The following is a 57,671-nucleotide window of genomic DNA, read 5'->3' as shown; positions in this document are numbered from 1 at the left end:
CGTTTGCGCAAGAAGGAACGGCATGACCCCCCAGGTGATCTTGTCCAGTCCAACCTTGCCGACGCCCGCAACCACATTCAGCACGTTGCCAACAGGCGGGGTCAGCATTCCCAGCGCGCCAGAAATGGTAAAAACGACGCCGAAATAGGTCAGGTCGATGCCGGCCTTCTTGCAGATGGGAATCATGATCGGCATCAGGATCAGCATGAGGGGTGTGAAATCGAGTGCCGTACCCAGAAGCAGCGACAGCATGATGATCATGAACACCAGCATGCGCGGACTATCCATGAAGGGCGACAGAAAGGAAACGATCTGGGTGGGAAGATTGGCGACGGTGATCAGCCAGGCAGACACCATCGATGTTCCCACGAGGAACATGACCACGGCCGAGGTTTTGCCGGACGCGACAAGCGCCTCGTAAAAGCCTTTCATATCCAGTTCACGATAGACGAACGCGCCGACTGCGGCTGCATAAACCGCCGCGATGACAGCCGCTTCCGTCGGCGTGAAAATGCCGACCTTCAGACCGCCAATCACCACGAAAGGCAGAAAAAGCGCCGGGATTGCCCGCCACAGCGACGCCATGGTTTCGGCACGCGGCTTTTTTTCAAGACGCTTGTAGTCGCCGCCCCGGGAAACGAAATACCAGGTCACCACAAGGGAAAGCCCCATCAGCAGGCCGGGAACGATCGAAGCGATGAACAGGCCGCTGATCGATATGTTTGCGACCGCGCCGAACACCACAAGCGCAATCGATGGCGGCACGATAGGCGCGATGATGCCACCTGCGGCGAGGAGACCACCGGAAGAACCGGCCGGATAACCACTTTGCTTCATCATCGGCAGCAGGATTGCAGCGAGCGCCGCACTGTCGGCGATAGCGGAACCGGAAAGGGAAGCCATCAGCAGCGACGCACAGATGCCGACATAGCCGAGACCGCCGCGGATGTGCCCGAAACCCGATATGGCAACATCGATAATCCGGCGGGACAGGCCGCCTCTGTTCATCAGTTCACCGGCAAGGATGAAGAAAGGGATGGCAAGCAGGATGAAGCTGTCGGTGCCAAGGATGAGGTTCTGGGCGACGATCTGGGAGTTGAAGAAATCCAGATAGAACATCAGTGCGACGCCGCACGCCGTCAATGCCCAGGCAATGGGAACGCCGAGCGCAATACAGCCCATGAGCGAGCCGAGAAAGACGATAAGGGTCAAGGCTTCACTCCCCGAGATTGGCCGAAGCGGACTGGAAGAACTGCTCCGGAGGCATCCGCCCCACGAGAATGAGCAGCATTCTTGCGAGAATAATGATAGTCATGAGCAGGCCACAAATGGCCGCGACGACATAAATCGTCTCTGACGGCAAACCGGAGAGGGGATAATTGGAACTGAAGTTCAGCTTTGCCTGCACCCAGGACCCATCTGCCAGAAGCCAGTTGCAATAGACCATGATCGCGCCCGTAGCGAGTACCGCGACCTTCTTCAATCCGGGTGAAAAGCGGTCGATCATCATTGTCATGGCGATGTGTCCATGCTGTATAAGCGCAAGGACAGAACCGATAAAGACAAGCAGACTCAAGGTGATGCGGGACAGTTCTTCTGTCACCACAATCCCCGAACTGAACGCAAAGCGCAGGACGACATTGGTGAAAACCATGACGACCAGAGCCAGCATCAGCGCGGCAACGATCACTTCCAGCAATATTTCGCAAAGGCGCAAGGCGCGCATCTGATGACTCCCGTGTCGAATGAAACGGGGACGCCGGATCCGGACGCCCCCAGAAGCCGGCCTTAGTTGGCCTTGGCCGCAGCCTGCATTTCTTCGTAGAGCGGACGAAGAGCGTCGGTGACCATACCCTTCACAACCGGCTCGACGGCAGCGTGAATATCAACAAGCGCTTCCGGCGCGAATTCCACGACGTCCATCTTTCCTTCCGTAGCGAGGAACGTGCGCGCCTGCTCGACGGCCGCACGCATGAACTTGCGGTTTTCGAGAGCGGCGGCGTCCGCGGCTTCCTTGATCTGCTGACGCTCCTTGTCGTTCAGGCTCTTCCAGAATGGCTCGCTGATCAGGAACACAAGCGCCGAGTAAGCGTGCTTGGAATGGGTCAGGTATTTCTGAACCTCATAGAAGTTCTGGTCGCGTGCCGTCAGGAGCGGATTGTCCTGACCATCGACAGTGTGCGTCTCGAGGGCGGTGTACACTTCCGGAAACGGCATCGGCACCGGGTTGGCGCCAAGCGCCTTGAAGGTATCGATGAACACTGGCGCACCGATAACGCGGAAGCTCAACCCCTTGAAATCCCCAAGCTTCGTGATCGGATGCTTGGAATTCGTCAGGTCGCGGAAGCCGTTGTCGATAAAGGTCAGGCCAACCATGTTGGAGCCTGCCAGGCCATCGAGCATGGTCTGGCCGACCGATCCGAGGAGAACCCTGTCCGTCGCCGCATCGTCCGCGAAGGCGAAAGGTATATCGATAAGCTGGAAACGGGGATTGTACTTGATCAGGTTGGTGGAGGACGTAATCAGGATTTCCTGAAGCCCGCCCTGAAGAGCGCCGATCTGCTGCGCTTCGTTGCCGAGCTGGCCCGAGGGGAAGTTTGTTGCGGTGATTTCACCACCGGAAACGTCCTCGATCTTCTTCACAAAAAACTCGATGCCATCGTTAAACGGGGTCGACGGAGAACCGAAATGCCCGACCTTGAGGTTGCGCGCTTCCGCCTGCGATGCCCAAAGCATTGCCACACCGGCAACCGTCAAGATGGCTCGAAATAGGGGTCTGGTCATGTATTGCTCCATTCATGGTCACGGCGATGGTGGCAGCGATCGTCCACAGCGCGGCCCCGCGGTTCAGAAAATCCTGAAATGCTTCCCCTCATTGCCGATTTGACTATTCGGTCAATTATTGTTCACCCAACACCAGAGAGTTCTTCCGCAATGCTCGGTCTGATGCTCGTATGGCCATTATTCAGTAACACAGCGCTTTTGAATGGCAATCATAATATGCGAAAATATTCGCCTTTCGGTCACTCAGGGCAAAAAATACGCAGAAAGCACACAATTTGACCAAATATAACAATTAAAAAATGCAAATCACCAACATTAAATGACTGAATGTGGTTTTCGGTTTATAATTTCCCTTGTATCAGTCATATTTGTTGCCTTTCCGCCATGCGTGCGTCATTCTAGACTCGCACATTCAACGGCCGAGCCTCTTGCCCCCATGCAAGGCGACCGCTTCCGGGCAATGTGTTCAAATGGAGAAGCCTTCAATGAGTTCGCGCGGAATGCCTTTACCCTTCACATGCAGGAAGCGACCAGCAAGCGGTACGGGCGGCGTCGTGGTGACGAACCATCCGCTGGGTTCGGCTGCCGGTCATGAAATGCTGGCGGCCGGGGGCAATGCGATCGATGCAGCAGTTGCGTCCCTGTTCGCGCTGACCGTGGTGGAGCCGATGATGGTCGGCATCGCCGGTGGCGGACTTTCCCACGTGAGGCTCGGCAGCGGCGAACACTTCGTTATAGACATGCTGTCGTCGGCCCCGGCTGCTGCGACGCCGGAAATGTTCACGCCCGTGGCAGACAGCGGCCCGGATTATATCGAGGCAGCCGGGCGGCGAAACCAGTTCGGCGCAGCATCCGTTGCGGTGCCCGGCAACCTCGCTGGCTGGTGCATGTTGCATGAGCGCCACGGACGGCTCCCTTTCGCCGACCTCCTCATGCCCGCAATCCGCTATGCCGAGAACGGCTTTGCCGTGTCATCCTATCTCGTCGGCACAATTGGCCAGCATGCGGCCGATATGTTGCAGGATACCGTCCTTTCGAAGCTGTACCTACCGAGTGGCTCTCCGCTTTCCGCAGGCAGCAGGCTGGTTCAGGGCGATTATGCCGAAAGCCTGCGATTGATCGCAAAACAGGGAGCCTCCGCATTGCATGGAGGCGCACTTGGCGCTGCGCTTGTCGCGAGGCTGGCTCTCGATCAAGGTCCGGAAGGCAAGGTTTCCATGGATGATCTGCGGGCCTATCGCCCTGTCAGACGCACACCGATAACAGGTAGCTACAGGGGCCACGAAATTGTCGGCCCGCCGCCGCCTGCCTCTTCGGGCGTCCATGTCACGGAAATGCTCAACATGCTTGAAGCCTACGATCTGGCGGGCATGGGGTTCGACAATGCCGAGCGTATCCATCTTCTTCTCGAGGTCATCAGGATTGCCTTCGAGGATCGTCGGGCCGCTTCCGGCGATCCCGATTTCGTCGACATTCCGGTGGACCGGTTCACATCCAAAGCCTATGCGGCGCAAGCCCGTGCGCGGTTGAGGCAGGTTGGCGGCGCCATCAGTGCTCTACCGGCTTACGAAAGCCACAACACCACGCATGTGACCGTTTCCGACCGTGACGGCAATATCGTTTCGGCAACGCATACGATCAATGGTCTGTTCGGCGCGCGCTTCATGGTGCCCGATACGGGGATTATTCCCAACAATTACATGCACAATTTCGACCCGCATCCGGGCAAGGCGCTTTCCATCGCGCCGGGCAAGCGCGTGCCGACAAGCATGGCGCCGATGATCGTGCTGAAAGGGGGCCGGCCTGCCTTCGCACTCGGTCTGCCGGGTGCCGTGCGCATCTTTCCCTCCGCCATGCAGGCAATCGTCAACCTCATTGATCACGGCATGTCCCTGCAGGAAGCGGTCGAAGCGCCGCGCGTGTGGACGGATGGCGGCCATATCGAACTGGAGCCTGCATTCGCCCATCATGTCGAAGCGATGCGTTTACGAGGGCACGATGCCAGAGCCGTCGCGCATATCGGAGGTGGCATGAACGCCATCGCCTTTGGCGACGATGGCGAGATGACCGGCGCCGCCTGCTGGCGCGCCGACGGCACAGTGTCCGCACTCGGCGGCGGGCTGGCGGATGAAGGCGTGACATTTCTCATATGACCGCCATCTGGCGGAACAAGGAAAATCAGATGTGTAAAATTGCCCCGCCCGGCGGAGCGGAGTTCCATGATGTCGCGATCATCGGCGGCGGCGTGGTCGGATGCGCGACCGCCCGCAGGTTTGCGCTCGCCGGAGCGAAAGTCGTGCTTCTGGAAAAGGGCAGCGATATCCTGTCCGGCGCATCCAAGGCAAACAGTGCCATTCTGCATACGGGTTTCGACGCACCCGCCGGCAGTCTGGAACTGGAGCTTGTCCGTGCCGGTCGCGAGGAATATCTTTCCATTTGCGGTGATCTCGGCCTGTCCATCGTGGAGACCGGCGCCCTTGTCTGCGCATGGACACCGGAGCAGGCTGGAATGCTGGAGGCGATCGCCGCGCAGGGCGTTGAAAACGGCATTGCGGCGCTGCGCGTCATTTCAGCCGCCACGGCGCGAGGTCTGGCCCCTGCCCTCTCACAAACGCTTCAGGCTGCCGTCGAGGTGATGGGAGAGCATGTCATCGACCCATGGTCGGCGCCCCTTGCCTACATTACCCAGGCCATGGCGCTCGGCGCCACGGTTCTGCGCAATTGCGAGGTGCTTTCAGGCCGGTTCGAAGGCGAGTGGCATCTGGAAACGACACAGGGAATCATCAAGGCCGGTGCCGTCGTCAACGCAGCCGGCCTGTTCGGCGATGTCGTGGACAGCCGTCTGGGCTTCGAGCCGGAGTTCGAGATCCGTCCGCGCAAGGGGCAATTCATCGTTCTGGACAAGGCCGCCGCCCGCCATGTTCCGAAGATCGTGCTGCCCGTACCCACCGAAATCACCAAGGGAATCGTGATCTGCCCCACCGCCTTCGGCAATGTTCTTGTTGGCCCGACTGCGGAGGAACAGGAAGACCGCACGCGGGCCACCGTGGAAACCGCAACGCTGGAGATGCTGAAGGACCACGCCGGGCGTCTGATACCCGCACTTGCCGATATGCCCGTGACGGCCGTCTATGCCGGCCTTCGCCCTGCTTCTGAGAAGAAGGCATATCGTATCGCGGTTCGGCCGGAGAAAAGGGCAATCACGCTGGGTGGAATCCGTTCGACAGGGCTTTCCGCCGCGCTCGGGCTTGGCCAGCATGCGCTCGGCCTCTACGAAACCTTCGCATCCCTGCCAGCAGCTCCGGATTCACCGCCCACGCCCGGCATGCCGAACCTGACGGAAACCCAACCGCGAGACTGGCAGAAGCCTGATCACGGCGAGATCGTCTGCCATTGCGAACTGGTTACGAAACGCGAAATCGAGGCGGCATTGAACAGCCCGCTTCCGCCCGGTGACTTCGGCGGATTGCGCAGGCGCACACGGGCCGGCATGGGGCGCTGCCAGGGCTTTTACTGCAACGCACGGCTGGCCGAAATGACCAGGGGTCGCTTCGAAGCGGCTCTGGATGTGCCTGGAAAGGACGATCTATGACGAGGCCGGATGCGGACGCAATTGTAATAGGCGGTGGGCCCGCCGGTGTCGCGGCAGCCATCGCCATGCGCCGGCAGGGCGTGGAACGGGTTATCCTGCTGGATCGCGAGCAGACCCTTGGCGGCGCGACACGCCATTGCGGCCACTCGCCTTTCGGCATGCTGGAATTCGGACGCATCTATATCGGCGGCGCCTATGGCCGAAAGCTGGAAAGCGCAGCGCTGCAAGCGGGAATAGATGTGCGGCCCGGGCACTCCGTGGTCGATCTCGGCACTGACGGCAGGTTGACCGTTTCCAACGCGCAAGGTGTGGAAAGCCTTTTGGCGCGCCGCATCCTTGTAACCACGGGTGCCCGCGAGGCCCCGCGCTCCGCTCGCCTTCTGCCGGGCGACCGGCCGCTCGGGATCGTCACCACGGGCACCCTGCAATCCTATGTGGCCTTCCATGGCCTCATGCCCTTCAGACGCCCGGTCATTCTTGGATCGGAACTTGTGTCCCAGTCCGCGCTTCTGACCTGCCTCACCCACGGCGCCCGTCCCGTCGCGATGGTCGAGACAACCCCGCACCCGCTGGCGCGCGCACCCTTCAACTGGCTCCCCCGGCTGGCAGGTGTTCCGTTTTATCCCAGCGCACGCGTGGTGGATATCATCGGCCGCCAGCGGGTCGAAGCCATACGGATCGTGCAGGAGGACGGCAATGAAATGGTCCTGGAATGCGACGGGCTTCTCCTCACCGGCCAGTTCACGCCGGAGGCGGCACTGGTACGCAACGCTGGCATGGCGCTCGATACAGACACAGGAGGCCCTGCGGTCGATCAGGACGGGCGCTGTGCAAACCCCCTCTATTTTGCGGCCGGAAACGTCCTCCGACCGATTGAAACAGGTGGATGGGCATTTCGCGAAGGGCGCGCCGTCGGCACCGCCATTGCACGGGACCTGCTTCAACAGCCCGTAGAGACTGCCCCGATAGCCGTCCTTCATGACGATCCCGTCAAACTCGTCGTTCCAAACCTGTTGCGAAAGGGAGGCGGCCCCCATAATGCGTTGTCCAGCTTCCAGTTGCGGTTCACGCGACGCGCGCGCGGCTGCCTTATGCTCGAAGTGGATGGCCGGACGGTTTTCGAACGTTCGGGACTATGGACACCGGAGCGCCGCGTGCTCGTACCGATGCCGGCGGGCGTGACGGAAGCCAATCATGTCCATTTCCGTTTCAGGGAGGAAAGCTGATGCAGATCGCGGCGATCGATCAGGGCACGACATCGACGCGCTGCATTGTCATTTCGGATGGCGGAGCCTGGCATCTGGCCGCCAGCCGGCGGCATGGCCAGCATCACCCGAAGGCCGGATGGGTCGAGCATGACCCGGAAGAGCTTCTTGCCAATGTCCGGGCCGTGCTTGCGGCCGCAGGTCCGGTGGACGTTATCGCTATCGCCAATCAGGGTGAGAGCTGTCTGGCCTGGGATGCCCTGACCGGGGAAGCACTTTCGCCGGTCATCGTCTGGCAGGATGCACGCACCGCTGACGTGCTGACGGCCCTCGGCCCTGAGGCCGACACCCTGTCCCGACACATCGGTGGCGTCCCGCTCGACCCCTATTTCTCCGCAAGCAAGATGGCATGGATTCTGCGCAACCTGCCGGCGGCGGCATCGGCGTTCAAGGCCGGGCGTTTGCGCCTCGGCACAACCGATGCCTTCTTCCTCGACCGGCTGTGCGGCACATTCGCAACCGATCTGGCGACCGCCTCCCGCACCGGGCTGCTCGACCTCAAAACGGGTGAGTGGAGCGATGAACTGTGCGATCTGCACGGCGTTCCAAAGAGATGTCTGCCAAGCATCGTTTCCGCCAATGAAGGGTTCGGAACGATCGAAGGCGTGCCCGTTGCGGTTTCCATCGTCGATCAGCAGGCCGCCCTTTTCGGGCATGGGTGCCGCAAACCCGGCGACAGCAAGATCACCTTCGGCACCGGCGCCTTCCTGCTGGCCGTGGCAGGTACCACGCGACCTGCGGATGGCGATCTCCTGCCAACAATCGGCTGGAATCTCAGCGGCTCAGCGCCCGTGTTCGCTATCGAGGGCGGTATTTACGACGCCGGTTCCGCGCTCGAATGGGCCCATCGTATCGGCCTTTACACGGATGTCGAGGAACTCGACATATTCGAGGGGCCGACCGGAATCAGCCGTGGCCTGGCTTTCGTGCCTGCGCTTTCCGGACTGGCCGCCCCCTACTGGGACCGCCGGGCCGCGCCTCTTTTCATCGGCATGGATCACGCGACAGACCGCCGCGATCTGGTGCGCGCCATACTGGAAGGCATCGCAATGCTGACCGCCGGATTGATCGCTTCCGCAGCGAAAACAATGCCGCTATCGTCCACCATATCAATCGACGGCGGGCTTTCCAAAAGCCGTTACTTCGCCCGCATGCTGGCCGGCGCCAGCGGACATGACGTGGCCGTGCCCGCCATGCACGAGTTGACCGCTGTCGGACTTGCCGAACTGTGCGGGATCGATGCCTCAGCAGCCCGAAAAGCCGCGCACGTCTTTTCATCAGACGGCGGTATTTCCGACGAGGACCACAAGCGCTTCAAGGATGCCGTGGCCCGCGCGCGCGGCTGGCGCGGCTAGAACGGCAAAACGGTCCGGCCGATCGCATCAGAACCTGATCCCGAGCCTGGCCGTAGCCCCCTGATCCGCGATGCGTTCGCCGAGCACAGCATTATAGCCAAGCGACAGAGACGCCTTTTCTGTCAAATCGAAACCGAAGGAGAGATCGAGCAACGCTGCGTCGCGTGCCGGACCGGTGCTGGCCACGGTAAAGCCGCCACCGCTTGCGAATGACAGGTCCGTGTCCGGCGTCATATCGCCGAAAGCATGACGCCAGCCGATCCCCGCCGTCACCTTGCCGGTCATGTCTTCCAGCATAAAGTCATGTCCGACGCGAAGCCCGACCGTGGAATAGACCTGCTCGTAATGGCGCGAGGAAGACGAAAGCGCCGCGGCACCGCCGGTTTCCGCAAAGCCATCGGTACGCGTATTCACGTAGGCCAGATTGGCATAGGGTTCGACATGCGTTTGGTCGAAATCGAAACGCCAGGAGCCTTCCGCGAAAATCTGGCTGGTGGATGCGTCATAATCGCCCTTGAGACTATCCGTGAAGCCAGAGAAGGAGATCGCGCGTCGGCTTTCCACATTCTGCAGCGCATGAACGGCACCAAAGCGCAAAGAAGCCGGGCCCGCCGTCGTGCCGCCATAGGCGGCGATGTAGTAGCTGCCCACATCCGCAGAGGCATCGAGCGCATTCTCCGAAACCCGATCCTGGCCGTAACCGCCGGCCAGACCGAAACGCCAATTGTCGCCGACGCGCGTATCGGCACCCATGAGGAGGCCGCCTCCATTGACATCAACGGCCGCGCCATTGCCGTCGGACCCATAGTCGCTCCACGAACCGAACCCATGCGACCAGACCGTAACACCGTCAAGCGACGACGGGTTTGCCCCAAGGCCTGCATTGCCAGAGCCGGCCGGCGTTTCCGGCGCGAAGGCATCGCGCAGACGGTTGAGGATCGCATCGCGACTGAAGCGGCTGCGTTCCGTCAGGGCTGCCCCGACAGACGCATGCAGCTCGCCTGAGAGCTGGGCGAAAGCCGTCTGGGTTTCATCCGCTCTCAGGTATAGCGCCTTGTCATACAGCGTATTACCCGAACCGAGCGCTTCGACCGCATTGGCGGCAGATTTCGCGTTTCGCGTGGAAACCGCCGCGGCGAAAGCACCCGGATCGGTCGTCGTTCGGTTCAACGTCAGGAACATCGATTTCTGATCGACGCTTTTCTCGACCGCCGCTGTCAGATACGCGAAGTTTTCCGTTACGTTGTCAAACGTCCCCGTCACGCCGCCATCTGCGGTAATGATGGTATATTGGGTGTTGAGCGCATAGGTCGCCCCGGTATCCGTGCCATTTTCCGGCGTGACGAGAAGATTGGCATTGTTGCCGATCGTGACGGTACCCGTGGCTGCCAGCCGGTCGGCATTGCCGTTGCCATCCACTTCGACCGCATAGGTCGAACCGCTGGCAAGGTTGGCATTCCCATTGACCGTAAGGGTGCCGATGGAGTTGCCCGGCGCCAGCGTTCCACCCGATAACAGTGACAAACCACCAATCGCGCCGTTGCCGCCAAGGAAAGCCCCGTTCCCCACGGTAACGATACTGGCCAGATTGCCGTTGACGGAGAGGGTGCCCCCGGAGACCTGCGTTGAACCGGTATAGGAGCTGTTTCCCGTGGCGGTCAGCTTGCCGGCGCCTATCTTCTCGAGAGAACCTGCTCCCGAAACGGCATTCGCAAAGGTACCCGCCCCGTTGATGACCAGCGAACCGTTGTTGACGATAGCGCCCGTTCCAAAACTGTCGGCATTGCCGGCCAGAGTGCCCGCGGCAATCGTCGTTCCGCCCGTATAGCTGTTGGCGCCCGTCATGGTCAGAACACCGGCACCCGTCTTCAAAACGCTCCCTGAACCGGAAATGACACTGCTATAGGTTCCGTTGAAGGCCTGATCGAACTCCAAACGGCCTTCATTGACGACCGAACCGCCGAGCGTCGAGGTATTGCCGATCAGCTTGCCCGCGCGAACCGTCGTCGTGCCGCGATAGGTCAGTGTCCCTGTCAACGAGACGATCCCCGTGCCGTCCTTCACCAGATTACCGGTTCCGGAAATGTCACCGGCAAAAGTGCCGTCCGTATTCTGGTCGAAGACAAGGGTGCCATAATTGGCTACGTCACCCGCAAGACTGGTCGTCGTCGCGACAAGCGTACCGCCCGAAATCGTCGTGCCACCGGCATAAGTATTGGCCCCCGAAAGGGTGAGCGTGCCGCTACCGGCTTTTTCGAACGAACCGCTGCCGGAAATACCGTTCGACAGCGTGCCGCCGCCATTCACGACCAACGCCGCATTGTTAACGATGGCGCCTGTGCCGAAACTGCCTCCGGAGTTACCGATCAGCGTACCGCCCGAAATCAACGTACCGCCCGTGTAGGTATTGGTTCCTGAAAGGGTCGTCGTACCATTCTCTACGCGAACCCGGCCATCGCCGCTGATATCCGCGGAAAGCGCGTATGCCGTGCCGGTGTGGTTCAAAACCAGCTTGCCGTCACCGGCACCAAAAGCAATACCGCCGGCATCAAGCGTGCCGGCCGCTGCCGCCGTCTGGCCCGATGCGGCACCGATGTTCAGCGAACCCGTAACGCCCGCATCATAGGCGATCCTTATGTCCGAAGCCGCAAGGCGTGCACCGTCCTGCACCGTCAGGGACCCGTTGCCGTAGGCCCCGATATAAAGACGGCTCGCCATCTCGATCTCGGACCCCGTGCCCGTCAAAAGAACCGTGCCGTTGGAGCCGGTTTCATTGCCGATATAGAGACGATAGCCGGTCACGCTGCCGCCCGAAGAAACCGTAAGGTCACCGTCGCCGAAGCGGCCGACATTCATGTAACCGGAATAGGCAATGCTGTTATCGACAAAGGCATTCCAGTTCGAACCGGCACCGGTAACCGTCATCGTGCCCGAAGAGCCGGCCATATCCCCCAGTGTCCCCTGAAGCGCGCTGATCCGTCCGCCGGCACCAAGAGTAACAGTCGCATCGCCCATATATCCGGCAATGAAGGGCTCGGTCATGCTCCATTCCGAGCTCGCGCCATTGATGGTCACGGACGAGTTCGAAGCCGCGTCCGTCCCGATATAACCGGCAGCGCTTGTGACGGTTGCACCGTTAAGCACCGACAAATCGCCATTGCCGACATTGCCGACGTAAATATTGCCCGACGCGGCCCAGGAACTGCCGGTGCCGGTAATGGTTGCCGTACCCTCTGCACCGGCGTTCGAGCCCAGGAGGGCATGAATGGTCTCAAGGGTCGCGCCATTTCGGATCGTAACGGAGCCGGAGCCGGAACGGCCGATTTCGAGGGAGCCGCTTGTCACCTCCCAGCGGGACGACGCGCCGTCCACGATCGCCTCGCCTTCCATGCCGGCCACATCGCCAAGACGTGCCGATGTGCTCGTGACCGCACCTCCGGCCGTCACATTCAATGTGCCATCGCCGGAAGTCCCACCGGCATCGTTACTGTCGCCACCGATACGCAAATCACCCGTCGACCACTCAGACCCGGTTCCCGTCACCGTTGCGGAACTTGTCGAGTGGCGACCAATGATGCTGCCGTTGCTGGTGGCCATTGCCTGGTTCTCAATCCTGAGTGTCGCAGCGCCGCTATTGCCGACGATGAGCGCGCCCGTATCCTGAAGGGTCGAACCCGCGCCACGAACGACAATGCTGCTGCCTGCGCTGGAGGCGAGATTGCCGATGGTCGTCGAAACGGAATTGTCGACCGTCGCACCATTTTCGACGACAAGACTGCCCACGCCGCCGCCACCGACGACAAAAGCTCCCGCATTGGTCATGGAGCTCGAACTACCCGAGATGGTCGCCGTTCCCGTGCTGCCGACACCGTCCGCGATCACCGCAACGTCCGTGGAAACGTCTCCAGACGTGACCGTCAGTATTCCATCGCCACCCACAGCACCGGGCGCGCCACCCGTGCCCGCGTATCCAATATAAAGGCCGCCGGTGCCAAACGAACCGTTGCTCTCCACCGTCAACGTGCCCGAGCCACCCAAGCCAGCGCCAAGATAGGTCGTTCCTGCAGAAACATCGCCACCTGTGACGGTAACGGCGCCATCGCCTTCATTGCCGACATAAAGCGCACCGCCCAGGCTCCATATGCCCGAAACCGAAACGGAGCCGCTTGCGCCGGCGCTGTTGCCAAGGGTGGCAGTTGTGGTGGTCAACTGCCCATCTATGCCAAGCGTGCCTGTCAGGTTCGTGCCGATGAAGAGACCGCCAGCATAGCCATGGGTGCCGGACGCCAGCAACGGTCCATTCGAGTTGATATAGGCATTGTCGCCAGCGGTTGGCGTGTGGCCGTCCCACACCCAGTTGGCGTCACTGAACCAGTTTCCACCGGCGGCGCCATTCCAGAAAACGGAATCGGCAAAGGCCGGTTGCGCCAACGCGCCACCAAGGATAAGCGCCAGCATGCTCGTGGAGCACAGAACGGCCTCGTTCCACCTGACCCTTACGCCGCTGCCAAGCCGCCTTTTTTCATGATCCCCGCCCCGACGCTTGCTCAACCCGGCACACTTCATTTCCGCCCCCCGGCAAATCCACTTTCACCAACGCACACGACCCGAACGCGAATCCCGCCTGAGGACGCGCTTTGATGGTAGATGACATTCAAGTTTCCTCACCGTCTTTTTCTGGGCGCAGCAAAACATTTGCGTTCAACATTATAACCGCTGGTGCGGCGGAGGCTCTTGCACGCAGTATGCAACGATGCCAGTTACTTAGACGGGGGAAGCAAGAGGAGAAGACGTGACAAAGCCGTTTCGCTGGGGGCGTTTTTCAGAATTTGTCGACGCAGGCATTGTGGAAGACCGCAACCTTGCACAGGACGACAACGGCGCTTTCAGGTTCACTGCCAAGCAACTGAGCGGCGATGAGGGCAGTGGGCGGCTTCTTTATGTCGACGCCCCCGATATTCGTGTTTTAGTTGCAGATTGCTCTTTTCAGGGCGACCGACAATACGAAGTTTACGACGACGGCCTTTTCCGTTTCCATTTCGGCTTCGATGTTTCCATCGAAACGTGGCTAGGCGATTCCGGCCTGCCGGAAATCGCGGAAAATGCCGCCGGCGTTCTGATGGCCTCGCCCGACGAACTCATGAAGGAGCGCGTGCCGGGCGGGCGGCATCAGAGTTTCGTGACCATTGCCTGTCGCCCGGCATGGCTCGAGGATTTCTTCGGTGTGCGGATACAGGATCATCTGACGCAGCCCGATGAAGACTATGTACATCACCCGCTGAACTTCACCGCAAATCTGCGTGGCGCGACACAGGCCATTCTCAATCGTCGAGCAGCGGCCCGCCTCGACGCTGCCTTCATCACGACCAAGGCGCAGGAAATCATTCTCGCGACGGTCGATGGCGTTGCGCAAAAGCGCCGAGTGGAACGACAGCGCCTGACCTCGACGGACATCGCCGCCATAAGAAGCGCGCGAATGTTGCTTGAGGAATCACTTCATGCCCCGCCGGATATCCGGACTCTCAGCCGGCGGATCGGCATCAACCGCACGAAACTGTTCTACGGCTTCAAGCGCCTTTATGGCACATCGACGGTGCAGTTCATCGATGGTCTGCGCATGAACAAGGCTCGCCGGCTGCTGCTTGAAACGGATATGTCCGTTTCGCAGGTCGCAGCGGAAGTGGGATATGGCTTTGCCGCCAATTTCTCTACCCGTTTCAAGAACCATTTCGGGCAATCGCCACGGACACTGAGGCGCGAACAGCCGTGATCTGAAGGGGCTGGTTGTAGCAAAGGAGAAATCAGACGAAGGCTCCCATTTGTCAGGCTCTTCCCGACAATGTCACCATCGCGTGTCTCAACGCCTTCACGGGTCTGATTACCAGCCGCAGCGGAAGGACCGCTAAGTGGCAGCATGATACCGGCCTTGATGGCCTCGGCGGCACTGGCAATCCCAGCCGTCAGGCCCGGTTACTTATTGCATTTTCTCCGAGGGCAACCGTTCGGTGCGCGCTCACAGCCAGGCCGCGATCTTCGAGCTGACCAGCAACGACCCGCAAGCCGAATGCACAAAAGCAAAATTCGCCGATTAGCTTAATCCATTGTAATAATTTAATAAATCTCGAAGCCATCTGAACAGAGAGTCACCAGAGACAACAAATTGCCCGTTGTCGGGTTGCAATTGTGGCTTTTTCTGGATACCCCTTCAGCCGTTCGCACCGCTTCTTGGCGGTCATTCCAACCGGCGCATCAGGTTCTCTTGAGTTCCCGCTCCAGGCGTTCAGCCGTTCTGCGCCTCGCGATGCTTCTGTGTCGCGTCTGGTTTCCTTTGCCCCTTGGCCTTTGTGGAAACCGTAACAATCACCTCTGTCAACGGGCGCGCAGCGGTTCCCGTTCGGCGTTTGACTTGACCGCTGCACAACGACGAAGGGACGAGTCTGTCATGACGAAGTTGCTCGCATTTTCATTTTTCGCGGCTTGCACGAGCCTCCTCGGAACATCCGCGCAGGCTCAGGAAGCCTGTGGCCGTGTTACGATCGCCGAGATGAACTGGGCATCTGCAGGCGTTGCCGCGTGGGTGGACAAGATTATCCTCGAAGAGGGGTATGGCTGCAAGGTTGATCTCGTGAGCGGCGATACCATGCCGACCTTCACCTCCATGAATGAAAAGGGCGAACCGGATATTGCGCCAGAATTGTGGATCAATGCAGTGAAAGACCCGCTGGAAAAGGCATTCGCCGAAGGCCGTCTGGTTGAAGCCGCCCGCATTCTGGAAGATGGCGGCGTGGAAGGATGGTGGATTCCCGCCTATATCGCCAAGACGCATCCCGAAATCACGACGGTAGAAAAAGCACTCGAAAATCCAGAACTCTTTCCCGCACCGGAAAACCCCGAACGCGGCGGTGTCCTGAATTGCCCTGCCGGCTGGAATTGCCAGATCACCACCGCCAACCTCTACCGCGCGCTGAAGGGCGATGAAAAAGGCTTCAATCTCGTCGATAGCGGCTCGGCTGCCGGTCTCGACGGCTCCATTGCCAATGCCTATGAGCGCAAGCAGGGCTGGCTTGGTTATTACTGGGCGCCAACCGCCATTCTCGGCAAGTACGACATGGTGAAACTGCCATTCGAAAAGCCGCTCGACCGTGCGGAATTCGACCGCTGCACCGTGGTAGCGGACTGCCCAGACCCGAAGGTGACGGACTATCCGAAGTCCGAGGTGTTCACCGTGGTGACGAAATCCTTTGCAGAGAAGAACGCCGCCGCGATGGATTATCTGGGCAAGCGTAGCTGGAAGAATGACATGGTGAATGGGATTCTGGCCTGGAAGGAGAAGGATCAGGCCACGAACGAGGACGCCGCCCGCCACTTCCTCGAAACCTATCCGGATGTCTGGAAGGCGTGGCTTGCGCCTGAAAGCGCAAAGAAGGTCGAAGCCGCCCTCTAAGACCGCGCCTGCGGCAGGGCAGGCGACCTGTCCCACCACCCCGCATTCTCGAATTCACCTCAGCCTTTCCAGCCGAAACCCGGGGCGGCTTCGCGACGGGAAATGCTATGACATAAAAGGATAGCCCATGGCTTCATCCTGCTGGGGATTGCCCACCCTTCTTTGCGAAGCGCCGGAACTCAGTTCTCGGAGCTTGCGCGAAATCCGGCGCACCGTCGATGGCGGATTCCGCGATCTTGTTCGCGAAATCTCGCCCCTGATCGATGCGGCGACCGCGCCACTTCAGCGCTTTCTCAATGGGCTTGAAGATGCTTTCGCCAATTCACCCTGGATTATCGTCTTCCTGGTGCTTGTGACCATCGCCTACGCCGCCAGCCGTTCATGGCGCATCACGCTGGGCACGGTCCTGGCCCTTCTGGCAATTGGCTGGGTCGGCCTTTGGCAGGATACGATGGTCACGCTTTCAATGGTGACGGTGTGCACGATCGTGGCGGTCATTATCGGCTTGCCGATCGGCATTCTGGCCGCCCGTTCGAACCGGGCTGAAAAACTCATCATGCCCATACTCGACGTGATGCAGACATTGCCGAGTTTCGTCTATCTCATCCCGGTCGTCGTCATTTTCGGCATCGGCAAGGTGCCCGGCATGATCGCCGTTGTGATCTATGCCACGCCCCCGATGATCCGCCTGACCAATCTGGGTATCCGGCTGGTGGACAAGGAAGTCATCGAGGCGGCGGATGCCTTTGGCTCCTCCGAACGGCAGAAGCTGTGGAACGTGCAACTGCCGCTCTCCCTGCCCACTCTCATGACCGGCATCAACCAGACCATCATGATGGCGCTGTCCATGGTCGTTGTCGCTTCCATGGTTGGCGTCGGCGGCCTTGGCAAGAATGTGCTTCAGGCCATCAACAACCAGTTCTTCACCATGGGTTTCCTGAATGGATTCGCGCTTGTTGCCATCGCCATAGCCTTCGACCGGGCAAGCCAGGCCTTCGGCCAGCGCCTGCAAAAGCATACGGAGGTCCAGCATGACTGATCTATCCAACACTGCCGCCGAGCCGGCTGCCCTTGAAGCGGATGATGAAGCCGTCGTTCCCGCGATCATTATTCAGGATCTCTACAAGATCTTCGGCCCCCATCCCGACCGCCATATCGATGCCGTCAAGAAAGGCATGACCAAAAGCGATTTGAACCGCAAGCATGGTCATTCCCTTGGCCTGAAGGCCATCGATACCGAACTGCCCGCGGGCAGCATCTCGGTCATCATGGGACTGTCCGGTTCGGGAAAATCGACGTTGTTGCGCCATATCAACGGCCTGATCGCCCCAACCGCCGGTCAGGTCCTGATTGACGGACAAGATGTCGCGAAGATGAGCGAGACCGAGTTACGCACATTCAGACGCCATAAAACAGCGATGGTTTTCCAGAAATTCGGGCTGCTGCCACACCGGACCGTACTGGAGAATACCCTCTACGGGCTGGATATCCAGGGCATTTCCCGCAAGGAAAGCGAACCCGTCGGCCGCAGGTGGATCGAACGGGTCGGCTTGAAAGGCTATGAAGATCAGTATCCGACGCAGCTTTCCGGTGGCATGCAACAGCGCGTCGGACTTGCCCGCGCACTGGCCAATGACGCGCCCGTTCTCTTGATGGACGAGGCCTTCTCTGCGCTCGACCCGTTGATCCGTGTCGACATGCAAAGCGTCCTGCTCGAATTGCAACAGGAGTTGCGCAAGACCATCGTCTTCATCACCCACGATCTGGATGAGGCATTGCGGCTCGGCGACAAGATCGTCGTGCTGCGCGCCGGCGAAATATCCCAGCAGGGCACGGGACAGGACATCGTTCTCAATCCGGCAAACGACTACATCCGCGCTTTCGTGCGTGAAGTGAACCGCGCCCGCGTCATTCAATTACGCGCCATTACACGACCGCACAAACCCGATACGTCCTGGCCGTCCCTGACGCTGTCCGGTTCGATAACGCTCGAGGAGGCTGCAAAGCAACTGACCTCCTCCGATATTCGCGAAGCCACGGTTCTTTCCCGGCAAGGGAGACCGCGCGGCGTTGTCGATCTGATGGACGTGACGCGCAACATGCTTCGAACCGAGTGAGGGGCGATGAAAAACGAGCCCGTTCACCGGAACCCCAGCCGTCAGACGACAAGCGTTCTGAACGTGTCTCTGCCATCTGATCTTGCCGCGTTGGTGCGCGGCGAGATCATTCGCGGCGCTCATCCGAACGAAAACGAGTTGATTGCCGCGGCAATACGCTTCTACCTGCAACATCATCCAGCACCCTTGCCGGCCCAACCTGTGAAGAGCGGCGGCATCTTCGCATTTGGCCGCATGTTCGGTCATTAATGACAGGATGCGAGAGGGGGATGTCCAGTTCAAGAAATTGAAATCACGGACAGCCCCCTCTTCATGTGGTCACGACCTTCCACATCACGAGAGCGCAAGAGCGATACCCGCCGTGGATCAAGCATGCTGCCCGCCGGGTTTCCTTGGCCTCATCGTTTGCTATGGCGCGCACCTCGTCTTCCACACATTCAGGAGATGCTGGCTCACCCCCTCATGCTGCTGTGAAATTTTGGCAGCCGGGAACGTCGCTCGGTGAACCGAAACAGGCGGCATTTTCCTGAACAACTCCTCGAAGACTGCACGGAAACTGCAAATACGGGGCAGACTATGGCCACATGAAAAATGAACGCAAACGCCCCATCACCCTTCCTCTTCCCCTACCGTGCCGCTTGCGCATGGAAGCCTGGTGGCTGGAGGAGACTACTCCTCCCCCCGCCTTCACACCGACAGTTCCCGAAGTCCTCCGGAACAACGCCGAGCGTCCCAACAGGGGAGCGGGCACATGACCATGTCTTCCTCGACCTCGTCCCGGCGTCCTCTCACCCCTGGCCAGAGCAGGCGATTGCGGCTTCTTGCCTTGCTCTTCCTCATCATCTCGGCGGATGTCCTGCTGCTCGGGCTTCAGCCCGGTATCAACCTTTTCGTCTTCGCAAATCTCGTCTCCGCCGTTCTTCTCATCGTTGCCCGCGCACATCTGTCCCGCCTGCAACAGGCCGGATGCCTGCTTCTATCGCTTGCTGCGACCACGCCGCTTCTGGAACAGGCAAGCTGGATGGGCATCGCCATTGCGCTTGCGGCACTGGCCGTCGTGGCGCTCGCCGCAGCCGGCCTCATGCCCAGACAACGCACGCGCATCCCAGCCGCCATCCTGCGATTTTTCCTCGCAATTCCCGGCAGGGTCCGACGGGCGCCGTCCCACGTCATGGGCCGTGGTCGGCAGCAAGTGACATCCAGCCATCTCTGGTCACAAATCAAGGCCTGGATCATTCCGGTCGGTCTCGCCTGCGGCTTCCTCACCCTCTTCTCCATCGCCAACCCGATGATCGGAATTCTGTTCGATCACCTGAGCTTCGACCTCTTGCTGCGCCTGTTTGACCTCGACCGCATCGGCCTGTGGATCGTGGTCGGCGTTCTCGGCGGCGCGCTGCTGCGTCCACATCTCCAGCATATTACCATCCGGCGCCGCTGCGACGCTTCGCTCAACGTCCTGTTCGGCGAAGCCATGCTCCTGCGCTCGCTGGCGTTGTTCAATGTGGTCTTTGCGCTGCAGACCGGTCTGGACCTGACCTACTTATGGGGTGGCGCAGAATTGCCGGCGCATATGAGTTATGCGCGATATGCCCATCGCGGCGCTTATCCGCTTATCGTTACGGCCCTGCTTGCCGCCGTGTTCGTGCTTGCCGCCATGCGTCCCGGTGGGCCGGGCAGCCGCAGCCGGCTCATTCGCGGCCTTGTCTACCTCTGGATTGCCCAGAATGTCCTTCTCTGCCTTTCCGCCATGCTACGGCTCGATCTCTATGTCGAAATCTACTCGCTGACCGAATTGCGGCTCGCCGCAGGCATCTGGATGGGCCTCGTCGCGACCGGTCTGCTCCTCATCCTGCTGCGCATCCGCTTCAACCAATCCAATGCATGGCTTGTCAGCTTGAGCAGCATAGCGCTCGCAACCGTCCTGTTCGTCAGCGCACTTGCCGATTTGCCGGCCTTCATCGCCCGCTTCAATGTGGAACACAGCCGCGAAATTTCCGGGAAAGGCCTCCCACTCGACCTTTTTTACCTCAGGGAACTCGGCCCCTCCGCGCTACCTGCGCTCGACACCTATATCGCGGCTGTTGAAACAATGGCCGGGCCGCAGCGCGATCTCGCCCGGGACATTCGTAGCCGGTTGGCCTACGCGGCCCTTCGTCGCCCAGACGACTGGCGAAGCTGGACCTTCCGCAAGGCGCGGCAGAACGCCTACATTCTCCTGACCGCACCGGTTGCAAGATAACGCCAAAACGACCAAAACAGGATCAAACCACCGCAGGCCTCCCATGACGCACCGTATTCTTGTCGTCGACGACGAACCCAATATCCGCGAAGTGATCTGCTTTGCGCTGGAACGCGCCGGCATGGCCACGACCACTGCCCGCAACGGCACAGAGGCCATCATGGCCTTTCGCCGGGGCCAGGTGGATCTCATCGTGCTCGACATCGGTATGCCAGACATGGACGGCCTCGATGTCTGCCGGCAGATCCGCCAGAGTTCCAACCTGCCGATCCTGTTCCTTTCGGCCCGCGACGAGGAGATCGACCGGATTCTCGGCCTCGAGATCGGCGGTGACGATTATGTCACCAAGCCGTTCAGCCCACGCGAGCTGGTGGCCCGGGTGAAAACCATCCTAAAGCGCGCCAGCCCCACACAGCCGGCCACAACCCTTAGCGCGGGCGCGCTGCGTCTCGACCGGGGCGGACGCAGCGTTGCGTTTGGCGACGTCTTGCTGTCAATGACCGCACTTGAATTTTCAATCATCGATACCCTGCTCTCGCGGCCGAACATCGTCTTCAGCCGCACCCAACTCATGGAAGCGGCCTATGGTGTCGGTACTTACGTTGCCGACCGAACGATCGACAGCCATATTCGCAACATCCGCGCCAAGCTTGCGGTCGCCGGCGGCGACGGCATCATCGCCACCGTTCACGGCATCGGTTTCAAGCTTGCCATCGAACCCGGGAGCACCGACTGATGCCGCAGCTTCGCGTCAAACCCAAGTGGCGCCCGCCGCTGGCACTCATCGTCTATGCCGTCCTGCTGACCGTGATGACCCTTCCGGCCCTAGCGGTTCTCTGGTTCCGTCTCATAGCGGCAAACTCGAACGCCATGGCGCCGGCGGAACTGACCGCCCTCGTCATTATTCCGCTGCTGACGCTTGCGGTCGCCTATGTGCTCACCCGCACCCTGACCGGGCCGATCCATGCCCTGATCGCCCGGACAGACGCCATCGCACGGGGCGGGCGGGCCGCGATCCAACCGCTCGACAATTACGGCACCCGGGAGATCGCCGCCCTCTCGCAGAGTTTTCTCGACCTTGCCGGCAAGCTGGTCGATCACTCCGACTATGTCCGGTCCTTCGCAACCCATGTCTCGCACGAACTGAAATCGCCGGTAACATCCATCCGCGGCGCGGCGGAGCTGCTGCGCGAAGATGACATCGAAACACCGATGACCGGTGCCGAGCGCCAGCGCTTCCTCGACAATATCATCGCCGATACCAAGCGGCTCGATACGCTGCTGGCGCGCCTGCGGGATCTGGCACGTGCCGAATTGCCGGCAACAGCCGGAAAGAGCAGCCTCGCAGATATCGTCACCATGCTGGAGGCACGCTTTCCCACCGTGACCATCACCCTTCCCGAGCGGAGCGTCGATCTTATCGCCCTGCCCCCGGATGCGGCCATGATCGTCTTCGGCAATCTGGCCGAAAATGCCCTTCAGCACGGCGCACAAGGCCTAACCCTGGAAACCGGGGACACGGGCCACATGATGACGGTTCAAGTGAAGGACGATGGCCCCGGTATTCCCGAAGGCAACCGAAGCCGGATCTTCGAACCATTCTTTTCAACCCGCCGCGATGATGGCGGCACGGGCATGGGCCTTGGAATCGTCAGTGCGGTGCTATCCGCCCATGGCGGTTCAATACGCCTGCACGAGACCGGTGACGATGGCACGACATTCGAAATTCTGCTGCCGCCAGCACGGTGAATAGACCAGCCGCACACGGTAACGTGCCGCAGATGTGAACCGGCATCGAACGCATTCCCGAAGCGGACCCATAAAGACTTGATCTATTTCGCGAAATCAATGACCGGCCAGAAATCTGCAGATCGGATTTCAAACCTGACATGGTCGACCGATAAATCAAAAAATAATTTATGACTTGAAAAATCAAGTTTTTAGAATAAACGGTCCTGACCGACCATGAAATGCCTTTCCTCATGCCTGTTCGCGACAAAATTTTCGGAGTCCTCATTGCCATCGGCGGCTGCCTGACGGTCTGGTGGGCTGTGTCGTGGGCCGGGCTTGTCAGTCCCTTCCTGCTTCCACCGCCGGTCAAGGTCTGGCGTGCCTTTGTGGCGCTGTGGTCAAGCGGCGAACTCCTGCATCACACATGGGCCAGCGCCATGCGCGTGGGCATCGGCTATGGACTCGCCGTGTCCGTCGCCATCCCGCTGGCTATCGTCTTTTCGGCAAGCGGTATCGTTCGAGTGGTCGCGGAACCCCTGTTGGAGTTCCTCCGCCAGATCCCTCCGCTGGCCCTCATGCCGCTCTTGATGTTGTGGCTCGGGATTGGCGAAGCGCAGAAGATCGGGATCATCATACTGGCGTGCTTCTTTCCGGTTTTCCTCGGCATGCGCGGCGGCATCGCCCAGGCAGATCGCAAACTGATCGAGGTTGGCAAGGTCTGTGGCCTCAACCGATGGGAGATCATTCGCCGCATCGTCATGCCCTCCGCCTTGCCGGCCCTCGTCGTCGGATTGCGGATCAGCCTCGGCTATAGCTGGCGCGCGCTTGTCGGTGCCGAACTGATCGCCTCTTCTGTCGGCCTCGGATATCTGATCACGGACGCACAGGACCTCGCGCGCACCGATATCGTTCTCGTCGGCATTCTCGTGATCGGGGTCGTCGGCCTTGCAACCGATTTCCTGCTGAAGCGCCTTTGCGCACGCCTGGCTCCGTGGCTCGCCGGCGATCTGGAGATGGCGCGTGCTTGAGCTTTCCAACATCGGGAAACATTATGACGTCGCGGGCCACCGGGTCGCAGCCTTGTCGGGCATCGACCTGACGCTGACGCGCGGCAGTTTTACAACGATTGTCGGTCGCAGCGGCTGCGGAAAGACAACGCTGCTACGCATTCTGGCGGGGCTTGCATCGCCCGACACCGGCGAAGTCCTTTCGGGTGGCCCTGCCCCGCGCATTGGCGTCGTCTTCCAGGAAGCGCGGCTCATGCCCTGGCTCAAGGTTGCCGAAAACATCGCCTTCGGCCTGCGCAAGCGCGTCGATCGCAAAACGATCGATGAAAGGGTGTCCGCCATTCTCGATCTCACGGGACTGAGCGCCTTCCGGAGCGCCATGCCGGCCCAGCTTTCGGGGGGCATGGCGCAGCGCGTGGCCCTTGCCCGGGCACTCGTGATGGAACCCGACCTGCTTCTCATGGACGAACCCTTCGCCGCGCTCGACGCCTTTACCCGGCGCAGCATGCAGAATGAACTCGTTTCCCTGTGGCAGGCACGAAAGCCGACAATCGTCTTCGTCACCCATGACGTGGAGGAAGCCGTCGTGCTCGGCCAGACCGTGATCGAGCTTTCGGAGGGCCGTGTCGTTGGACGGCAAACCGTCGACATCCCCTACCCGCGCGACCCTACGGGTGTCGAAGCCTCTCTCTGTCGGCGCGCGGTCCTCGCCCGCCTTCTCACACCGGCCACGCCGGATCGAATGCAAACAAAACCTGATTGAGGAGAAAGCCGTGAAGCTCATCCGGACCATCGCTCTTGCCGCCACGCTGATCGCCGCACCGGCCCTTGCCGCTGACCAGCCTTCAAGCGTCCGCATCACCTACGTAGCCTCGCCGTTCAACGTGCCCTCCATCGTGATGCGCGAGAAGGGCTATCTGGACGAAACCTTCGCCGCCAGAGGGGTCAAGGTCGAGAGCCCGGAAATCACGTCAGGCGCACAGCAGACGCAGGCCATCGCCGCCGAGGAAATCGACATTGCCAGCGTTCTAGGGGGCACGTCGGCCATTCTCGCCAAGGCGAATGGTGTCGACCTCAAGGTTATCGCAGCTTATGCCCGTTCGCCCAAAGCCTACTTCCTGATGACCCGTGGTGACGGTCCCGCGACGCTTGCCGACCTCAAGGGTAAGAAAATCGCCGGCCCGAAGGGCACCGTGCTCAACCAGCTTCTCGTCGCCGCTCTGGCCCAGCAGGGGCTGACGCTGAAGGATGTGGAATATATCAACATGGACCTGCCGACGGCCCGCGCCGCTCTTCTCAGCGGTCAGGTGGATGTCGCAACCCTTGCTGGGGCAAACGCCGTTGCCGTCGAAAAAGCCGGCGGCAAGCCGCTGACCAGCGGTGAGGGCCTGATCAAGCCGACAACTGTCATCGCCGCCCGCACGGCCTTCCTCGATGCGCATCCCGATCTGGTAAAGGCCTATTTCGACGCCCACAACAAAGCGCTCTCCTTCATGAAAGCCCATCCGGAGGAAGCACTCGCCATAGCGGCGAAGGAACAGAAGATCTCCATCGAAGACGCCAGGGCGCAGATGCCCCTTTATGATTTCACGCCGGTAATGAGTGAAGATGACGTCGCCAACCTGACGGAAGATCAGGCCTTCATGATCGAGGCCAATATGCTTCAGAAGGCAAGCGCCATCGACATCAAGGCCGATCTCATCGCCCCGAGCGCCTTTGAGGCGAAATAAGCCGGGAGCCGGGGCCATGTGCCCCGGCCCTTTCCCGATCCATGCCCGGCAGGACGCCATGAAACTCTCGATCCTCGACCCCGTACAAATCCCTCGCGGCATGACCTCTTCGGGCGCGCTGCAAAGCTCGATCGCTCTTGCGCAGGAGGCCGAGAGGCTTGGCTATACGCGCTACTGGGTGGTTGAGCATCACGGCATCCGGTTCGAGGCAAATCCCGCACCGGAAGTTTTCGTCGCGGCCCTTGCCGGCGCAACGAAAACCATCCGCATCGGTGCGGGTGGCGTGCTGCTCAACCACTACAGTCCCTACAAGGCCGCCGAAGCGCTGCGCACGCTGAACGCGCTTTTCCCCGGACGCATCGATGTCGGGATCGGCCGTGCGACGGCCGGCATCAAGGTCGATACGGCGCTCAAGCGCCTGCGCGATGCAGAGACACCGGACGATCATGAACAGCAGGTATGTGAACTCGTCGGCTGGCTCGGAAACGACCTGCCTGATGGTTCGCCGTTCCGGGACCTCACCATCATGGCCGACGAGCCGGCCGGCCCTCTCCCGTGGATTCTCGCGGCAACCGAGGCGAGCGCCGTCCGCGCGGCGCGCCATGGGCTGGCGCTCGCCTGCAGCGCATTTCACATTCCTGCCAATGCACCGGATGCAGTGGCAGCCTATCGGAAACATTTCCGGCCATCGCCCTGGCAGGCCGGCATTTCCGAGCCGCAAACGCTTCTGGCGCTACGCGTCGTCATCGGCGAAACCCAGCAGGAAGCGGAACGTCTGGCCATGCCTGTGCGGGCTGTCTTCAAGCTACGCCGGGAAGAGGGCATCTTTCTGGACAGGCTGCCCACACCGGAAGAAGCCGAGCTTATTCTTGGCGGGCATGTGGGGGCCGAAGACACCGACTGGCCCGATTACCTCGTCGGTACGCCTGAACGCGTGCGCCACGCCATTGAACGTATGGCCAGAGAAACGGGTGTCCGCGAGTTCATGGTCCAGGATTTCCTCGACCAGCCGGAATTGCGGCTCCGCAACTATACCCTTCTGGCGCAGGCCTTCCAGTAAGATGCGGGCGCGGAATCTGCCGGGATTTGAAGAATAGCCGAAAATCCTCTCTTCTCGGCGAAGCCGGTTCTGTCTCAAAGACGCTGATCGCGGGCATCCGGCACTAACGGGATACCATCCTCCTGCTCGATGAGATCGACGCCGCTGGTCGCCTGTGCACGCATGGCCAGAAGCAGGGACATGACCTTGGCAGCGGCTTCCGGGACAGGGAGGCCGCCGTCGCGGATGTTCGATATGCAGTTGCGCCGCGAGTCCGGCAGGCCAGCTTCCGGCGCATGGGTCATGTAGACCCCGAGGCTGTCGGCAGCGGAAAGCCCCGGACGCTCGCCGATAATGACGATCACCGTCCGCGCACCAAGGGCAACGCCAGCATCGTCACCCAACGCAACGCGGGCCTGGGTCGCAATCGTGACCGGCCCGACCGAAAAGTCCTGCTCCGCCAGCAGGGGCAAAAGGGCTGCAACCAGCGGCGCGGCATTGATCTCGACAGCCGTGGCCGAGAGACCGTCGGCAATCACAAACGCGACGTCACATTCACTTGCCTTTGCCGCAAGCGCTCGGCGGCTCTTTTCGGAGAGCGCTCGCCCGAGATCGGGGCGGCGAAGATACTCGGCCCTGTCGACCACCCGACTGGCGGCATGCACCACCACCCCGCCGCAAGCCGTCAGGTTCCGCTCCAGTCCATCCACATCGAGCGGACGCCAGACGGCCTGGCGCGCCCGCGCATGATCGAGAAGGAAACCCTGGACGGCGGCGGTTGGCAAACCCGGCCCGCAGCGGCCAAGCGCGATGCGGGCTTCCGTCGCCGCCTTCAGGCATTCCAGAAGTTCCGGCGCCTTGGTGATCAGGGACGGACGCTGTTTGCTCATCAGGCACCATCCTGTTCGAGAACGTCGAGTTCCCGCAAGGCGCGTGTCACCAGCGCGGGCGTGTCTGCCAACCGGCCATCGGCATTCGTCAGGCCGACATTGCGCAACCATTCTTCGAATTCCGGAGCAGGCGGACGTCCAAGCGTTTCACGGGCATAGATCGAATCGTGATGCGAAAGCGTCTGGTAGTTCAGCATCACGTCGTCCGAGCCGGGCACAGTGATGACGAAGTTGACATTGGCCGCGCATAGCATGGTCAACAGTACATCCATGTCTTCCTGATCGGCATCGGCATGGTTGGTGTAGCAGACATCGCACCCCATGGGCAGGCCGAGCAGCTTGCCGCAAAAGTGGTCTTCAAGACCAGCCCGGATGATCTGCTTGCCGTTATAGAGATATTCCGGACCAATAAAGCCGACGACCGTGTTGACGAGAAGTGGCGAGAATTCACGCGCCACCGCATAGGCGCGAGCCTCCATGGTCTGCTGGTCCACGCCGAAATGAGCATCGCCGGAGAGCGCGGCGCCCTGCCCCGTCTCGAAATACATCAGATTGTCGCCAAGCGTACCCCGCTTCAGCGCCAGCCCTGCCTCATGTGCCTCGCGCAGTACGGCGAGATCGACACCGAAGCCGGCATTGGCTTTCTCCGACCCGGCAATCGACTGAAAGACCAGATCGACCGGGGCCGCCCGTTCCATAGCCCGGATTGCCGTGGTCACATGGCCGAGGCAGCAGGTCTGGGTCGGAATATCCAGCCATTGCCGCAAGTCATCGAGCAACTGCACGACACGGATATAATCCGGCACCGCACTGGTTGCCGGATTAACGCCGATCACCGCATCGCCGCTGCCCAGCAGCAGCCCGTCGATGGCCGAGAGCGCGATACCCCTGGAATCGTCGGTCGGGTGGTTCGGCTGATTGCGGGTGGAGAGACGCCCGGACAGGCCGATCGTGTTGCGAAAACGGGTAATGACCTCGCGCTTTGCAGCAACGGTGACCAGATCCTGCAGGCGCATGATCTTCGACACTGCCGCCACCATTTCCGGCGTCAGCCCCCAGGTGATGGCTTCCAGTTCCGGCTGGCCGACTGCGGGGTTGAGAAGCCATTCGCGAAATTCGCCAACGGTCAGCGACGAAACGGCACCGAAGGCATCCATGTCGTGCTGCCGGGCAATCAGTGCCGAAACCTCGTCGTCATCCGAAGCGATAAGCTCCTGTTCGAGAAAGGTCCTGAGCGGCAGGTCGGCAAGCGCCATCTGCGCCGCCAGACGCTCCACCGGGCCTTCGGCTGCCAGTCCGGCGAGCTGGTCGCCGGACCGTTCGGGCGTGGCTTTCGCCATCAGCGACTTCAGATCGTCGAAACGATAGGTCGTTCCCGCCGCAATCTGACGATATGCCATTTCGCAACCCCAACCTTACTTCACAAAGGTTTTCGTCAGGCCGGCCGTCCGGTCAACGATCATCACCACAGCGAGTGTCAGCACGATCAGCAGCACCGAGATTGCCGCAACGAGCGGATCGGCCTGGGTTTCCACATGCTGGTACATGGCAACCGGCAGGGTGGTGATGCGCGGACCGGTGAGGAAGAGCGAGATCACAGCCTCGTCGAACGAAACGAGGAAAGAAAGCGCCGCCGTCGCCACGATGCCTGGCATCATCATCGGCATGGTAATGCGCGTGAAGACGGTGAGCGGCGATGCGCCCAGCGTGGACGCGGCCTCTTCAACGATAAGCGGCAGACCGGCCAGCGAAGTCGTCAGAACACGGAGCGCATAGGGCAACACGATGATCAGGTGCGCAATCACCAGCCCGGTAAACGTTCCGAGCAGACCGGCACCGGCAAAGACGATCAGGATCGCAAGACCGAGAACGATGGTTGGCAGGAGAAGCGGCGCGGTGAACAGGGCAAGCAGCGCCTCGGCGCCGATGACGCGCATCCTGATGATGGCATAGGCCGCCGGAAGCGCAATCAGCATCGACAGCACCGTGACGATCACCGCCAGCAGCGTGCTCGTGCCCAGCGCGCCGATCATCCTGGAGTTATGCATCAGATCGACATACCAGCGCATGCTCCAGCCTGAAGGCGGAAAGGTCATGTAGGTATCTGCCGAAAAAGAGATCGGCACCACCAGCACGACAGGCGCCAGCAGGAACACGAACATGACGAAGGCGAGGATTTTCAGCGTCAGCGGAACGGGACGTTCGTCCATGGTTGAACTCCTTTAAAGAACGGCCCGCAGAAGCCGGGAATAAAGCACGAGCGCGGCCCCGAAAATCACGAGAATGATCATCGACAGCGTAGCGGCGAGTGGCCAGTTGAGCGTGACGATCGCCTGGTCGTAGATTTCCGTCGCAAGGAGGAAGACGCGCCCGCCGCCAAGGAGCTTGGGCGTGATGAAGGAACTGACCGCCAGCACGAAGGACAGGAGGCAGCCGAGCGCAACGCCGGGCATGGTGAGCGGCACAATGATCCGCCAGAACACTTTCCATGGCGAGGCGCCGAGCGTTTCCGCCGCTTCTTCGACGCGCGGGTCGAGCCTGCCGAAACCGGCAAGCAGCGCAAGGATCATGTAGGGCATCAGAATTTCGGTGAGCCCGATGACCACACCGACCTTGTTGAAGAGGAGCCTCATGGCATCAGCACCGAGCGCCTTGAGGGTGTTGTTGATCAGTCCATCGTCGGCAAGAATGGCGATCCAGCCATAGGTGCGCACCACGGCGGAGGTCAAAAGCGGTGAGATGACAAGCACGAGCAGGATCGTGCGCCAGCGGCCCTGTGCCCGGTGCAGGTAGAGCGCGATCGGATAGGAGGCGACAAGCGTCAGGATCGTGATCATCAGGCTCGTCAGAATGCTCTGCACGATGAGTTCGATATAGAAGCCATCGACAAGGGTGGAAGACCAGTTGTCGAGCGTATAGGCATCGCCAAGCCCGCCGCCGCCGAGGCTCTCGCGGAAGGAGAGCATCAGGAGGTTGAGGACCGGCATGATGAAGGCAAGTCCGTTGACCGCGATGATCGGCCCGAGAAGAAGCGTCGCCAGAAAGACGATGGACGAGGTGCGGCTACCGGGAGCCGTGATCATGGTTGCTGCGGTCATTGGGCCGCTCCGAACACCAGCGTATCCGCGACGCGCCAGGTGAGGTTCACCGCACTGCCGGGGGAAACGGGCGTCTCGCCGCCGGATGTGGTGCGCTCGACGGACATGACCTGGCCGCCGGCATCGATTTCGTAGTGAAGGATGTCACCGGCATAGTAGACGTCGCGAATCTCGCCGTCGATGCTGTTGATCGGCTCGCTGCCAAAATCGGGCATCGTCTCGCCTGCCGCCGTCATGACCATGCGGTGCGGGCGAACCATCAGCTCGACCTTGCCCTTGCTTGCACCGGGCGCACGCAAGGCTTTACCACCAACCGAAATGCAGTCGCCTTCGGCAACGCCGCTCAACCGGTTGGTCCGGCCGACGAAGGAAGCGACAAATGCAGTTGCGGGACGTTCATAAAGATCGTTGGGTGTGCCGAGCTGTTCGAGGCGTCCGCCGTTCAGCACCGCCACCTTGTCACACATGCTCAGCGCTTCCACCTGATCATGGGTCACGAAGATGGAGGTAATGCCGAGACGCTTCTGGATGCTGCGGATTTCGGAGCGCATCTCATCGCGCAGCTTGGCGTCGAGATTGGAAAGCGGCTCGTCGAAAAGAAGGATCGAAGGCTGGATCACCAGCGCGCGGGCAAGGGCAACACGTTGCTGCTGGCCGCCGGAGAGCTGGGCTGGGCGGCGGTCCTCGCGGCCTTCGAGCTGGACCATTGCAATTGCTTCACGGGCACGCCTTTCAGCTTCGGCAGCCGGAACCTTGCGCATTTCAAGCCCGAACATGACGTTCTTGAGAACCGACATATGCGGAAAGAGAGCATAGCTCTGGAACACGAGCCCGATGTCGCGCCTGTAGGGGGCAAGCTGTGTAACATCCTTGCCGCCGATCGAGATCGTGCCGGAGGTGGCAGGTGCAAGACCTGCGATCATGCGCAGCGAAGTCGACTTACCACAGCCCGACGGGCCGAGAAAAGCAACCAGCTCGCCCTTGGCGATCTCCAGATTGAGGTCATCGACGGCGACCATCGTCTCATAGCGCTTGGTCAGTGAACGGATCGAGAGGAATCCCGGCTGCATGGTGTCTGAGGTTCCCATTCTGGCTTGTGCCTTTCTTTAGCGACCCAGGCCGGCTGGTCTGGAAATCGACGTCTTGCGGTTTTGACCGGAACCCGCCGGCCCGGAGACCGACGGGAATTGTGCCGAGGAAAACCTTAACGGCTGAGGGGGATGACCTTGCGGCGCCAGTCCTGCGTGATCTGGTCACGGACCTTGGACAGACCGATCCAGTCAACCGGAATGACCTTGTCCATGGCGCCAATCACCGTGCGATCGGCGACCTCGGCGGCAACCTTGGCCTTGGCGTTGGTCGGAGCATAGTACATCGAAGCGGTGAAGGCAGCCTGGGCTTCGGCGCTCAGCGCATAATCGACGAACTTGCGCGCGGCTTCGGCCGACGGACCGCCCTTGACGAGATTGATCGTGTTGATCTGCAGGATCGTGCCTTCCTTGGGCAAAGCCACCTTCATCTTGCCGTTCGAGCCGTCGGCGTTGACCTGGCTGCGGGCATTCCAGCCCACGCCCAGCGAAACCTGGCCGTTGACCACCGTCGGATAGACTTCCGGCTTCGGTTCCCAGGTCTGGATGTTCGGGGCAACTTCAGCCATGGCGTTGATGCCGGCATCGATGTTCTTGATGAAATCCGTGCCACCATTGATGTGGTTCATGATGATCGTCGTGCCGATGCCGACGATATCCGGTGCACTGAGCATGGCGACCTTGCCCTTGAGGCTGGTATCCTTCAGCGCATTCCAGCTATCAGGCGCCTTCTTGATGGCATCGGTATTGTAGATCAGCACAAGATTGTCGAACGTCACGCCGACGCCGGCGACGCCCTCAAACTTGGCGTTCGGATAGAGATCGGCAAAGTTCTTGGTGACGCTCTCGTCAATCTTGTCGAACAGGCCCTCGTCCGTGCCGGTCTTGGCGACGGAAACGTCCATGAGAGCGACATCGGATTGCGGCGCGGCCTTCTGGGCGCGCAGCGCGCCGAGCATGGCGGCAGAACCCTGCTGCGGGAAATACTCGACCTTGATGCCGGGGTTGGCGGCCATGAACGGCTCGATGACAGCCTTGGTGTAGCGTTCCTGGAACAACCCGCTATAGCCAAGGAAAGTGACGGTCTGGTCGGCATAGGCCGGAATGGCAGCCATGCCGGCCAGAAGGATGCCGCTCAGGAAGATGGACTTTTTCACTTTGCTGTTCTCCTCTATGATTTTTGGGGAGGTGGCGGACGTATCCGCCACCGATCGGTAAATGTCAGGCGCTCAGCTTGGCCTGCACCAGCTTGTTGGCGCCGGAAATGTCCGGAAGCTTCTCACCGGCGCGCAAGCGCTGCAGAAGCACGATTTCGTCCTGCTGCATCTTGATCGCGCGCTCGGCCATCGGCCGGGCCTGCGCGGGGCTGAGGGCGACAACGCCGCTCTCGTCGCAAAGAATGGCATCGCCCGGATTGATGGTCTGGCCGCCGACGCTGATCGGCACGTTCAGTGCGCCTTCAAGGCCGAGGATCTTGGTGGTGATCGGCGAGGGACCGCGGCACCACATGGGCATGTCGACCTTGGTGAATTCCGAGAAGTCGGTCGCGGGGCCATCGATGACGCCGGCCTTCACACCCGCCATCTTCATGGTGTTGGTGATGACGCCGCCCCAGCAGGCATGGCGAACATCGCCGCAACGGTCGATGAGAACGATATCGCCGGGTCGTACGAGCTGCGTCAGATAATGCAGCAGCGTCGAATCGGCATTCGGAATGCGAAGGGTCACAGCGGTGCCCGCAACACGCTTGTTCGGCAAAACGGCGCGGATTTCCGGGTCGACAAAACCCGAGTGCAACACATGACCGATGGTTGCGACCTCGACCTGCTCAAGAAGTTCGATAACGTCGGCACCGATCTGTTCGGGCATGGGGTTGATGGTGAACATGGCTTTATCCGATCAGAGAACGTGGTGGTTCGCCACCGGCACATTGGTGCGGACAGTGGCCGTATAGTCGAAGTTGAGCACGGCGCTGGCCGTGCCAACGGTATCGGAGCACTGGGCGGCGATATGCCCCCACGGATCGATGACCATCGAGTGACCCCAGCAGGCCTTCTTGCCATCGGCATGAGCACCGATCTGGCCAACGGCCAGGAAATAGGTCTGGGTTTCGATGGCGCGTGCGCGGGCCAGCACTTCCCAGTGATCCTTGCCGGTCATCAGCGTAAAGGCCGCCGGCAGAACGATGACATCGGCACCCTTGTCACGGAGCGCGCGGAAAAGTTCCGGGAAACGGATATCATAGCATATGGCGCAGCCGACCGTCTTGTCACCGACCTGATAGGTCACGACATCCTCGCCCCGGGCAACGGAGTCGGATTCGCGGTAGCTGATGCCGTTCGGCGTATCGACGTCGAACAGGTGGATTTTCCGGTAGCGGGCAATCTGCTTGCCATCGGAGCCGAAAACCAGCGTCGAATTGTAGAAGCGGTTGCCTTCCTTTTCCACGATGGAACCCGCATGAAGGGTTATCGCGTGCTTCCTGGCCAGACCGGAAAGAAGCGTGTAGATTTCGCCACCCGGGAATTCTTCACCGCTCTCATGCATCGCTTCGGGACTATCGCCGAGAAATGCAAAGTATTCCGGAAGAACAACAAGGTCTGGCTTTTCTTCTCTGACTGCTTTTTCAATGAGCTCGGCAGCAATCTTGAGATTTTCTGCCTTGTTGCCCTGGGAATTCATCTGAACAAGTGAGACTTTCACGTTGCTTTCCTCTCATGTTGCGAGAGGGATTAAGAACGGCCACGGATTTTTTGACAAACGGAAAAACTCTATCGGAACCCATAAGGAAAGCTTATGGATTAATCATTTTGCATCGCAGCAATTTTTTTAGGCAGCACCGACCATCCATTCGTTGACGGATTCGGCAACAATTTCCGTCGCCATATCGGCGATTGCACGGGCAACCGCATTGTCGCCCCGATCCTGATAGACGGAGTGAAACGTCAAGGACGGCACCGCCGGTGAAATGTCGAGAATACGCGCCTCACCGGCCCGGATAATGTCTTCGACCAGCACACGCGGCAGTGCACCCACGCCCACGCCGGCGGCAACGAGGCGTGTCATGATCGAAAGCGAATTGGAATTGTAGATACGGCTGTCGGAGAGGCCGTGCGCGTCCAGCATGGAGCGCAGCGCCTGATGCGGCTGCGAACCGGTCGAGAAGGTAAGCAACGGAAAATGTGCGATATCCTCGATGGTCAAACCGCTTTCCGGCAAGGGCAGGTCGGTCGCACCGACCCAGCAGGATTCGAAGGTGCAGAGCGCCGCGCTGTAAATTCCAGGCGCCATCACCGGCCCCATGATAAACCCGAGATCGACCTCACCGTTCTGGATGCGCTGCGAAATCTTGAGGCTGGTATCGATGGTCAGATCCAGGCTGACGCCGGGGTAATGTTCGTTCATCCGGCGGATCAGCAACGGCAGCCACGCATAGACAATCGTGTCGGCGGCACCGATGCGCACCGTACCGCGCAGCGCCTCACGGCTGCTGACCATCTGACGAAACTCGCCGGTGAGATTGACGATCTTTTCAGCATGCTGCAACGCCAGACGCCCGGCCTGCGTGAGGTTAACGCAGCGGACATCGCGTGTGAAAAGGGTCACGCCCAGCTCCCGTTCCAGAGCCGCAATGCGGTTCGAGACAGAAGCCTGTGTCGTGTGAAGGCGCTCCGCCGCAGCGGAAAAACTGCTCAGGCGCGCAGCCCAGAGAAAAGTTTCGAGGAATCTCGTATTCATCCGTGCAAGTTCTTCCCGTCCAATCCGAGCAGGGCAAGCCGATACCGACGCGTATCACTATAGATAACGCGGATGCTCGACGCCAGAAACCTGAGGTTCGCCTCACTCGCGCCGGATCGAGCGTCCGTGCAGGCCGCGAATCTTGGCTACCAGTGACGACGCTGTCGGCTTCACGCAAAGCCGACGAGGATCGCGGGGCGGCAACAACCGGGATATTCAAAACCGCCGCCTGCACGCGCATCCTGCCAGGCCGACGTTTCCTTGACCTTTCAACTCAGGATGAATCTGGCATTCGTTTTTACGTCATGGACGATTTCGGGATCGATATCGAAGACGCGCCGAATATGCTCTCTGGTCATGATCCTGCCCGGTGGCCCCTGCTCCACCAGTCTGCCCGCCTTGAACATGACGATGTGATCGGCATGCCGGGCCGCCTGGTTGATATCATGAAGCACCGCGACGACGGTCTTGTGGCGGGATTTCACCAGCATGGTTATGAGGCTCATGACTTCCGCCTGATGCGCAAGATCGAGAAACGTGGTCGGTTCATCGAGGAGAAGGATCTCCGTTTGTTGCGCGAGCGACATTGCAATCCAAGCACGCTGCCTTTGGCCGCCGGAGAGGTTCTCAAGCGGCTGTTCCCGCAGATCGGCCATGCCTGTCAGTTCGAGTGCTTCCCTGACCGCCTCCTCGTCCGCTCCGGACCAGCGCGAAAACAGACCCCGATGCGGATATCGGCCCTGGCGCACCAGATCCGATACCGTGAGCCCCTCGGGCGCGGCGGGGCCTTGCGGCAGGATAGCGATGCGTCTGGCGCTTTCGCGCGCCGTGAAACCGGCAAGCGGCTTGCCATCGAGCAACACAGTGCCAGCCTTGGGCTTGAGCAGCCCGGCACAGGCTCGCAACACCGTCGATTTGCCCGAGCCGTTGCGGCCAAGCAGAACCGTGAATGCACTCGTCGGCAGCGTAAGGTCCAGACTTTCAACGATCATTCTATTTCCGTAGCCGAGCGACAGCTTGTCGAGGCACAGGCCGGGCACCGGTTCGTTCTCATTGAGCGGCATGGCGTCGTCCCCAGAGAAGATAGCCAAGGAAAGGAGCGCCAATCAGCGCGGTAACGATGCCAGCCGGCAACTGGGCCGGGGCCATGACGGTTCGGGCGACCAGATCGGCCGCCATGAGAAGCAGCCCACCCACGAGCGCGGAAGCCGGAATCAGCCGCGCATGGCCGGCGCCCGCCATCTTCCGGGCGACATGCGGCGCGATCAGGCCGATGAAGCCGATCAGCCCGCAAGCTGCGACCGTCGCACCCGATATGGCCGTACACAGCAGGATCAGCAAAGCGCGGCCGAGATTGACGCGCTGCCCGAGGCTTGCGGCGATATCGTCGCCGAAGCGCAGGAGATCGAGCTGACGGGTGGCAAGACAGGCAAGCGCCACAGGCACGACGAGCCAGGCGACCAGAAGGCCCAATGCGCCCCAATCGGCGGCATAAACACTGCCCGCAAGCCAGATCATCAATCGCTGCACATCCGCGACGTCGGCAAAGGCAATCAGGAAACTGCAACCGGCGCCGGCGAGCGCACCGAGCGCGATACCGATCAGGACAATGCGCAGCGACGAAGTGCCGTTGCGCCAGGAAAGGATAAAGACGAACGTAGCCATCAATGTTGCGCCGGCAAAGCCTGCCAGTGGCAACAGCGCTGCCCCTGCCCCTTTCAAGCCGACGATGACAAGTCCTCCTGCAAGTGCGGCTCCGGCATTGATGCCCAGAATTCCGGGTTCTGCCAGAGGATTGCGCATCACCGCCTGGGCGATTGCACCGGCGATCCCGAGCGCCATGCCCGCGGTAAACGCCATCAACGCACGCGGCAGGCGCAGATCCAGGACGATCATGCGGGTCTGTACCGAGGCACTACCGTCAAGCAAGCTCGCCAGATCCGCCCTCGAAATCGTCTGGTCACCGAGGATCAGACTGGCGAGCAGCAGCGCTGGAACGGACAGGAGAGCGGTTGCCAACAGGATGCGACGGGACTTCATGCGCCACGCAACCGGTAACGGGCAAGCCACAGGAAGAACGGCGCGCCAATCAATGCCATCGTCACGCCAACGGGAAAATCCTGGCTGGCAAACAGGCCTCGTCCGACCGTATCTGCCATAACGAGCAGCAAGGCGCCTCCAACTGCGCTATAGGGTACGATCCAGCGATAGTCGGCGCCGATTGTCAGGCGGGCGACATGCGGCATGACGAGACCGACAAAGCCGACCGGCCCCGCAAGCGCAACGGCACTCCCGGCAAGCAGCACCACGATGACAACAGACAGAGTGCGCCATAGGAGCGGGTGCTGTCCCAGCGCGCCGGATATGTCGGAACCAAGGCTAAGTGTCGTGAACTGCCCGCGCAGGAGAAGAGCGGCCGCGAGGCCCGTTGCGATGTAGGGGGCAACAGCCAGGACCTGCCCCATTGTTCGTCCCGACAGCGACCCCACGGTCCAGAGCCTTACGGCGTCGAGCGTCGCCTGATCGAAAATCAGAATGGCCGACGTCAGCGAGGTAAGGAAGGTGCCGATCACCGCTCCCGCCAGGACAAGTTTCAACGATGTCCCTCCACGCGGACCGAGCGAACCGAGCGCATGAACCGCGAATCCGGCAATGGCTGCACCACCGAACGCATACCAGACGAGGCCATTACCATCGCCCAGCGAGCCGGTCATCTGAAGCGCCATGGCGGCGACCACGGCAAAAGCGCCACCGGCGTTAATGCCGAGCAGGCCGGGCGATGCCAGAGGATTGCCGGTCGCGGCCTGCATCACCGCACCGGCAACGGCAAGCGCCGCGCCCGCCATCGCACCGGCCAGCACACGCGGAAGCCGGAGCATGGTGACAATGAGGTGATCACGGGACCCATCGAAGGCGAAGAGCGCCTCGGCAACGGTCACGAACGAAAGCCGTGCCGTGCCCGCACCGATCGACAGCACAGCGACCAGAATGGTCATGCAAAACAGGATCGCGAGCCCGAGCACCCGCAGAGCATCTGCCTGTCCACTTCTCACGGCGCGTCCACAATGTAACGCTCGACATCGTCGAGAACACGATGGGCGGAGGCCACGCCGTAAAACCCCATCCAGGTGCCGCGATCGACCCTGTAGGCCCGCCCGGACTGTACGGCCGGCAGCATCTGCCAGAACGGATTTTTGATGGTCGCTGCCTCGAGCGCGTCATCGGGTGCCTGATCGTAGCCGCTGACGACGACATAGAGCAGGATCCTGCCGTCGAGAAGACCGATCTCCTCCCAACCCGGACGCTTGAACGCGGTGTTGTCGGTGACGGTTTCGTAAGCCGTACGCTGAACGCCCGCTTCGCGCAGCACGGCATAGGGCGCATAGGATGCCGGGCCGGAGACGTAGACGTGGAAGCCTGCCGGGGTCACACGCAGAACGGAGACCGGAAAGCTCGGAACGCGGGCGCGGATGGCCGCGACGCGCGCTTCATATCCATCGAGCAGTTTTGCCGCCGCCTCATTGCGGCCGGTCATGTCCGCAAGCACCCGCAGATGATCCTTCCAGGTCCTGACGTCGATCAGGACCGTCGGCGCGATCTTTTCGAACATGCCTTTGACCTGCGCGTGGAGCGTGGCGTCGCCGATGATCAGGTCGGGCTTCAAGGCAACGATGCGCTCAAGGCTTGGCTGCCGCGCATCGCCGATATCCGTGACCGATGCCGCTTCCGCGGCCTTGCGCAGATCCGCGTCCTGCGCTGTCGTCAACGGCGCGCCAACAATCGGCAAACCGAGTTCCAGCCCCATGCCGAGATTGTAGAACGGGTCCAGCACGACGATGCGGGAGGGCGCATCGGGCACGCAGACCGGTGCGTCGAGGATATTTTCCGATATCACCCGACCCGGACACTGCGCCGCGGCTGGCGCCGGCGAAAGGAGCATGCCCAGAATGCCAATGAAAAGGCACAACGACGTCTTCATGCCGTGAAATCCCATGAAAAGAATGGCGGGATCGATGCTCCGGGCATCGATCCCGCTTGCATGTTCAGAACCGGATCTTCAGGTTCATGCCGACACTGCGACGCTCGCCAAGCGTGGCGGCGATGTTGTTGTCGTTGTAGACGAAGTATTTCTCGTCCAGGAGGTTCTGCGCGAAAGCGTTGATCTCCCAACGCTCGGCCTTGTAGCCAGCCTGCATGTTCACGATCCAGCGGCTGTCGATATAATCGTGCGGCAGGCTGCCCAGGCGGGCCAGATAACTCGATGTGTATTTTGCGTCGGCACCGACAAAAACGCCATTGTCGAATGTGTATCGTCCGCCGAGCCCCACGGACCATTCCGGTGCCTCCGGGAATGGCAGGCCGGAGAGGTTACCGTAGGTCAGATCGTTGAAACTCTTGAACTCTGTGTGGACATAGCCGAGCGAGACAAAGGTTTCGAGATTGTCGGTGACCTTGAAAGAGGGCTCGATCTCGAAACCCCAGGCTTCCGAGGATGCGGCATTGAGGATGCGGCGCGTGAGCGGGTCGGCCGGATCGAGCTGCATCTGGACCTGTTGGTCGGAATACTTAGTGAAGAACAGGTTTGAGTTCAGTTTCAGCCGCTCGTCAAGGAAGCTGCCCTTGTAGAAAAGTTCGTATGTCGAAGCCTTTTCCGGCTCGTAGGTGTAAGCTGCCGCGCTGAGCGAACTATAGCTGGCGCCGCCCGTCCGGAAGCCTTGTGAATAGGTGATCCCGACGGTCTGGGTATCCGTCAGTTCTTTCGACAGGCCGATCTTGGGCACGAAATTGATCTCGTCGAAGGACGCACCGTAATCGGTCAGAACGGTCGTCGTACCGCCCAATGGCTGAGTGCGGACGAGATGCTGGGTGATGTCCTGATCGGTATAGTCGAGACGCCCCCCGACAGTGACCTTCCAGGTCGGCACGAACTCGTAGGATGCCTCGCCGAAGATCGCGGCATTGAAGGCTTTCTGGGTATTGTGCTGCACCTGGTTGCGGCTGATCGCCGGCGAGAGCGGAATGGTGCGATCGTAGAAGTTCTTCTCGTCCTCAAAGGCAACGTACACGCCGCCAACCCAGCTCCATCGGTCACCTTCGTAATTGAGGCGCAGTTCCTGCGAAGCGATCCATTCCTTGTAATAGCCGTGATAGGTGTTGATCTCTCCCGCCGTGCCGTAGTTCGGCGAAAAGCGATCCGTGTCGGAATAGCTGAACGCCGAAAGCGACGTCAGCTTCAACTCGTCGGTGAGTTCGTGGGTCACTTCCAGACCAACATTTTGCACATTGGTCGGCCGGTATTCGATATAGGCCGGGATCTGGTAATCGCCGCGTTCGTCTCCAAAACTGAAGCCAAGTGCGGGCCCGCCGATGTCGCGAACATAGGGATCATCGTGCGAGAACGAATAGCTCAGCAGGGCGCGCGTCTCGGGCATTTCCGCCGGCTCGAAGAGAACCTTGCCGCGGATCTGGTAATAGGTGTCATGCGTGAATTCGTTGTATCGATCGAAGCTTTCGAAAGTCGGGTAGTTGATATCGTTCTTGCTGCGCTGGAATTCCCCGGTGACACGCAGCGCAAGCACGTCTTCCACGAGCGGCGTGTTCACCATGAACGCGGTGCCGTAAAGATTGCCCGTACCGATCGTGCCGGAGACTTCGCCCTCGCGCTCGAAGACCGGGTCCTTGGTTTTGACATAGATGGCGCCGGCCATGGCAGCGCGACCGGACAGCGTCGATTGCGGACCGCGATAGACTTCGAGCTGCTCGACGTCGAACAGGCCACGGGCGCCGCGCCGGGCGCCGCGCACCGTCTGCTGGACGCCGTCGACGTAAAGCGTTGCAAGCGGAGCACCACCGGGAACAAGCCCCTCGGAATTGACGCCGCGAATAACGAAACCAGCATCGGTCCAGTCGCCATCCATCACGTTCGCCATGCGCCGGAAGCCGTCACGAATACTGCGGACCTGGCTGTCGGCGATCTGTTCCGCGGTCAGGACACCGACACTTGCCGACGTGTCTTTCAGCGTCGTCGCATTGCGCGCGCCATAAATGGTGATCGGCGCGAGAACCGTGTCGGCGGACGAGGCACCGGCAACGTCAGTCGTGACCGTCAGCACGCTGGCGATGGTGACGGTATTGCCATTGGTGAAGCGGTATTTGAGGTCCGTACCTGACAGGAGGGCCGAAACCGCCTGGGAGGCCGTCATCGAGCCACGCACCGCGCGCCCACTCGCCGAAGCCGCTGCCGTCTCGTCGAACACGACGGACAGGCCGGTGATCCGCCCGATATCGTTCATCGCCTGACGAATGGGTTTGGCCGGAATGTCGAAACTGTAGACCTGTTGTGATGCGGTTTGCGCCTGTGCGCTCGCCGCCCCGAGACTACCAACGCCCGCCGCGCCAAGTACAGTCGTCGCGAGCAGCATTGCCGCGTTGTGCCTCAATCTTCCGGAATTCATCAAACGCCCCTATTCCCTCAAATTACTGGGGAATGACGCCAGCTCTCCCACATTCGATCTGCCGTCATTCTAATGAGTTAACGGAACGCACCGGGGCCTACCCTCATTGAAAAATGAAAAAATTAACTTTTGCAGCGTCACCGGAAATCCGTTCAGGGCCTGACGATCACGAGTCGGCCGGCGACCTCGTTCATCTTGAAGCCCACCAACGACTGAACGGAGGCGAGTGCAGCATGGGGATTATCGATCGAGAAACTACCGCTGACCCGTCGTTCAGCGAGTGTGCCGGAAAGAACCACGATGCGGCCCAGACGATAGCGCTCGATCTGTCTGAGAACATCGCCGAGGCGGGCGTTATTGAAGACAAAACGCCCTTCGTGCCAGGCTGCACTTTCTTCCAGGTCGACCTTTTCCGGCTTGCCCATCCCGGATGCGCGATAAGCGACGCCTTCTCCCGGAGCAAGGACCACACGCTGTGATGCCGTCGCGCCGGTGACCTGCAAACTACCATTCTCGAGCACCACCGACACGCCGTCATCGTGCATGGCGACATCGAAGGTCGTACCGAGAACCCGGGCCTCGCCGTCGCCGGCCTTGACGACAAAGGGAATGTCCGAGTGCGTAACGGTAAAGAACGCGGTTCCACGCAGGAGGCGGACACGTCTCTCGGACGCGCCGAGATCGACGTCGATGGCGGTGTCGGCATCCAGCAGAACGGTCGACCCATCCTGCAAATCGATCAAGCGCCGTTCGCCACGCGCACTCACATAGTCGGCCTGCCAGTCCTGCAAAAGGGTCGGTCTCTCCAGCCATATCCACGAGCCCGCCAGAAAGGCGCACAGACAGAGCCCGACGATTCCGCCGGTTTTCCCTGACGTTTTCGTCTCCCGCATCCGCCGGACATTCTCCAGATGACGGGAAAGCGCCTGCTCTTCCTCACGCGCGACATCAGCACCCGGCCCTCCTGCCGACGACCAGAGCGCACGAAGTTCATCATAGGCCCGTTCGTGGATAGGATCGGCCTTCAACCAGGTCTTGAAATGGTTGCGGTCGGTACGCGACGGCTTGCCGTTCATCCGGGTGAACCAGGCGATCGCCTCGGCTTCGACGCCCGATCGTTTGTCGTCCGCCTTTTTATTGTCCGCCATGGCCGTCCATCACTTTCCGCCAACTAAGCGCAAGCACCGTATCAAGTGTCCTCATTCAGGATGATAACGGGCCACCAGATGAAACACCCTCATGCCGGGAGCGTTATTTGAAGCCTTCTCGGCAGGCAACCAGAGCTTTCGCCATTTCGCGCTCCACCATGATGTAGGTCAGGCCCATCGTGGCGGCGATTTCCTGATAGGTGCAACCATGAACGCGATTCAAAAGAAAGATATGACGGGTCCGCTCCGGCAAATGTCGAATGATGGCGTCGAGATGACGGATACCGTCCTGGGCTTCAACAATCTGAAGGGGGGTGGCGACCGGCGCGGCATATTGGTCGGCCGTGATCTTCTCCGCGAGGCTCTGGTGACGTTTCTCCACGCGCAGTTGATCGATCGCCGAGTTGCTGGCGCAACGGCTGAGATAGGAAGGCGTCAGGACAACGTGTTCCTTTGCCTTTTCCCAGATACGCGTAAAAACGTCCTGAACCACGTCGGAAGCCTGAACAGGGCCGACTTTCCGGGTGACCATGCGTTCGAGCCGTCGGCGCTCCGAATTGTAGAGCCTCTCGATTTCGCTGGATCTGCTTGTCCCCATTTCGACCACGCAACGCTCATGTCCCAAAATCCATTTGATCACATATGCTAAAACTGGAATTAAAAAATCAAGTTAAATTCCGCATTCACCAGGTTTCCGAGCACGCTGTTGCCGTGAAACATCATCGTCACGTTCGCTGTCCGGCCGCGAGCCGCGCGACGTGTTTGCGCATTGTCTCAAGCAGTTCGGCGTCACGCGTCTCCGGCTTTTTCAGAACACAGGTCGAGCATAATGCGCCCTCCACCACGGTATAATACCGACAACAGCCGCCTCTTGCCCGAAACGTCCAGGAACCGAGCGGCTTTCGATGATCGTCATGCAAGGTCAGGTCGAAGAAATGCAGTTGCTTGTTATAGAGGGGAGAACCGGCTTGCTTCACGACGCGCATGGCGTCTGCCCGCGCCTGATCCATTTGGCCAAGCAGCCGCCCCACCTCCAGCCATCGACCGGCAACGGCATCTGCGACCAATCTCCACAAAGCCGGCCGTGCGAGACCGGCTCTCTTGAACAGACCGTCGACCAGCGGCGAGAGATGCCTCTCGATCTCAATCCGGTACCTGTCGCAAAGTTCCTCGCGGCTGCACAGCAGTGTCGCATCGCGATGACGGCCAGACGCTGGCCGATCGGTCGAAAACCGGGAGGAAAGGTAGCGGATATCGGCGCGACGAACCTTGTGCATCTCGCCATCGTGTTCTTGGTTATCGGTGAAAATCCGCAATGCGATCTGTTCCGGAGCAAGGTCGGGAACAATGCCTGACTGGGCAACGAGCGGGATCGTCGCAAACATAAGTACATAGCAGTAATCGATTATCATCAACGCCGCGCAGGTCTTGTCATCCATATGACTGTGATACGAGCGCTCATACGCCAGGAAGTCATCGATAGCCTTGGCGTCATCAAAAAATGCGCACGCCGTCGTCCAGCCTGCTTCGATCTTTCCATATTCCACACGAAATTCATGATGGAAAGAACCTTGGCAATCCAGCGCCTCTTTCAAAGGATGACTAACGTGATCGGCAAAATCCAAAGTGCTGCCCCAGCCCGCTGAACGCCTCACCGAACCACAGTCCCGGGCGGCAAGTTCATTCATGACATAATGTATCCATACGAATAACGTCTGGCGAAGCGCGTTGCCCTCACGAAAGGCAAAACTTTATCCGGACAGCGCCCTTCCTCTCAATGACGGGGCACCGGCTTGACAGGCTGCTTCGATTTGCCGTGATCCGTCTCGAAGACAGCGTTCAAATACGTGATCTGGCGAGGGGCCAAAAATATGAACCGCCCGGAGACAATCTCCGGGCGGCTTTTCCTTGTTCTGAGCAGAACGCGTTATTCCGGCAGCGCGTAAGCGATCACATAATCGCCGCGATCCAGAGACTGGCGAGCGCCACCTGCGGAAATCACCACGTACTGCTTACCGGTCTTCGGCGACTTGAAGGTCATCGGGCCACCCTGGCTGCCGACCGGCAGACGGGCCTTCCATGCTTCTTCGCCGGTAGCGGAGTTGTAGGCGCGCAGGTAGTAATCCTGCGTGCCGGCGATGAACACCAGACCGCCCTGGGTGGCAAGCGTGCCGCCAAGCGTCGGCATGCCGATCGGAATAGGCATGCCCATCTTGATGCCGAGCGGGCCCTGATCCATCACCGTGCCAACCGGCACCTGCCAGACAATCTTCTGCGTTTTCATATCCACCGCGGTCAGCGTACCGAACGGAGGCTTCTGGCAGGGGATGCCCGCAGCAGACAGGAAGCGATCCTTCAAAACCGCGTAGGGCGTCCCCTTCATCGGCACGAGGCCCATGCCGGTATTGACGCTCTCACCGCCGTTCGACGTCTTGTTCGACGGCGCTGCATCCTGCATCTTCACCCACAGGCCAACACGCATATCGTTGACGAAGATAAGGTTGTTGACCGGATCAGTGGAAAGGCCGCCCCAGTTCATGCCGCCCAGCGAGCCGGGGAAGGCCAACGAGGTGTCGGTGCCCGGCGCCGTGTAAAGCCCCTCATAGCGCATCGACTTGAAGGCGATGCGGCAAAGAAGCTGGTCAAACGGCGTAGCGCCCCACATATCCGCTTCGGTCAAGGGACCCGTTCCGATCTGCGGCATGCCGACCGAAAGCGGCTGCGTCAGCGAATAGGGCTCGTTCGGAATGTTGGCGGGCTTGACCGGGATTTCCTTGACCTCTGTCAGCGGCTGACCGGTTTGGCGGTCCAGCACGTAGAGCTGACCGGCCTTGGTGCCGAACACCAGCGCCGGAACCTTGCTGCCATCCGCCTTCGGGAAATCGACGAAGGAAGGCTGCATGGGCACATCGAAGTCCCAGAGGTCGTTGTGAACGGTCTGGTAGACCCACTTTTCACGGCCCGTCGTGGCATCGAGCGCCAGCATGGATGCGCCATACTTGTGATCGAGTGCCGTGCGGGTCGCGCCATAAAGATCAACCGAAGGGCTGCCGACCGGCATGAAGACCGTGTTGGAAGCCGGATCATAGGACATGGCCGCCCAGACGTTCGGGGTCGAACGCGTATAGCTCTGGCCCGGGGGCGGAAGCTTGGTGATCTCGGGGTTGCCCGGGTCAAATGCCCAGCGCAGTTCGCCCGTGATCACGTCGAAGCCGCGCATGACACCGCCAGGCATATCCACCTGCACGTTGTCGGCAATTCGACCACCGACAACAACCGTGGTGCCGGCAAGGGTCGGCGCGGATGTCAGCACATATTGCGGATCAGGCGCATCGCCCATGCCGACCTTCAGATCAACCCGGCCATTCTGGCCGAAATCCGGGCAAAAAGCGCCGGTGTCGGCGTCGAGCGCGATCAGCTCGGCCTGGATGGTGTTCATCAGGATACGGCGCTGGCAAAGCGCGCCGGGTGCGACGGCGACATCGGTAACCGGCGTGGAGCCCGGTACGGTCGGCTGCTCCAGCGAGCGGGTCGCGTCAAAATAGGCAAGGCCGCGGCAACGCATCCAGACGGAGGATTTGGCGTTGATGTCTGCCTTCCAGATCTGCTTGCCGCTGTCGATGTCCACTGCGATGACATTGTTGTGCGGCGTGCAGATGAACAGCTTCTCGCCGACCTGCAGCGGCGTTTCCTGGTCTTCCGCGCCGTTGTTGCCGGGGCTGATCGGCGTATCGCCGGTGTGGAAGGTCCAGGCGACGGTCAGGTTTTTGACATTGTCCGCGTTGATCTGATCGAGCGCGGCAAAGCGGCTGCCGCCCGAGGTGTTACCGTAATGCTCCCAGTTCTTCTGCTCGTCCTCGGGCTTGACCGGCGTACGGGCAATCGGCGTGCCAGCAAAGGGAACGGAGGGGTGCGGCAGGAACATTCCGGCCACACCCGCAGCCGATGCAAGTGCGGTGATAGCGGCAAGGCCAAGCGCCGCGCCGTAATGGGGTGCAAGACCCTGCGCCTTGCGCAGCAGCGGCAGCGATGCCAGCGTGACGGTGCAGCCGATGCCGAAGGCGAGCAGGCGCGAGATCAGCGGCCAGAATTCAAGATTGGCATCCCACACCGCCCAGATGGCAGTCAGGACCGTGACGATGACGAAGAGGACGCCACCTGCAGGGCGACGGATGAGCACGAGGACGCCGGAAAGAACAACGGCGACGCCCGTGATGGCGAAATACCAGCTGCCACCGAGCGAAACGAGCTTCGTGCCCCCGACGGCCAGAAAAAGACCGGCAAGAATAAGCACGGCGCCCAGCAGGATCAGCCAGGCCTTGGCGATCGCTGAGATAGAGCCCTTCTGTTGAGCCATAAAACTACTCCTTTGAAAGCCGATCGAAACGACAAACAAGGAACGGTTGCCTCAACCCGAAAGAAGATTCGCACTGTCGATGGCTCATTGTCGTCCGGCTAGGAAATATGTGGAAGATTCCGTTATTTGGAACCGTCCAGGCGGATTTTTATTGTTTGATCACCGGATATGGCGCCCTCCCTCACGCGATAGCCGGAGGCAATCTTGCCTGCTTGCCTTATCGGCCACTGCCACAAATTTGACAAGTATCAAAAAATCATCCGCTGATGCGGGCAAGAGAGCCGGTGATGACCGGCAATGCTTTTGATGAGCGACTTCGCTAAGCAGACTGTCGGTCCAAATGGCGTCATTTTCAGGGCGAGGTGGCCTTGGGGACCGGTCGCTGGTAGCGCCGCTTTGAGGCTACTGCGACCGTGAACAGATGACGGACGGATGAGACATCCCCGTTGATCATTCGGCGAATTATCGTTGGGTTGAGCGCTCTCACAAAGGTTTTCACATGCGCGTGCAGGCCCACGACACCAAGTGCCGCAACTGCGAGCATATTGCTCCCGTTTGATACGCCAGTGTGAAAGCCACCCAACAGGAAGGACCGGCCGACGGGCCGGTCCCTTGATGGGATTTCTTGGTCGGAAACCCTATGCAGGCCGCTCCTCACCCGCATTCGGTCGCCATGTGATCAGCTTCTTTTCTGCGACATCGAGGATGAGATCGATGATGAGAACGAAGATCGCCAGGATGATGATGCCTGCGAAGACGCCGACAGCATCGAAATTACCTTCAGAGCGGGCAATCAGGTAGCCGAGACCGGCGGACGCACCGAGATATTCGCCGATGATCGCGCCGACCACTGCAAAGCCGACGGAGGTGCGCAGTGACGACAGGATCCAGCTGGCAGCAGCCGGGAAGTAGACGTGGCGCAGCAGATCCGAGCGCTTGGCGCCAAGGATGCGGGTATTCGACAGCACGACCGGGTTCACTTCGCGCACACCCTGCATCGCATTGAAGAAGGTGACGAAGAAGACGAGCGTGACGGCCAGCGCAACCTTCGACCACAGGCCAAGACCGAGCCAGAGAACGAAGATCGGAGCCAGAACGACGCGCGGAATGGCGTTCACTGCCTTGATGAACGGATCGAGCACGCGGGCAACAAAGGGGCTGAGACCAAGCCAGACGCCGGCGCCGACGCCCAGACCCGTGCCGATGATGTAACCAAGCACCGTTTCGCTGAGGGTAATGCCGACATGCTTGTAAAAGCCGGTATCAGCGACCCAGGCGATCACCTGCTTGACGATGTCATAAGGAGCCGGGAAGAAGAACCGGTCGATGGCACCGGAGGTAACGCCAAGCTGCCATCCACCCAGAAGCACGACCAGGAGAACAACCTGGATGATACGAATATTAACGGCTTGCATAGCTTTTCTCCACTTCGCCACGCAGGGACGCCCAGATATCGCGATAGAGCGTCATGAATTTGGAATCGAGCTTGATTTCGGCGACGTTGCGGGGCCGTTCGAGATCGACAGGGAAGCTTTCGATGACGCGGCTCTTCGGGCCGGCAGCGAGAACTACGACACGGTCTCCGAGCGCGATCGCCTCTTCCAGATCGTGGGTGATCATGACCACCGCACGGCGGTCTTCCTGCCACAGACGCAGCAGTTCATTCTGCATCAGGTGGCGGGTATGGATATCCAGCGCGGAGAAGGGTTCATCCATCAGGATGACCTTCGGCTCGGTGATCAGGGCCTGCGCCATCTGCACGCGCTTGCGCTGTCCGCCCGAAAGCTGATGCGGGAAGCGGTCTCCGAAGCCTTTCAGGCCGACCTTTTCAAGCCAGACTGTCACCTTGGCGCGCCGCTCCTCTTCAGGGACGCCGCGGAACATGAGGCCGAGTTCGACGTTCTGAAACGCCGTTTTCCAGGGCAGAAGCGCGTCCTGCTGGAAAAGATAGCCGATGTTGTTCTGCACGCCCTGAACGGTCGTGCCATCGATAGACACCTTGCCCTGTGCGGGCTTCAACAGGCCAGCAATGGCGTTGAGAATGGTGGATTTTCCGCACCCGGTCGGACCGACGATGGAAAGAAACTCTCCATCACCGACTTTCAGGTTGACGTTCTGGACGGCGACGAACGCACCGAACGCCATGGTGACATCATCGATGGCAACCATCGGCTGGGGTTTAAGTTCCGTCACGGGCTCTAGCTTTCTCACTGGCGAAGACATCGCAAATCCTCAGTTTCCGGCCTTCGAGGCAGCAACCTCGACGAACTTGTTGGTGTAGGTGGTGTTGAGATCGATCGTCGCTTTGGCAACGGCCTCGTTGAAGCTCTTCAGAACGGCCAGCGGCGTTTGCAGGTCGGCAGGCTCGAACTTGCCGTCTTCGGAGAAGATGGCCTTGGCGGCCTCAACGGCCTTGATGTAGGTCTGCTTGTCGCCGGAGACGTAATCATCGGGAAGCTTTTCCACGATCTCTTCGGCGGAGTGCTGCTTCATCCAGTGCAGCGCGCGAACCGTCGCATTGGTGACCTTCTGGATCACTTCGGGATTGGCATTGATGTAATCCTGCGTGGCGTAAAGGACGGAGGTCGGATAGATCCCGCCATAGACATCCTTGGCACCCTGATCGCTACGGGCATCGATGAGGATCTTGCCCAGCCCACGCTCCACGACGATGGTTGCGGCAGGGTCGTAGTTGACGAGCAGATCGATCTTGCCCTGCTGCAGGGCAGCCACGGCGGCAGCACCCGAACCGACACCGATGATGGAAATGTCGTTGTCGCTGAGATTGTGCTGCTTCATGTAGTAACGGATGAAGAAGTCAGAGGAAGAGCCCGGCGACGTGATGCCGACCTTCTTGCCCTTGATCGTTTCCGGCTTGGCCGGGTCGAAGTCGGTGTCGTTCTTCCCGGCGAGGACAAGGCCGGAATTGCGGGCGAGCTGCACGAAGCCGACCACATGCTTGTTCTGCGACTGCATCTGGATCGTGTGATCGTAGAAGCCGACAGCGACGTCGGTGGAACCGGCAACCAGCGCCTGCAGCACCTTGGACCCGCCCTGGGCGAAGTTCTCGGTCGTCACATCGAGCCCCTCATCCTTGTAGAAGCCGAGGCTGGCAGCGACAGGGAACGGCAGGTTGTTGAGATTGTAGGAACCTACGCTCATTCTGACGGATTCGGCATTGGCGGATGCTGCCAGCGCACACAGCGCTGCGGTTGCAAGCAAATATTTACGCATAAGGGTCTCCTCCCCGTTTCGTGATTGTGAAAGTATTGTCGTCTAGGCGGCGTCTTCAATTGCAGCGATTGGCTTGGCGAAGGCGAAGCCTTCGAAAAGTCTCCGGGCAGTCCTCACAAGCCCGGCGGTGACTGCACCGTTTCGTATTTCAAGCTGCACGTCGAGGCATCCCGCAGGATGTTCGATGCGGATCTGGGTTGGTACGGAAAGACGTCCCGCCAGGTCATAGACAATGGAGCCTTCGGTAACGGCCGCAGTTGCGATGCCGACAGCGCCAGTCGTAGCCAGGGCGGGATGACAATCGTTCGGCATGAAATACCGGACCGAAAGAGTACCGCCTTTGCGCGCCGGTGCAACGAGCACAGGCTTTGGAATAACCATGTCGGTCACGTCGCCCATGCCCATCAGCTTGCCGGCTTCAGCGCGGATGCGACCCATGCGCTCGATAAGGGCGCGGTTGGCGGTGAGCGCCTGCGGCTCCTCATAACCCGTCACGCCAAGATCGGCGGCGCGCATCATCACCATCGGAATGGCGCAATCGATGGCCGTTACCGCCACGCCGTCTATCATGTCGACGGCTTTGCCGGTGGGCAGCAGCTTGCCGGTTTTTGCACCGGCGGCATCCATGAACGTCAGGGCAATGGGCGCCGCAAGGCCCGGCACACCATCGATCGAAGCGTCACCGAGATAGATCACCTCACGGCCGCGTGTCGGCACCTTCGCCTCGATCAGCTTGCCGGTATTGACGTTATGAATGCGCACCAGCGTGTCGTTACCCTGAGCCTCAACGAGCCCAGCCTCAATCGCAAAGGGACCGACCGCTGCCAGCATGTTCCCGCAATTGGGCGAATAATCAACATATTGCCGGTCGGTACGAACCTGGGCGAAAAGATAGTCGATATCAGCGCCCTTGACGGACGAAGGACCGATGATCGCCACTTTGGACGTTACGGGATTGCCGCCGCCAATGCCGTCGATCTGCAGAGGATGCCCCGACCCCATGATGGACAGAAGAGCAGCATCCCGTTCAGCTTGATCACGGGGAAGATCGGATGCCAGAAAGAACGGCCCACGAGATGTTCCGCCGCGCATCAGCACACAGGGTATCTTGAGTAGATCATTCATGTGGGTAACCTCAATCTTGCATAAGGCGGATCAATGCGCCGTGTTGTTGCAATATGAGGAAAGAAGTATAATCTGTTAAATGCAATGTTCGGAGGTATTATTGCGAAATGAGCATCAATTGCGAAATTCTCGACCTGAGGGCTTTTCAAGCTGTGGTTGAGCTGGAAAGCTTCCACAGAGCCGCCGACGCATTACACATTTCGCAACCGGCGCTCACCCGCCGCATCCAGAAACTGGAGCAGGCCATCGGGGCCCCGCTTCTGGAACGGACAACACGCCACGTGGCTCCCACAGCCATGGGGCAGGAGGTCATGCCGCTCGTTCGGCGCATGCTGGAGGAATTTGACGGATCCCTTTTTGCCATGAAGGACGGCGCGCAACGGCGAGGGCTTATCACCATGGCCTGCGTGCCCACGGCCGCTTTCTACTTTCTTCCCACCGTCATCAGGACCTTTAGCCAGCAATATCCCCACATCAGACTGCGAATCAGAGACCTTACGGCCAATGAGGGTCTGCAGGCGGTTGCGAGGGGCGAGGTCGAGTTCGGCATAAACCTGATGGGCAATTCCGATCCCGAGCTTTCATTCGAACCGCTCATCGATGACCCGTTCGTGCTGGCAATGCGAAAAGATCATCCCCTGGCGGCATTCGAAACAATCGAGTGGAACCAGTTGGCGGCCTACCCGCTGGTTGTCGTCGACCGCTCGAGCGGCAACAGGACGCTTCTTGACAGCGCGCTCGCGAAACACAATCTCAAATTGTCATGGTTCTATGAGGTCACGCACCTCAACACATCGCTGGGCCTCGTGGAGGCCGGACTTGGGATATCGGTTCTGCCGCGATTGGCCACGCCGCAGGATGACCATCCTTTCCTTGTGACGCGACCGATCGTAGATCCTGTCGTGTCCCGAACGATCGGCATCGTACAAAGGCGGAGCAGCGTCCTGTCTCCTGCCGCCGAAAAGTTCGTGGAAATGCTGTTGAAGACCTGGAAGAATCCTTAACCCCAACCCCGGCGCACCGGCCCTGATATCCCGCGCAGCCTGACAGACCCCATGTGGCCGTGTCCTCCTGTTCGAGAACAACAGGCCTTCTGGCCGGGAGCAAGCCGGCGACGGGAACGAAGGAGCCGCCGTAATAAACCGACCGTACTTCCCTGGGCAAGACGGTTGAGCGCCGACCGCGCTCGACATAGCCCTCAAAGTCGCGGAAGCCATAGCGCTTTTCGCGCTCCTGGTGGAAGGGAGCGGCAACTTCGGTCACCAAAAGCGTCCTGCCCCGCCTGACCGCAGAAACTCGTCAGCCGGGCTGATTCTGGCTGACCTGCGACAGGAGCCACTGCTGGAACAGATCAGCGATCTGGTTTGTGCGTTTTTCCTCGGGCCGGACTACATAATAGGCATTCTCCGTCGACATGGGCGCGTCGAGGACCGGCACGAGCACTCCGGCCTGAAGTTCATCCTCGATGAGATAGGTTGGGAGCAACGCGACGCCCAATCCGGAAATGGCCGCCGCGGTCAGCATCGAAAACTGGTCGAAGCGAAGGCCGGCATATGCATTTTCGAGAGGCTGCGCCCAACATTGGGACCAGTCGGACCACAATTTGGGACGTGTCGTGAGGTGCAGGAGCGGTGCTGTGTGCAGAAAGTCGATTTCCCCGCACGCAATCCGCTCGGCAAGCGCCGGGCTTGTTGTCGGCAGCACCGTTTCATTGCAAAGAAACGCGGTCACGCCCCCCGCCCAGGCGGACTGGCCGAAATGAATGGCAAGATCGAAGCTGTCTTCGGAGAAACTGAAAGGTTTCGAGCGGGACTCGACTGTTATCGCGATATCCGGATGTTGGGAGATGAAGGACTTCAGCCGTGGGACGAGCCATTTCGCCCCGAAGGTCGGCAATGTCGCGATCCTCAGCGATCCTTTCATCTGGCCGGAAGCCACGGCGCCAATCATCAGCCGCTCGGAGCGGACGAGCAGGTCCCTGACATCCGACAGCAGCCGCCGGCCGGCGTCGGAGAGAATGACACGGCGCCTGATCCGCTCGAATAGCTGAACGCCCGTCTGTTGTTCCAGCTCTGCAATCTGCCGGCTGACCGCGCTCTGGGTCAGATTGAGTTCCTCTGCGGCGCGCGAGAAATTCTGATGGCGCGCCGCACACTCGAAGGCCTGCAGATTGACGATGTCCGGGACGAGGCTTCTCTTCACATCTATTCCATTTCGGCATCAAGTTAGCCCGATGTCTCACAACATGGGCGACGGTTACCCGTCTATAGTGCGCATCAAGAATAATATCGCATTCTCCGTCGGGAGTAATTACCATGACTGAATATGTCTCCTCCAGCGAAATCCGTACGGCTTTCTCAAGCGCGATGTCAGCAATGTATCGCGACGAGGTGCCGGCCTACGGGACGTTGATGACGCTGGTCTCGAAGGTCAACGCAGAGACCCTCGCTGCAAATCCGGAACTGAAGGGCCGCCTGACCGCGACCGACAATCTCGAGCGCATATCCGAGGAGCGCCACGGCGCCATCCGGCTTGGCACCGCTGACGAGCTGGCGATGATGCGCCGGGTCTTCGCGGTCATGGGCATGTATCCCGTCGGCTATTACGACCTCTCGACAGCAGGGGTTCCGGTCCATTCGACCGCGTTTCGCCCGGTCGGTGACGAGGCGCTCAAGCGCAATCCCTTCCGTGTATTCACTTCACTCCTGCGTCTGGACCTGATTGCCGATGAAGGACTTCGCGAAGAGGCCGAGCGCATTCTTGCCAAGCGCAAGATCTTTACCGATGGTGCGATCGAGCTGACGGAGAAGGCCGAAAAGAACGGCGGACTTTCCGCAGCGGACGCAAACCGCTTCGTTGCTGAAGTGCTCGAGACATTTCGCTGGCATGACAAGGCGAGCGTTGACGCCTCGATGTACCACCGTCTGCATGACGCCCATCGCCTGATTGCTGACGTCGTTTCCTTCAAGGGGCCGCATATCAATCACCTCACGCCCCGCACCCTCGACATCAACAAAGTTCAGGCCCTGATGCCGGAATACGGCATTGCTCCGAAGGCCGTCGTCGAAGGGCCGCCGGCTCGCGAATGCCCGATCCTGCTTCGCCAGACCTCCTTCAAGGCCCTCGAGGAAGCGGTGTCTTTCCCCGATGCCGGAGGATCGTTCGAGACAGGATCCCATACCGCGCGTTTCGGCGAGATCGAGCAGCGCGGTATCGCGCTCACGCCAAAAGGCCGGGCTCTCTACGACAAATTGCTGGATGACTGCCGCAAGCGCGTCCGGCCTGCCGCCGATGGATCGAACGCGAAGGAATATGAAGAAGCGCTCGCTCTGTCCTTTACGGATTTTCCCGACACATGGGCTGCCATCCGCTCGCAAAAGCTGGGCTACTTCAGCTATTCGCTGACCGGCAAGGCGCCGGCGTCGTCCGGCACGGATCTTGAGGATCTCATTTCCCAGGACGTCGTCCAGTTCGACCCGATCGTGTACGAGGATTTCCTTCCGGTCAGTGCGGCGGGCATCTTCCAATCGAACCTCGGCGACAGCGCCCAGCAGGAGTTTGTCGCCAGCCCCAACCAGAAGCGCTTTGAAGCTGACCTCGGTTCGGAGGTTCTCAACGAGTTCGCCCATTACGCCGGCATTGAAGAAGCATCGATCGACGCATGTCTTGCGACCCTCGCAACCAGAGCGGCTGCCCGGTGACTGCTGAACCGGCCCAATCCGATATCCGACCAGGAGTCCCCAAATGAACATCTCTGCCACCCCCAAGTCCGTTGCCGCCGAAGCGGCCCAGATCCTTGAACGCCTCGGCGTCGAACCGTCCCTCTACACGGGCGGCACCCTTGCCGCGTTTTCGCCGGTAACGGGGGAACAGACCGGAGATCTCAAGGTTGTGACTTCCGAGGATGCGGCAAAGGCCATCGACGCTGCCGACAAGGCATTTCGCGAGTGGCGGCTGGTTCCGGCACCGAAGCGCGGCGAACTCGTCAGGTTGCTCGGCGAGGAACTTCGCGCCGCAAAGGCCGACCTTGGTCGTCTGGTTTCCATCGAGGCCGGCAAGATCCCGTCCGAAGGGCTCGGTGAAGTCCAGGAAATGATCGACATCTGTGATTTTGCTGTTGGCCTCTCGCGTCAGCTCTACGGTCTGACCATCGCGACCGAGCGTCCCGGCCACCGCATGATGGAAACGTGGCATCCCCTCGGCGTCATCGGCGTGATCTCCGCCTTCAACTTCCCGGTCGCCGTATGGGCTTGGAACGCCGCGCTCGCACTCGTCTGCGGCAACAGCGTCGTCTGGAAGCCCTCGGAAAAGACGCCGTTGACCGCACTCGCCGCTCACGCCGTGCTGGACCGCGCCATCAAGCGTTTCGGCGATGCCCCGGCCAATCTTTCGCAGGTGCTGATCGGCGACCGCGCCGTTGGTGAAGTCCTGGTCGATCACACGAAGGTTCCGCTGGTCTCGGCCACCGGCTCGACACGGATGGGACGCGATGTCGGCCCGCGTCTCGCCAGGCGCTTCGCCCGCGCCATCCTTGAGCTTGGCGGCAATAACGGCGGCATCGTATGCCCGTCGGCCGACCTCGACATGGCACTGCGCGCCATCGCATTCGGTGCGATGGGTACCGCCGGACAACGCTGCACGACGCTGCGCCGTCTCTTCGTCCATGAAAGCGTTTACGATCAGCTCGTTCCGCGCCTGAAGAAAGCCTATGCGAGCGTGTCCGTCGGCAATCCGCTCGACGGTTCGGCATTGGTCGGCCCGCTGATCGACAAGCTTGCCTTCGATGGCATGCAGAAGGCACTGGCCGAGGCGAAAAAACACGGTGGCTCCGTCCACGGCGGTGAACGCGTCGATTGCGGCACGGCGGAATCCTTTTACGTCAAGCCGGCGCTCGTCGAAATGCCGAAGCACGAGGGTCCGGTTCTGGAAGAGACCTTCGCTCCGATCCTCTATGTCATGAAGTACAGCGACTTTGACGCGGTTCTTCAGGATCACAATGCGGTCGGTGCCGGCCTTTCCTCATCGATCTTCACGCTCGATATGCGCGAAGCCGAGCGCTTCGTATCGGCTGACGGTTCCGATTGCGGCATCGCCAACGTGAACATCGGAACCTCGGGCGCTGAGATCGGTGGTGCTTTCGGTGGTGAAAAGGAAACCGGTGGCGGTCGCGAGTCCGGCTCCGATGCCTGGCGGGCCTATATGCGCCGCGCTACCAACACCATCAACTATTCGAAGTCGCTGCCGCTTGCACAGGGTGTCTCCTTCGACATCGACTGAGGCTGGACGCTCAGGATTGTATCCACGAAAGCTGAAGAGGCGGGTTTCCGGCCCGCCTCTTCAGCAAACGCCGGCTGAAACACCCCGAGTGCCGGGCATGTGTGACACCAAAAAGCCCACCCGGGAAACCGGATGGGCTTTTTGGTGTCACCGTTCCGGGGAGAACGGTGACCGGTAAAGAGGCGCGTCGGGGGAATGCCGCGCATCTTGCCTTGTCTTTCACTTGGCGGAAGCAAGGGCCGCATTCATGCGCTCGCGCGCCTTGGGCGGCAGCTTGGCGGCGCTGAAGGCCTCGAGATTGGCCGGGGCGCCATCACCCACGACGATGGCAGCGACCATACCCATGCCCAGATGCGGCGTGCATTTCACACCATAGGCGCCTGCCTTGTCGAAGGTGACCTTGACGGTTTCGTTGAGGGCGCCCTTGAACCTGGTGGCTCCTTCCGGCGCCAGGCCATCGATCGATTCAACACTGTGGCCCTTGTCGGTCGGGATGAAAGTGACGCTGTCGCCCGCGGCAATCTTCAGCCCGGCGGGTTCGAACACCATCGCACCGTCCTTGCCCTTGTTGAGCATGTGGACTTCGAAATCGGCGGCCGCAACGGGACCCGCCATGGCAAGAACAGCGGCAGCGAGAAGGGCGTGGCGGATTTTCATGTTCGTTCTCCTGATGGCGGGAACATCCCGTTCCCTTTGCAGGAGGATATACAGCCGACAGCCGGCGGCTTCTTTGTCGGTTCGCAAAGAGCGCAGCGATCCGTCAGGAGTTGTCCCGACGGGTTCTGGCGAGCGCCTCAAGGCCGGTCACATCGCATACGAGCAGCTTTTGCCGCCCGCCTTCGACCAGCCCCTTCGCCTCCCAGGCGCTGAAAATGCGAGAGACGGTGTGCAGCGTCGTGCCGGTCATTTCGGCGATATCCTGGCGGGAGATCGGGAAATCGATGCGGATGCCGTCGGC

Annotated in this window: 48 protein-coding genes (1 of these 48 running past the window's edge); 19 read left to right on the top strand and 29 right to left on the bottom strand. The window is 60.4% G+C overall.

Annotation, left to right across the window (positions count from 1 at the left end; all coding sequences use genetic code 11):
- From GGQ66_RS18845 to GGQ66_RS18835, 3 genes are all read right to left on the bottom strand, one after another.
- On the bottom strand, positions 1–1,212 hold the 5' portion of the coding sequence (locus tag GGQ66_RS18845; RefSeq protein WP_183794528.1) for a TRAP transporter large permease. It extends 66 nt beyond the left edge of the window; 1,212 of the gene's 1,278 nt are visible here — the first part of the coding sequence; the start codon lies at positions 1,210–1,212; its stop codon lies off the left edge, out of view.
- Between the two features lie 4 nt (positions 1,213–1,216).
- On the bottom strand, positions 1,217–1,726 hold the full coding sequence (locus GGQ66_RS18840; RefSeq protein ID WP_183794526.1) for a TRAP transporter small permease: 510 nt from the start codon (positions 1,724–1,726) through the stop codon (positions 1,217–1,219).
- 62 nt (positions 1,727–1,788) lie between these two features.
- Positions 1,789–2,784, bottom strand: a complete 996-nt coding sequence (locus GGQ66_RS18835) for a TRAP transporter substrate-binding protein (protein ID WP_183794524.1) — start codon at positions 2,782–2,784, stop codon at positions 1,789–1,791.
- A 485-nt stretch (positions 2,785–3,269) separates the two neighbouring features.
- Between GGQ66_RS18835 and ggt the strand changes: the two genes are divergently transcribed.
- Genes ggt through GGQ66_RS18815 form a run of 4 tightly spaced genes read left to right on the top strand, consistent with a single transcriptional unit; the run spans position 3,270 to position 8,996 of the window.
- On the top strand, positions 3,270–4,937 hold the full coding sequence (ggt, locus tag GGQ66_RS18830; protein ID WP_183794522.1) for a gamma-glutamyltransferase: 1,668 nt from the start codon (positions 3,270–3,272) through the stop codon (positions 4,935–4,937).
- A 29-nt stretch (positions 4,938–4,966) separates the two neighbouring features.
- Positions 4,967–6,376: an NAD(P)/FAD-dependent oxidoreductase gene (locus GGQ66_RS18825; RefSeq protein WP_183794520.1), complete on the top strand. Its 1,410-nt coding sequence runs from the start codon at positions 4,967–4,969 to the stop codon at positions 6,374–6,376.
- The gene (locus GGQ66_RS18820) at positions 6,373–7,602 is read left to right on the top strand and encodes an NAD(P)/FAD-dependent oxidoreductase (protein WP_183794518.1); all 1,230 of its coding nucleotides are present in this window, start codon (positions 6,373–6,375) and stop codon (positions 7,600–7,602) included. The genes GGQ66_RS18825 and GGQ66_RS18820 overlap by 4 nt, the downstream gene beginning before the upstream one ends.
- The gene (locus GGQ66_RS18815) at positions 7,602–8,996 is read left to right on the top strand and encodes an FGGY family carbohydrate kinase (RefSeq protein WP_183794516.1); all 1,395 of its coding nucleotides are present in this window, start codon (positions 7,602–7,604) and stop codon (positions 8,994–8,996) included. The genes GGQ66_RS18820 and GGQ66_RS18815 overlap by 1 nt, the downstream gene beginning before the upstream one ends.
- A 27-nt stretch (positions 8,997–9,023) precedes the next feature.
- On the opposite strand, the gene GGQ66_RS18810 is transcribed toward GGQ66_RS18815, so the two are convergent.
- The gene (locus GGQ66_RS18810; protein ID WP_183794514.1) at positions 9,024–13,454 is read right to left on the bottom strand and encodes an autotransporter domain-containing protein; all 4,431 of its coding nucleotides are present in this window, start codon (positions 13,452–13,454) and stop codon (positions 9,024–9,026) included.
- Positions 13,455–13,788: 334 nt separating this feature from the next.
- On the opposite strand from GGQ66_RS18810, the gene GGQ66_RS23330 reads away from it, so the two are divergent.
- The 12 genes from GGQ66_RS23330 (at position 13,789) to GGQ66_RS18750 (ending at position 26,324) form a co-directional block, all read left to right on the top strand.
- On the top strand, positions 13,789–14,766 hold the full coding sequence (locus GGQ66_RS23330; RefSeq protein ID WP_183794512.1) for a helix-turn-helix domain-containing protein: 978 nt from the start codon (positions 13,789–13,791) through the stop codon (positions 14,764–14,766).
- 672 nt (positions 14,767–15,438) lie between these two features.
- The gene (locus tag GGQ66_RS18800; protein ID WP_183794510.1) at positions 15,439–16,440 is read left to right on the top strand and encodes an ABC transporter substrate-binding protein; all 1,002 of its coding nucleotides are present in this window, start codon (positions 15,439–15,441) and stop codon (positions 16,438–16,440) included.
- A gap of 127 nt (positions 16,441–16,567) precedes the next feature.
- Positions 16,568–17,479: an ABC transporter permease gene (locus GGQ66_RS18795; RefSeq protein ID WP_183794508.1), complete on the top strand. Its 912-nt coding sequence runs from the start codon at positions 16,568–16,570 to the stop codon at positions 17,477–17,479.
- Positions 17,472–18,557, top strand: a complete 1,086-nt coding sequence (locus GGQ66_RS18790; protein WP_183794506.1) for a quaternary amine ABC transporter ATP-binding protein — start codon at positions 17,472–17,474, stop codon at positions 18,555–18,557. Before GGQ66_RS18795 ends, GGQ66_RS18790 begins: the two co-directional genes overlap by 8 nt.
- 6 nt (positions 18,558–18,563) lie before the next feature.
- Positions 18,564–18,806, top strand: a complete 243-nt coding sequence (locus GGQ66_RS18785) for a ribbon-helix-helix domain-containing protein (RefSeq protein ID WP_183794503.1) — start codon at positions 18,564–18,566, stop codon at positions 18,804–18,806.
- Between the two features lie 502 nt (positions 18,807–19,308).
- Positions 19,309–20,796, top strand: coding sequence for a DUF4153 domain-containing protein (locus GGQ66_RS18780; protein WP_306414082.1), 1,488 nt, complete (start codon positions 19,309–19,311; stop codon positions 20,794–20,796).
- A 43-nt stretch (positions 20,797–20,839) separates the two neighbouring features.
- A complete protein-coding gene (locus GGQ66_RS18775; protein ID WP_183794501.1) occupies positions 20,840–21,532 on the top strand; it encodes a response regulator in 693 nt (230 codons plus the stop codon).
- The gene (locus tag GGQ66_RS18770) at positions 21,532–22,545 is read left to right on the top strand and encodes a HAMP domain-containing sensor histidine kinase (protein WP_183794499.1); all 1,014 of its coding nucleotides are present in this window, start codon (positions 21,532–21,534) and stop codon (positions 22,543–22,545) included. Before GGQ66_RS18775 ends, GGQ66_RS18770 begins: the two co-directional genes overlap by 1 nt.
- Before the next feature lie 233 nt (positions 22,546–22,778).
- Entirely contained in the window at positions 22,779–23,555 is a 777-nt protein-coding gene (locus tag GGQ66_RS18765; RefSeq protein WP_183794497.1) for an ABC transporter permease, read from the top strand.
- Positions 23,548–24,297, top strand: coding sequence for an ABC transporter ATP-binding protein (locus GGQ66_RS18760; protein WP_183794495.1), 750 nt, complete (start codon positions 23,548–23,550; stop codon positions 24,295–24,297). Before GGQ66_RS18765 ends, GGQ66_RS18760 begins: the two co-directional genes overlap by 8 nt.
- Positions 24,298–24,307: 10 nt before the next feature.
- Positions 24,308–25,264 (top strand): ABC transporter substrate-binding protein, encoded by a 957-nt coding sequence (locus GGQ66_RS18755; protein WP_183794493.1) that lies wholly within the window; start codon positions 24,308–24,310, stop codon positions 25,262–25,264.
- Between the two features lie 16 nt (positions 25,265–25,280).
- Complete coding sequence (locus tag GGQ66_RS18750) at positions 25,281–26,324, top strand: MsnO8 family LLM class oxidoreductase (RefSeq protein ID WP_183794491.1); 1,044 nt, start codon at positions 25,281–25,283, stop codon at positions 26,322–26,324.
- A 74-nt stretch (positions 26,325–26,398) separates the two neighbouring features.
- Here GGQ66_RS18750 and eutC read toward each other — a convergent pair whose 3' ends face one another.
- The 22 genes from eutC to GGQ66_RS18640 form a co-directional block, all read right to left on the bottom strand.
- Positions 26,399–27,193 (bottom strand): ethanolamine ammonia-lyase subunit EutC, encoded by a 795-nt coding sequence (gene eutC, locus GGQ66_RS18745; RefSeq protein WP_183794489.1) that lies wholly within the window; start codon positions 27,191–27,193, stop codon positions 26,399–26,401.
- The gene (locus tag GGQ66_RS18740) at positions 27,193–28,593 is read right to left on the bottom strand and encodes an ethanolamine ammonia-lyase subunit EutB (protein WP_183794487.1); all 1,401 of its coding nucleotides are present in this window, start codon (positions 28,591–28,593) and stop codon (positions 27,193–27,195) included. The genes eutC and GGQ66_RS18740 overlap by 1 nt, the downstream gene beginning before the upstream one ends.
- Positions 28,594–28,608: 15 nt before the next feature.
- Entirely contained in the window at positions 28,609–29,403 is a 795-nt protein-coding gene (locus tag GGQ66_RS18735) for an ABC transporter permease (protein WP_183794485.1), read from the bottom strand.
- Positions 29,404–29,415: 12 nt separating this feature from the next.
- Positions 29,416–30,291: an ABC transporter permease gene (locus tag GGQ66_RS18730; RefSeq protein ID WP_183794483.1), complete on the bottom strand. Its 876-nt coding sequence runs from the start codon at positions 30,289–30,291 to the stop codon at positions 29,416–29,418.
- On the bottom strand, positions 30,288–31,361 hold the full coding sequence (locus GGQ66_RS18725) for an ABC transporter ATP-binding protein (RefSeq protein WP_183794481.1): 1,074 nt from the start codon (positions 31,359–31,361) through the stop codon (positions 30,288–30,290). The genes GGQ66_RS18730 and GGQ66_RS18725 overlap by 4 nt, the downstream gene beginning before the upstream one ends.
- 134 nt (positions 31,362–31,495) lie before the next feature.
- Complete coding sequence (locus GGQ66_RS18720; protein WP_183794479.1) at positions 31,496–32,536, bottom strand: ABC transporter substrate-binding protein; 1,041 nt, start codon at positions 32,534–32,536, stop codon at positions 31,496–31,498.
- A 64-nt stretch (positions 32,537–32,600) separates the two neighbouring features.
- Positions 32,601–33,266 (bottom strand): RraA family protein, encoded by a 666-nt coding sequence (locus GGQ66_RS18715; protein WP_183794477.1) that lies wholly within the window; start codon positions 33,264–33,266, stop codon positions 32,601–32,603.
- A 12-nt stretch (positions 33,267–33,278) separates the two neighbouring features.
- Positions 33,279–34,061: a carbon-nitrogen hydrolase family protein gene (locus GGQ66_RS18710; RefSeq protein ID WP_210287332.1), complete on the bottom strand. Its 783-nt coding sequence runs from the start codon at positions 34,059–34,061 to the stop codon at positions 33,279–33,281.
- A 147-nt stretch (positions 34,062–34,208) separates the two neighbouring features.
- Positions 34,209–35,117 (bottom strand): LysR family transcriptional regulator, encoded by a 909-nt coding sequence (locus GGQ66_RS18705; RefSeq protein ID WP_183794473.1) that lies wholly within the window; start codon positions 35,115–35,117, stop codon positions 34,209–34,211.
- A gap of 269 nt (positions 35,118–35,386) precedes the next feature.
- Positions 35,387–36,181: an ABC transporter ATP-binding protein gene (locus GGQ66_RS18700; protein WP_183794471.1), complete on the bottom strand. Its 795-nt coding sequence runs from the start codon at positions 36,179–36,181 to the stop codon at positions 35,387–35,389.
- Entirely contained in the window at positions 36,168–37,157 is a 990-nt protein-coding gene (locus GGQ66_RS18695; protein ID WP_183794469.1) for a FecCD family ABC transporter permease, read from the bottom strand. Before GGQ66_RS18695 ends, GGQ66_RS18700 begins: the two co-directional genes overlap by 14 nt.
- Positions 37,154–38,113: a FecCD family ABC transporter permease gene (locus GGQ66_RS18690; protein ID WP_183794603.1), complete on the bottom strand. Its 960-nt coding sequence runs from the start codon at positions 38,111–38,113 to the stop codon at positions 37,154–37,156. The genes GGQ66_RS18695 and GGQ66_RS18690 overlap by 4 nt, the downstream gene beginning before the upstream one ends.
- Before the next feature lie 53 nt (positions 38,114–38,166).
- Complete coding sequence (locus GGQ66_RS18685; RefSeq protein WP_183794467.1) at positions 38,167–39,096, bottom strand: iron-siderophore ABC transporter substrate-binding protein; 930 nt, start codon at positions 39,094–39,096, stop codon at positions 38,167–38,169.
- Between the two features lie 64 nt (positions 39,097–39,160).
- On the bottom strand, positions 39,161–41,572 hold the full coding sequence (locus tag GGQ66_RS18680) for a TonB-dependent receptor (protein ID WP_183794465.1): 2,412 nt from the start codon (positions 41,570–41,572) through the stop codon (positions 39,161–39,163).
- 152 nt (positions 41,573–41,724) lie between these two features.
- Positions 41,725–42,720, bottom strand: coding sequence for a FecR family protein (locus tag GGQ66_RS18675; protein ID WP_183794463.1), 996 nt, complete (start codon positions 42,718–42,720; stop codon positions 41,725–41,727).
- Positions 42,721–42,823: 103 nt separating this feature from the next.
- A complete protein-coding gene (locus tag GGQ66_RS18670) occupies positions 42,824–43,318 on the bottom strand; it encodes an RNA polymerase sigma factor (RefSeq protein WP_237358993.1) in 495 nt (164 codons plus the stop codon).
- A gap of 127 nt (positions 43,319–43,445) precedes the next feature.
- The gene (locus GGQ66_RS18665) at positions 43,446–44,408 is read right to left on the bottom strand and encodes a ferric iron reductase (protein ID WP_183794459.1); all 963 of its coding nucleotides are present in this window, start codon (positions 44,406–44,408) and stop codon (positions 43,446–43,448) included.
- A 239-nt stretch (positions 44,409–44,647) separates the two neighbouring features.
- Positions 44,648–47,077: a glucose/quinate/shikimate family membrane-bound PQQ-dependent dehydrogenase gene (locus tag GGQ66_RS18660; RefSeq protein WP_183794457.1), complete on the bottom strand. Its 2,430-nt coding sequence runs from the start codon at positions 47,075–47,077 to the stop codon at positions 44,648–44,650.
- Positions 47,078–47,715: 638 nt separating this feature from the next.
- A complete protein-coding gene (locus tag GGQ66_RS18655) occupies positions 47,716–48,492 on the bottom strand; it encodes an ABC transporter permease (protein WP_183794454.1) in 777 nt (258 codons plus the stop codon).
- Complete coding sequence (locus GGQ66_RS18650) at positions 48,479–49,246, bottom strand: ABC transporter ATP-binding protein (RefSeq protein ID WP_370686390.1); 768 nt, start codon at positions 49,244–49,246, stop codon at positions 48,479–48,481. The genes GGQ66_RS18655 and GGQ66_RS18650 overlap by 14 nt, the downstream gene beginning before the upstream one ends.
- A gap of 63 nt (positions 49,247–49,309) precedes the next feature.
- A complete protein-coding gene (locus GGQ66_RS18645; RefSeq protein ID WP_183794450.1) occupies positions 49,310–50,311 on the bottom strand; it encodes an ABC transporter substrate-binding protein in 1,002 nt (333 codons plus the stop codon).
- Positions 50,312–50,353: 42 nt separating this feature from the next.
- Positions 50,354–51,436, bottom strand: a complete 1,083-nt coding sequence (locus GGQ66_RS18640) for a 4-oxalomesaconate tautomerase (RefSeq protein WP_183794448.1) — start codon at positions 51,434–51,436, stop codon at positions 50,354–50,356.
- Positions 51,437–51,543: 107 nt separating this feature from the next.
- Here GGQ66_RS18640 and GGQ66_RS18635 point away from each other — a divergent pair, with 107 nt between their 5' ends.
- Positions 51,544–52,440 carry a LysR family transcriptional regulator gene (locus GGQ66_RS18635; protein ID WP_183794446.1) on the top strand — a complete coding sequence of 299 codons (897 nt, stop codon included), beginning with the start codon at positions 51,544–51,546 and terminating at the stop codon, positions 52,438–52,440.
- 295 nt (positions 52,441–52,735) lie between these two features.
- On the opposite strand, the gene GGQ66_RS18630 is transcribed toward GGQ66_RS18635, so the two are convergent.
- Positions 52,736–53,644, bottom strand: a complete 909-nt coding sequence (locus GGQ66_RS18630; protein WP_183794601.1) for a LysR substrate-binding domain-containing protein — start codon at positions 53,642–53,644, stop codon at positions 52,736–52,738.
- 101 nt (positions 53,645–53,745) lie between these two features.
- On the opposite strand from GGQ66_RS18630, the gene hglS reads away from it, so the two are divergent.
- Together hglS and amaB are read left to right on the top strand one after the other, a co-directional pair.
- Complete coding sequence (hglS, locus tag GGQ66_RS18625; RefSeq protein ID WP_370686389.1) at positions 53,746–55,137, top strand: 2-oxoadipate dioxygenase/decarboxylase HglS; 1,392 nt, start codon at positions 53,746–53,748, stop codon at positions 55,135–55,137.
- A gap of 43 nt (positions 55,138–55,180) precedes the next feature.
- Positions 55,181–56,713, top strand: coding sequence for an L-piperidine-6-carboxylate dehydrogenase (gene amaB / locus GGQ66_RS18620; protein WP_183794442.1), 1,533 nt, complete (start codon positions 55,181–55,183; stop codon positions 56,711–56,713).
- Between the two features lie 219 nt (positions 56,714–56,932).
- Here amaB and GGQ66_RS18615 read toward each other — a convergent pair whose 3' ends face one another.
- Together GGQ66_RS18615 and GGQ66_RS18610 are read right to left on the bottom strand one after the other, a co-directional pair.
- Complete coding sequence (locus GGQ66_RS18615; RefSeq protein WP_183794440.1) at positions 56,933–57,370, bottom strand: pseudoazurin; 438 nt, start codon at positions 57,368–57,370, stop codon at positions 56,933–56,935.
- Positions 57,371–57,473: 103 nt separating this feature from the next.
- Positions 57,474–57,671 (bottom strand): Crp/Fnr family transcriptional regulator (locus GGQ66_RS18610; RefSeq protein WP_183794438.1); only part of this gene is annotated, 198 nt, incomplete at its 5' end.

The sequence above is a fragment of the Allorhizobium borbori genome (genome assembly GCF_014196535.1).
Taxonomy (GTDB): Bacteria; Pseudomonadota; Alphaproteobacteria; order Rhizobiales; family Rhizobiaceae; genus Ectorhizobium; species Ectorhizobium borbori.
The sequence above is the reverse complement of the archived record's forward strand: the minus strand, read 5'-3'. Positions and strand labels throughout refer to the sequence as shown.

Coding starts and splice junctions, on each gene's coding strand:
- GGQ66_RS18840 (WP_183794526.1), bottom strand. CDS start 1,726: ATGCGCGCCTTGCGCCTTTGCGAAATATTGCTGGAAGTGATCGTTGCC.
- GGQ66_RS18835 (WP_183794524.1), bottom strand. CDS start 2,784: ATGACCAGACCCCTATTTCGAGCCATCTTGACGGTTGCCGGTGTGGCA.
- ggt (WP_183794522.1), top strand. CDS start 3,270: ATGAGTTCGCGCGGAATGCCTTTACCCTTCACATGCAGGAAGCGACCA.
- GGQ66_RS18825 (WP_183794520.1), top strand. CDS start 4,967: ATGTGTAAAATTGCCCCGCCCGGCGGAGCGGAGTTCCATGATGTCGCG.
- GGQ66_RS18820 (WP_183794518.1), top strand. CDS start 6,373: ATGACGAGGCCGGATGCGGACGCAATTGTAATAGGCGGTGGGCCCGCC.
- GGQ66_RS18815 (WP_183794516.1), top strand. CDS start 7,602: ATGCAGATCGCGGCGATCGATCAGGGCACGACATCGACGCGCTGCATT.
- GGQ66_RS18810 (WP_183794514.1), bottom strand. CDS start 13,454: ATGCTGGCGCTTATCCTTGGTGGCGCGTTGGCGCAACCGGCCTTTGCC.
- GGQ66_RS18800 (WP_183794510.1), top strand. CDS start 15,439: ATGACGAAGTTGCTCGCATTTTCATTTTTCGCGGCTTGCACGAGCCTC.
- GGQ66_RS18795 (WP_183794508.1), top strand. CDS start 16,568: ATGGCTTCATCCTGCTGGGGATTGCCCACCCTTCTTTGCGAAGCGCCG.
- GGQ66_RS18790 (WP_183794506.1), top strand. CDS start 17,472: ATGACTGATCTATCCAACACTGCCGCCGAGCCGGCTGCCCTTGAAGCG.
- GGQ66_RS18785 (WP_183794503.1), top strand. CDS start 18,564: ATGAAAAACGAGCCCGTTCACCGGAACCCCAGCCGTCAGACGACAAGC.
- GGQ66_RS18780 (WP_306414082.1), top strand. CDS start 19,309: ATGACCATGTCTTCCTCGACCTCGTCCCGGCGTCCTCTCACCCCTGGC.
- GGQ66_RS18775 (WP_183794501.1), top strand. CDS start 20,840: ATGACGCACCGTATTCTTGTCGTCGACGACGAACCCAATATCCGCGAA.
- GGQ66_RS18770 (WP_183794499.1), top strand. CDS start 21,532: ATGCCGCAGCTTCGCGTCAAACCCAAGTGGCGCCCGCCGCTGGCACTC.
- GGQ66_RS18765 (WP_183794497.1), top strand. CDS start 22,779: ATGCCTGTTCGCGACAAAATTTTCGGAGTCCTCATTGCCATCGGCGGC.
- GGQ66_RS18750 (WP_183794491.1), top strand. CDS start 25,281: ATGTGCCCCGGCCCTTTCCCGATCCATGCCCGGCAGGACGCCATGAAA.
- eutC (WP_183794489.1), bottom strand. CDS start 27,193: ATGAGCAAACAGCGTCCGTCCCTGATCACCAAGGCGCCGGAACTTCTG.
- GGQ66_RS18740 (WP_183794487.1), bottom strand. CDS start 28,593: ATGGCATATCGTCAGATTGCGGCGGGAACGACCTATCGTTTCGACGAT.
- GGQ66_RS18735 (WP_183794485.1), bottom strand. CDS start 29,403: ATGGACGAACGTCCCGTTCCGCTGACGCTGAAAATCCTCGCCTTCGTC.
- GGQ66_RS18730 (WP_183794483.1), bottom strand. CDS start 30,291: ATGACCGCAGCAACCATGATCACGGCTCCCGGTAGCCGCACCTCGTCC.
- GGQ66_RS18725 (WP_183794481.1), bottom strand. CDS start 31,361: ATGCAGCCGGGATTCCTCTCGATCCGTTCACTGACCAAGCGCTATGAG.
- GGQ66_RS18715 (WP_183794477.1), bottom strand. CDS start 33,266: ATGTTCACCATCAACCCCATGCCCGAACAGATCGGTGCCGACGTTATC.
- GGQ66_RS18710 (WP_210287332.1), bottom strand. CDS start 34,061: ATGAATTCCCAGGGCAACAAGGCAGAAAATCTCAAGATTGCTGCCGAG.
- GGQ66_RS18705 (WP_183794473.1), bottom strand. CDS start 35,117: ATGAATACGAGATTCCTCGAAACTTTTCTCTGGGCTGCGCGCCTGAGC.
- GGQ66_RS18700 (WP_183794471.1), bottom strand. CDS start 36,181: ATGCCGCTCAATGAGAACGAACCGGTGCCCGGCCTGTGCCTCGACAAG.
- GGQ66_RS18695 (WP_183794469.1), bottom strand. CDS start 37,157: ATGAAGTCCCGTCGCATCCTGTTGGCAACCGCTCTCCTGTCCGTTCCA.
- GGQ66_RS18690 (WP_183794603.1), bottom strand. CDS start 38,113: ATGACCATTCTGGTCGCTGTGCTGTCGATCGGTGCGGGCACGGCACGG.
- GGQ66_RS18685 (WP_183794467.1), bottom strand. CDS start 39,096: ATGAAGACGTCGTTGTGCCTTTTCATTGGCATTCTGGGCATGCTCCTT.
- GGQ66_RS18680 (WP_183794465.1), bottom strand. CDS start 41,572: ATGAATTCCGGAAGATTGAGGCACAACGCGGCAATGCTGCTCGCGACG.
- GGQ66_RS18675 (WP_183794463.1), bottom strand. CDS start 42,720: ATGGCGGACAATAAAAAGGCGGACGACAAACGATCGGGCGTCGAAGCC.
- GGQ66_RS18670 (WP_237358993.1), bottom strand. CDS start 43,318: ATGGGGACAAGCAGATCCAGCGAAATCGAGAGGCTCTACAATTCGGAG.
- GGQ66_RS18665 (WP_183794459.1), bottom strand. CDS start 44,408: ATGAATGAACTTGCCGCCCGGGACTGTGGTTCGGTGAGGCGTTCAGCG.
- GGQ66_RS18660 (WP_183794457.1), bottom strand. CDS start 47,077: ATGGCTCAACAGAAGGGCTCTATCTCAGCGATCGCCAAGGCCTGGCTG.
- GGQ66_RS18655 (WP_183794454.1), bottom strand. CDS start 48,492: ATGCAAGCCGTTAATATTCGTATCATCCAGGTTGTTCTCCTGGTCGTG.
- GGQ66_RS18650 (WP_370686390.1), bottom strand. CDS start 49,246: ATGGTTGCCATCGATGATGTCACCATGGCGTTCGGTGCGTTCGTCGCC.
- GGQ66_RS18645 (WP_183794450.1), bottom strand. CDS start 50,311: ATGCGTAAATATTTGCTTGCAACCGCAGCGCTGTGTGCGCTGGCAGCA.
- GGQ66_RS18640 (WP_183794448.1), bottom strand. CDS start 51,436: ATGAATGATCTACTCAAGATACCCTGTGTGCTGATGCGCGGCGGAACA.
- GGQ66_RS18635 (WP_183794446.1), top strand. CDS start 51,544: ATGAGCATCAATTGCGAAATTCTCGACCTGAGGGCTTTTCAAGCTGTG.
- amaB (WP_183794442.1), top strand. CDS start 55,181: ATGAACATCTCTGCCACCCCCAAGTCCGTTGCCGCCGAAGCGGCCCAG.
- GGQ66_RS18615 (WP_183794440.1), bottom strand. CDS start 57,370: ATGAAAATCCGCCACGCCCTTCTCGCTGCCGCTGTTCTTGCCATGGCG.